A 55,642-nucleotide genomic window follows, 5' to 3' on the forward strand; every position below is an offset into this window, starting at 1 on the left:
CCGGGACACTCCCATCGCGGAGGCGATGTCGTCCATCGTGGTACGCCGGACTCCGTGCCGGACCAGGCAGGCGTAGGTCGCGTCGAGGACTTCGGAGTACCGGTCGGCGTCCATCTGTCAGCCCAGCTTCTTCAGCAACTCCCGCGCTGCGTCGAGGGACGACGCGGGGTTCTGGCCGGTGACCAGGTTGCGGTCGACGACGACGTTCGGCGCCCAGGCGTCGCCTTCCCGGAAGCGCGCGCCGATCCCGGTCAGACGGTCCTGGAGCAGCCACGGGGCCTTGTCGGCGAAACCGGCCTGCTCCTCCTCGACGTTGGTGAAGCCGGTCACTTGGAAGCCGGCGAAGACGTTGGTGCCGTGCTCGTCGACGGCGGGGAGCATGGCGGCCGGGCCGTGGCACACGATGCCGAGAGGCTTGCCCGATCGCATGGCGGACACCAGCAGGCCGGCGGAGTCCTTGTCCACCGCCAGGTCCTCCATCGGGCCGTGGCCGCCGGGGTAGTAGACGGCCGCGTAGTCGTCCAGGGCGACGTCCTCGATGCGGATCGGGTTCTGCAACTGGGGGATGTCGGCGAGCCGCTGCCGGAACCTCTCGACGTTCTCCTGCCCGCCGGCCATCTCCGGGGTGAGGCTGCGCTGATCCACGGTCGGGATCACGCCACCCGGCGTGGCGACGGTGATCTCGTGCCCTGCTGCCGTGAACTCTTCGAACGGGGCCACGACCTCCTCGGCCCAGTAGCCGGTCGGGTGCTCCGTGCCGTCCTCGAGGGTCCAGAACTGGGCCCCGGTCACAACAAAAAGGATCTTCGGCATGATCGAACCTTCCTCTGGCGCGGACCTCGTCGGTCCGTCGTGTCTCCACTCTACAGAATGACATTCTGAGTGCAAAACGTCAGAGTGTCAGGCGGCTGTGGGCCCGGAGTGGCAGGGCGTTTCCAGGCGCCTGGACGGCATCCGGCCCGAGGCGCCGGGAGCCCCGGCCCGGCGCCATGCCGGTCCGGCGGATGCCCCACCGGACCGGGACCGCCCTCACCACGGCCTACGGCGAGCGCCTCGGATGAATCGCCCGCCCCGGGGTGATCTCCCCGGGGACGGGGAGTTCGCGTGCGAGCGGAGGGGGTGCCGGGGTCCCGGGCGGGCCGACGGAGGAGCGCCGCCCGCTGCCGCGCCCCTCCGGAACGGCGCGTCGCCGCCAGTGCTGACGGGGGGACTCAGCGGCCCGTGAACGACGCATGGCCGGGGCCGTGGGTCAGGAGGGACGCCGCCCCTTCCTGCAGGTCCACGGAGGCGACGATCTCGCCGACGAGGGCGGGCATCGCCGCGTCCGCCGCCCCGACGCCGCCCGCCTGGGCGAGGTCGACGAGCTGTTTGGCGGCGGCGAGTGCCCTGGTGGGGCCCGCAGCGAGCCGCCGGGCATAGTCCACCGCCTTCTCCTGCAGGGTTTCGCGAGGGAGGAGACGATTGACGACGCCCCACTCGTGCATGCGGGAGGCTCGGTAGATCATCCCGCCGTAGACGGCCTCCCGCGCTCGGGCGGCACCGGCCCGGGCGGCCAGGCGCTGGGCGCCTCCGGCGAAGGGGAATCCGCCGATGGTGGCCTCGATCAGGCCGAACTGGGCATCCTCGGCGGCCCAGATCATGTCGCAGCTCAGGGCCAACTCCATCCCGCCCGCAAGGCAGAGTCCGTCGACCGTCGCCAAAGTGGGCACGGGAAGCCGCTCGAGACGGGTGAACACCGGCAGGTTTTCCAGGATGGCCGCCTGCGCCTGTTCGGAGGAGAGTCCCTGGAAGATCCGGACGTCCGCGCCGGCCGAGAAGTGCTCGCCGAGGCTGCCGACCACGAGGGCGCGGATGGGGGCGTCGGCGGCAACCGCCCCCTCGGCCGCCGTGACCGCCTCGGCGAGATCGGCGACCAGGTCGGCGCCGAGGAGGTTGAGGGATCCGTCGTCGAGGACGATCCGGCCGACGTCACCACTCTGCTCGAAATGCACTTTCACGTGAGCTCCATCCTGAGTCCTAAATCAGAACCCAGTTATAGCTGGGTTCTGATTTAGGACGCAAGGAGAGGTAGCATCCAGGCCATGCGATCCACTGACATCGGCACGGAGCCGTGCTCCATCGCGCGTTCCGTGGCGCTGCTCGGGGACAGGTGGACCCTGATCGTGCTCCGGCAGGCGTTTCTCGGACTCCGCCGCTTCGAGGACTTCAGGTCCAGCCTCGGCGTCAGCCGCACCCTGCTCTCGCAACGTCTCGGCGTGCTCGTCGAGGCGGGGATCCTGGAACGCCGGGCATACCGGGACGCGCGGCGGACCCGTGAGGAGTACCGGCTGACGGAGAAGGGGCTGGACCTCTACCCGGTGCTGATGGCCCTGCGGACCTGGGGCGACAGGTACATGGCTCCGGACGGTCCTCCCGTCGTGTACCGCCACCGCCACTGCGACGGGGCGGCGGAGATCCGCCACGTGTGCGATCACTGCGGCCAGGAGTTGACGGCCAGGGACATCATCCCTCTGCCCGGCCCCGGAGCAGCCTCCGGTCAGCAGGCGGAAGCCGTCTGAAGGCGACACGGCAATCGGCATGCGACCGCGAGCAGCAGGGTGCCGCGGCGGGTGTCCACCTGAGCGGAGGGGCGGTGCCTCGGCGGTGACGAACGCGCCCGCCGCCCGTCCGGGCACTCACAGGAGCGCGGATCGATCGAGACGGACGTTCGGCTGCCCGCAGAAGAGCCGGTGCGACAGGATCCGGTCGGCCGGGCCGGGGTCGGGCACGCCCTTGTCGGAGTCGTCGTCGTTCCCGAGCACCGTGCCCCCTGCTGCGCGAGGCGGTCCTGTCCACGATCAAGGCGAAGCTACACCCGGGCCGTCTGGCCGCTCGGTCGTGCGATCCCGCCGCTCGGTTGCTTTTGACAGGGCGACGACGACGTCGGCCTCCGAGGCCCGCGCCAGTCGAATGGTTGAATTGCGGGGCCGCCCCAACCTTCCGCAAGGCGTTGAGCGGTGATCCGCCGTGGTCTCCTGACCGGTTTGTCGGGGCCCTTTGTCGCGCCACGTCTCTTGGCCTTGCGGTCGATCGTTCCCATGAAGCCTCGTCCATCCACCTCATGCCCTGGGCGCCCGGATGGAGGACTGGCGGAAGGTGACTGGGCAGGCAGCGCGGAGCCCTGCGTGATTGCCGCATGATCAACGCGCGAAAGGCCTATGCCGCGTAGGGCTCCCTCGCAGTTCAGGCTGGACCTGCCACGTGGACCACGGCCGTGGGGCAGCAGTGCGGTGATACCTGGGGTTTCCCCCAGGGCTCTTGCCGGGATTGCCCGGATCGAGCGGCGCCGTTCGAATCCTGGCGCCACCAGGCGATGAGAACGGCCCCTGACCTGCGGACACGCGGGGCGAGGGCTGTTGTCGTGTGTGTCACGGACGGGTGGCGCTCCCACCGAGGTCAGGCGCGGGACGGCCGCACTCGGCGACGCCGGGAAGCCCGAACCGCTGCTCGACCCCGGGCACTTCACGCTTGCCGCCGTCTTCGACGCCGACACGGCCGTGGAGGGCAGGGGCGCCGAGGGCGAGGTCGTCATCGAGGTCTGACCGGCACCCGGGTCATGGCTGGACCGATCCCGCACCGTCCTCACACCGTTTCCGGGCTCCGCCGCTCGGAGTGCCCGCGGACGTACCCCGCCCGGGGGACCGGCCTCAGGGAGCGACGGGCAGCGCGCGCTTGTGGTCGGTGGCGCGGTAGCGGCGGACGATCGTCTCGAAGGCGCGTTCGCCGACGGGCTTGCCTTCCAGGAAGTCGTCGATGTCGTCGTACGTGACCCCGAGAGCGTCCTCGTCCGCCTTGCCCGGGTCGAGGGTCTCCAGGTCGGCCGTCGGCGTCTTCCACACCAGCTCGGCCGGCGCACCCAGCGCGTCCGCCACGGCGCGCACCCGGCGCTTGGTCAGACCGGTCAGCGGGACCAGGTCGGCGGCTCCGTCGCCGAACTTGGTGAAGAAGCCGGAGACCGCCTCGGCGGCGTGGTCGGTGCCGACGACCAGGCCGCCGTGCGCGCCCGCCACCGCGTACTGGGCGATCATGCGCTGCCGGGCCTTGATGTTGCCGTGCACGAAGTCCTGGTGGTGGGCGTCGCGGAAGCTCACCTCCCCGGTCGGCAGGGCGGCGAGCGCAGCGTCGCTCGCGGGCTTGACGTCAACGGTCAGCACGTGGTCGGCCCGGATGAAGGAGAGCGCGAGCTGGGCGTGGTGCTCGTCGGCCTGGACCCCGTACGGCAGCCGCATCGCGTAGAACCGCGCCTCGTGGCCGGCCGCGCGGGCCCGCTCCACGGCGAGCTGGCACAGCCGGCCCGTGGTGGTGGAGTCCACACCGCCGCTGATGCCGAGCACGAGGGAGCGCAGACCGGAGGAGGTAAGGCTCTCGGCGAGGAAGGCCACCCGTCGCTCGATCTCGCGCTCGGCCTCGAAGGTCTCGGCGACCTGGAGCTCCCGGGCGATCTCCTGCTGCAGGGCGATGGACGCCGACTCGCTCACATCTGCTCCTTGCTCCGGTTCACGGTCCGCTGCTGTCGCGCCCACCCTACCGAGGGTTCTCTGGGGGGCCGGGGCCCGTACGGCCACGGCCGTACGGAGCCTCGGACCGCGACACGAAGGGCCGCCAGTGGTCGCAAGGGGCAACGGAGAACCGCTGGGCCGGCGGTACGTCGTGGTGCATGATCGACCGCATGACGAACGTACGAAAGGCCGCTGCCGCGTAGGGCTCCCCCGCAGGTCAGGCGGGACCTGCCAGGCGTCCCACGGGCGTGGGACGGCGGAGCCGAGACCCCCGGACCCTCGGGCAGGGCGCTTGCCGAGATCGCCCGGATCGAGCTGAGCCGGTTCCGGACCGGTGATGCGCACCGGGCGCGCCGCGCCCGTCGGGAGCCGTGTCCTCCGCGAGAGCGCCGAGTTCGTCGAGTTCGTCGAGGACGCGGCGCACACAGCGGTGGCGGTCCGCGCGGTGCACCGGTCGTTCCGCTCGCCTCGGAGGCTGCGGAGCGGGCGCCGGCGGGCAACTCTTGCGACGCGGCGTCCCTTACGTCACGCGGTCCGGTCCGCACGGGAGGAACCAGACCCCGTGCCCCTGCCGGGCAGACTCGTGCCTGGGGCCGTACCCGTGCGGGAGGCCGTCGACGCCGGAGCCGCGTCGTCGGCCGGGTTCCGGACCGGCGTCCCGTCCGCCGGAGCTCAGGGGCCGGCAGCCGGAGCGGCCGGCCGGGGCGTCACCGTATGCCGCCGGGCGTAGAAGCGGGCGATCGGCTCGGCGCTCAGTCCGTGGAGCACGATGCTGAGCATCACGGTGATCACCATGACCCGGGAGACGAAGTCGGCACTCACGTCCGGGAGTTCGATGACCGCCAGCGAGCCGAAGACGATGGACGTGACGCCTCTCGGTCCCATCCAGCCCAGGAAGAGCTTGTCGGCCCGGCTCACCCCCGCTCCCGTGAGAACCAGGAGCACGGGAACCATGCGGACCAGGGTGACAGCGAGCAGCGTGTAGAGGACGATCGTGACCTGGAAGCCGTCCCAGAACGCGTTGTTGACGATCTGCCCGAAGATGAACCACAGCGCGAGGCTCATGAGGGTGACGACGTCGTCGGTCAGCTCCACCGCTGTCTCCGGGAGTTCCCGGACCGCCGGGCCGAAGAGGACGCCCGCGATGAAGGACGCGACGAACCCGTTCCCGCCCACGGCGCTGGAGAAGGTGTACGCCACCAACGGGACCGCGAGCACGCCCAGTCGCATCGCCGACGTCTGCGTCCAGCCTCGTGACCACGACTTGCGCAGCAGCCAGCCGCTCGTCCAGCCGACGGCGAGTCCGGTGGCGAGTGCCCAGCCGGCCGCCTCGACCGCCGTCAGCAGTGCCTCGCCGTAGTCGGCGTGCACATCGTGCGATTCGACGGCCACCGCGAGGCAGAGGAGGAACACCGGCGAGACGATGCCGTCGTTGAGGCCGCCCTCGACGTTGAGGACCTCGCGCAGCCGCGCGGGGATCCGCGGGTCGCGGACGACGGACGCGGTGGGGGCGAGATCCAGCGGGACGACGACGGTCGCCAGTACCGCGAGCAGCCACCCGGACCGGCCGGGGAAGAAGAGGAGACCACTCAGGAACGCGGCGCAGAGCGTCAACGGCAGCCCGCCGCCCAGCAGACGGAGGACGATGCCCTTCTGGCGGCCCAGGATCCTGCCGGGCACCTCGATGGCGTCGACGAACAGCAGCAAGGCCAGGATGACTTCCACCGCGTGCTCGAAGACGTTCGTCTCGAGTTCGAAATGCAGCGGGGGGTTCGAGCCGGCGGTCAGGGCGGTGCCCGCCGCCATCATCGCGATGGGCGCGGTGATACTCCAGCGCGAGAGCCTGAACGCCAGCAGCGACCAGACGAAGAGAATTCCCGCGATGACCGTGACGGCAAGCATGCAGCCCCCGATTTCCGTTCTTCTCTTCGTGTCTCTTCTCTTCGCATCGCCCGGCTCGGCAACCGAGCTTAAGGGCTTTCCCGCAATCCCCGGGGGACCAGCGCGCGGCGTCAGACGCGGTGCATCGCAAGGCGGAGGGTCGTCCTCGTGCTGGGGTGTACTCGGGTGATTCGACAACGCGGCGAGGCGCCGTGGCTGTCGTCGCGCACCCGGCCGGTGATTGCGGGACAGACCTTGGTCACGTCGCTTTCCGCAGCCCCTGCCGACGGGGCCGGGAAACGGCTCCTTTGTATCCACCCGCCCTCAGGTGGGGTTTCGGGGCTCGTACGCCTTTCGGTGTGAAGTCGTCTCCCCGGAGGGGGAATTGAGGACGGAAGCCGGAAAGGAGCCCGATGGGTGCGGCCCCTCGGCCCCGCCGCGTCTGACCTCGCCGCCGATCGAGCCTGCCCCGCTGCCGGGCCTGGACGACGGGCATCCACCGCGCCACACGGCCTGCCCACCCCCGACCCCGACGTGGAGCCCGGGAGTTCGCGCAACGGCTGCGCCGGGAGGGAGTGCCCGGAGTCCGGCGCCCGTGGACGTGGAACGGATTGCCGATCCGTCCGCCGTCGTCCGGCCGACGGGTCGCCGACCCCGGTCCGGTGTCTGCGACCTCCGGGGAGGACATGCCTTCCACCGGCCGGGACACCACCGGCGGGGACGACGTCCGTCCACGGGACCCGAGTCGCCGGACCGGGCTCATCGGCCGACCATGGAGGGACATGGAGGGACAGCGCAGCCGGGGGCTCTCGGTGGGAGATGCCAGTGGTGGACACCGATGTACTGATCGTGGGTGCCGGACCCGTCGGACTGACCGCGGCCGCGGAGCTGCGCCGTCACGGAGCGGACTGCCGCATCGTCGACAGGCTCCCGGCCCGGCTCCCGTACGCCAAGGCGGTGGGGATCCAGCCCCGGACCCTGGAGATCTGGGACCGGATGGGCATGGTCCGCGACGCCCTGGACGCCGCCGTGCCGATGCGCGGCCAGCTCCTGTACGCCGACGGTGCCGAGCAGGGGCGCATCGACTTCCGTCTCCCGCCGGAGGTCCCCTACGGATTCGCCGCACTGCCGCAGTACGAGACCGAGCGCGTCGTCGAGGAGCACCTCGCCCGGTTCGGCACACGCGTCGAGCGCGGCACCGAGCTGGTCTCGTTCAAGCAGGACACGGTCGGGGTCCTCAGCCGGATCGTCACCGTCGACGGCGGGGAGGAGGAGGTCCGGTCGCGTTTCCTCGTCGGCTGCGACGGGGCGCACAGCGTCGTCCGCAAGACGCTCGGGCTCACCTTCGAGGGCGCCGCCTTCCCCGAGGAGTACATGCTCGCGGACGTGGAACTCGACTGGAGCCTGCCACCGGGCTACGGCGTCCGCGCCACGCACCACGGCGATGACGGGTCCGTCGACGACCTGCTCGTCTGCATCCCGCTGCCGGGCCGCGGCCGCTACCGCGTGTCCATGCTGGTCCCGCCCGAACTCTCCGCCGCACGGCAGCCCGTGGGGGACGCGGGCCGGGGGGACGGCGTCGCGCACGGGCTGGAGACCGGGCAGCGGGTACCCGGCGTCGAGCACATCCAGGCCGTCCTCGACCGGCTGTCCCCGGAACCCACCACGGCGTCGGCCATGCGCTGGTCCTCCGTCTTCCGCATCAGCCACCGCCTCGTGGACAAGTACGCGGACGGCCGGGTCTTCATCGCCGGTGACGCAGCGCACATCCATCCGCCGACCGGCGCCCAGGGCATGAACACCGGTATCCAGGACGCCTGCAACCTCGCGTGGAAACTGGCTCTCACCGTGCGGGGCGCCGCGCATCCGCGCCTGCTCGACAGCTATGACTCCGAGCGCCGACCCGTCGGTGAGGAGGTCGTGGGACGCACGGTCCGGCACGCCGCCGAGGGCGTCAAGGCCGACCCCGACGACTTCACGACCGTCATGCTGCGTGAGGCCCAGTTGCTCGTCGCCTACCCGGACAGCCCCGTCGTGGGCCCGGGTACCCCGGGACTGCAGGGTCCGGCCCCCGGCGACCGGGCGCCCGACTGCGGCGGCCTCACCGGGGGTGTCGCCGCCGTGCCCCTGCGGCTGTACGACCTGTTGCGCGACCGCGGCCATGTGCTCCTGCTCCACGCCGACTCGGCCGCGGCGCTCGACGCGTGCGGTGAGATCGCCTCCGGAGTCCGTCATCTGACGGACGGACAGGCAACGGCCCTGGTGCTGCTCGCCCCGGGCACGGGTGCGGACGGTGGTACGGGAACGGGTACGGACACGGGTACGAGCCCGGTCACGGGTGCGGAGCCCGGGTCCGTGACGGCCGGCACCGGCGCCGGGGACGTCGCGGAGACCGTGGGCTACGTCACGGACGCGGACGGCCGGCACCTGCCGGCCTTCCTCGACAGCCGGGGCGAGTTCGCGCGCGGTTACCGCACGGCGGGCTCCACGGCCTTCCTCGTACGGCCGGACGGCTATCTGGATGCGCGCGTGGCGCCGTTGGCGGTTCCCGGCACGGTCGCCGCGCTGTCCGAGCAGCTGGCGCGGGTCTTCCGGCTGTAACGGGTCCCCGACGTCGGCGCGAGAACCCCGGTGCCGATCCGGGCGCGCCTCAGCCGCAGCCGGCCAGCGGTCCGTGGGCGCGAGAGGCCCGGGCGAGGCTCCGCCGTGGTCAGGGCGACCGCCTTGCCGACGGAACGCGTCCGTGGCCCCTCGGGCGGAGCCACGGGCACACCCCGGCGCTGCTGGGACCGGGCGGAGCGGAGTCCGCCGGGGCGGCGGATCAGTAGGGGCCGTTCACGTTGTCGATGGACCCGTAGCGCTTCGCCGCGTAATTGCACGCCGCAGTAATATTCGCAATTGGGTCATAAATGTCCCACGAGGTGCCGTCCACGTGGTATGTCCGAAATGTGGGGTCAATGACCTGCATGAGTCCCTTGGACGGAATGCCCTTCTTTGCATTCGAATCCCAGAGGTTGATCGCGTAGAGATCGCCGCTCGATTCGCGCATCAGGTTGCGGTGGATCCCGTCGTAGCTGCCGGGAATTCCCTTGGCCTTCATGATCAGGAGGGAGTGCTTGATCCAGCCGTCGATCCGGTGTGCGCTGGCGGGGGCCGCGGAAGCCTCGGTCGGCGCGACTGCCGTGGTCACGCCGGTGGCGACCACGGCGGCGGCGACGCCGCCCACGAGGTACTTGGCGATCTTGGACGTCGCTCGACGGGGGAGTGGGGAAAGCTGCATGACGCCGCCCTTTCACATGAATCTCGGGGTTCTGATCCCATGCAAGGCGGTTAATCGGGAATGGGGATTTCCGCCGGGGTTTTCAGCATCCGAGTGGAGGCGGGTGACGACAAGAGGAAATTCTGTGATTGGCGCCACAAGGGGAATAAATAGGGGGTAAAGCAGGATGTGCTTCCCGTCACGTGGCAGTTCGGGCGGCGGGGGAGGGTGAACGGGCCCTCCCCTTCCGTGCGCGGGTGTGTGCGCAACGATTCCCGCCCGCGGGGGATACGGCGGGAATCGTCGTGCGGCGGGAGTTCGATCAACCTGCGTGCGGACTTCCTGGTCGCAACATGCCTTTTCCAAAACGCTGGTGACGTCGAATCAGGTGGAACGGAAATGCACCCGGACCCGCTTTCGCCTCTCGCACCAGCCCCTGTTCCGTGGCCCACTCCCGTAGCCGTGCGGTGGCGTCGAAAAGCCCGTCGGGGTGGCCTTGGTGTGCCGGCGCCCCGTAGCGGCCGGCCGGGAGGGTGCCGACGGCGATGTCGCCCTGGGGGCCGGCACGGAGACGACGGACGCCCGCCTCGACGCCCCACCCGGTGTCCACGCAGACGGTGCGGAAGGGGAGAACGGCCGCTCTGCCGGGGCCGGCCGTGCGAGGGTGGCCTGCCGGGGATCTGGGGCAGCGTTCGGCGACGACGGCGAAGCCGTCCATCCGGACGGAACGCCTGACGGTCACGTGGTCCGCTCCACGGCGCTCCACGGCGCTCCGGCGCCGCTGTGCGGTCTCGCTCACGGCGCTACCGGCCGCCACTGTGGCCGGAATTCATCGGTTGGATGGGTCCGGGGGCCGGCCGCTGTGCCTGTGGTTGCCGGGCCGGCGAGGGCGTTCCACGGCCGGAGTCCACCGAGCGCCAACCCGTACCCGTCTGCGCCCCGCCGACCGGTCCGCTGCCGTTTCACCGCACCGCACCGCACCGCACCGCACCCGTCCGGTCCTGACGCGTCCCGCTCGGCGCCGGTACCCCGCCCCTTGCCCTTGCCCGCCGCGCGCCGTCCGTGCCCGGCCGGACCGAGCCGTACCCCGCGGCGTCGGCCGCGCCGCGGGGGTCAGTTGCCGGCGACCGCCTTCACCGCGACCGAGACCGGGACGTTTCCGCCGATCAGGTCGAGGGCCAGCCCCGCCGTGGCCGAGGTCTCCAGCAGTTCCGCGATCACCGCGGCCACGTCGTCCCGGGGGATGGGTCCGCGTCCGGTGTGGGCCTCCAGCCGGACCAGCCCGGTTCCGGCGTCGTTCGTCAGCATTCCGGGGCGCAGGATCGTCCAGTCCAGGGTCTCCTTGCCCCTGACGTAGGCGTCCGCCTCGCCCTTCATCCGCAGGTACTCGTCGAACACCTCGTCGCCCCGGTGCCCGGGATCGGCGCCCATGGACGAGATGACGATGTGCCGCCGCACTCGGGCCCGTTCGGCCGCGTCGGCGAACAGGACCGCGGCGTCCCGGTCCACGGTCTTCTTCCGCTCGGCGCCGCTTCCCGGCCCGGCGCCCGCCGCGAACACCGCGGCGTCCGCGCCCTGGAGCACCGCGGCGACCTCCTCCACCGAGGCGGACTCCAGGTCCAGCAGGCACGGCTCCGCACCGGCCTCCCGCAGGTCGTCACCGTGCTCGGGTTTCCGGATGACCCCGACCGGCTCGTTCCCGCCCGCCGCGAGCAGTCGTGCCAGGCGCATCGCGATCTGGCCGTGTCCTCCTGCGATGACTATGCGCATGCTCCCGACCGTACGCCCGTCCCACGCCGGACGCTCGCGACGGTCCTGGACCCGGGCGCCATTTCCGGCCACCCGTCGAGGACCGGTCTCCGTCCCCGTCTCCGCCGCCCGTCTGCCCCCGGGGCCCGGATCCCGACGTCCAACCGGCGCGGCGGCGCTGCGCTCGCCCGGCCGCTCGGGGCGCCCGTTCATCCGGCGCGCCCGGCCCCACCCGCCGGCCACGGCATCATCGACCGAGCCGGCCGTCCCGGGGTCACCGGCCAGGGGCGGCCCGACCGGCGGGTGGCGTGGGTGAACCGGACCGGCTCGGCCCGGTTCGCCACGCCCGTCTCACGGCCCAGGGTCGGGCCGCCCCTGCCGTGGCAGCTCCAGCGCCACCGCCGCGGCGGAGTCGCAGTACTCCCGTACCGCGCTTGTCCGGGCGACCACGCGGCCGCGGTGGATGACGATCCGGCTGTACGCCAGCGAGAGGACGCCCGCGAGGTGTTCGCCCCGGACCGCGAGGAGCTCGGCGGGGAAGCCGGCCTCCACCCGCACTTCCGGCAGGCCCATCGCCGCCCGCGCCGCCGCGCTGACCGCGTCGTACGCGTCCGGGACCCGCAGTCCGCCCTGGGAGGCGAGCAGGAAGGCCGCCTCCAGCGGGTCGCCGCGGCCCACCGGGTTCGCCACGTCCCGCATCGCCCCGCTGCCCGCGGCGACGGGCACCCCAGCCGCCCGCAGCAGCCGCACGGGAGCGACGCCGCGCAGTTCGGAGCCCGCGCAGCCGCCCTGTGGCAGACAGACGACCGTGACCCCGGCGGCCGCCAGCTGGTCGGCCGTCCGCGACGCCACATCGGCGGGCAGCCGTGCCAGACCGGCGCACGGGCCGATGGACACACCGGGGCGCAGGCCCCCGGCCATCGCGGCCAGCCGGGCCAGCCGGGCCGGGTCGTCGCCGTCGGTGTGGAGGTCGACGGGGCAGCCGTGCTCCGCGGCGGCCTCCAGTACCGCCTCCGTGTACCCCGTCGGGTCCGGATCGGCGTCCGGGCTGCCGCCCACCACGGACGCGCCCGTCTTCAGCGCGTCCCGCAGCATCGCGAGGCCGTCCGCGCCCGCCACGCCGGTGAGCAGCCGGGGCACGGCGACGGTGGTCACCTCGGCGAGCCCGCGCAGCGCCCGCCGCGCCTCCAGCACGGCCTCGAGCGGGCCGAGCCCCTGCACATCGCCGATCCGCACGTGCGACCGCAGCGCCGTCGCCCCGTGCCCGAGCTGCAGCAGCGCCGCCTCGGTGGCGCGCCGTTGCACGTCCTCCGTGGCGTACGACACGGGCCCCTCCGGCGCGAGCGCGGTCAGGGCGGTGTCGGCGTGGGCGTGCGGCTCGGCGGGGGCGGGCAGCAGCAGATAGCCGCCGAGGTCCACGCGTGCGGAGTGCGTCTTCGGCGCGGCGCTGAGGCTGCCGGCGGTGCCGACGGCCTCGATGCGTGCGCCGCTCAGCCGTACGTCGACCGTGCGGCCGTCGGTGAGCCGGGCGCCGCACAGGAGCAGGGTGGTGCTGTCTGCGGTGGCGCCGTCGGGCGGCTGCGCCTGGCTGTCGGGCATCGCGCTCCTGACGGGCGGGGGAGTGGCCTTGGGGACGGCCCGCGGGACGATCAAGATCACCCGGTGTGTGCCGAGCCTAGGGGCGCCCCGACCCCGCATCGAGGAGGAGCGCAATAGTCGTACCGGTGTGACCACGAGTGGCGTACGGGGACGGGCGCGGCGGCGGGGTCCGCGGTGTCCCGTGAGGTGGCCGGGAGGGGGCTCCGCCGTTACGCGACGAAGGCGGCCAACGTGGCCCGTAAACAGATTTGGGCGATCGGCGACCGACCGTGTAATGTCTTCATCGCTCGCCCCAATAGCTCAGTCGGCAGAGCGTCTCCATGGTAAGGAGAAGGTCTACGGTTCGATTCCGTATTGGGGCTCTGATGTTGGATGATCCTCGCCTCCGGGCGAGGGGATCCGGCGTCGAAGCGGTGTAGCTCAGTCGGTAGAGCAAGCGGCTCATAATCGCTGTGTCACCGGTTCAAGTCCGGTCACCGCTACACACGGTAGCCGATTGTGGGGTCGGTCCTTCGATCGGCTACTCTTTTCTGCGTTCAATCCGTCCATCCGTCCAAGGAGCACTCACGTGGCTGCCACCGACGTCCGCCCGAAGATCACGCTGGCCTGCGTGGAGTGCAAGGAGCGGAACTACATCACCAAGAAGAACCGGCGCAACAACCCGGACCGTCTTGAGATGAAGAAGCACTGCCCGCGCTGCAACGCGCACACCGCGCACCGCGAGACGCGCTGAACCAGGCTCGAATGCGAGGCCGTCCCCACTCGGGGGCGGCCTCGCGTCGTTTGTCACGGGGTTACCGGCGAGTGTTCCGGTGGCACCGGCCAGGAACGGAAACCAGGAGGTAGCGAGTCCATGGCGCTCGACCAGTCCTTCGTCGGGCGGACCTATCCGCCCACCGCGCCGTACGAGGTCGGCCGGGAGAAGATCCGGGAGTTCGCGGAGGCCGTCGGTGACGCCAGTCCCGCCTACACGGACCCCGAGGCCGCCGAGCGGCTCGGCCACGCGGACGTGATCGCCCCGCCGACCTTCGTGTTCGCCATCACGTTCAAGGCGGCGGGACAGGTCGTCGAGGATCCGCAGCTCGGCCTGGACTACAGCCGTGTGGTGCACGGCGACCAGAAGTTCGCCTACAGCCGGCCGGTCCGGGCGGGGGACCGGCTGACGGTCACCTCCACGATCGAGGCGATCAAGTCGCTCGCGGGCAACGACATCCTTGACATCCGCGGCGAGGTGCACGACGAGGCAGGAGAGCACGTCGTCACCGCGTGGACCAAGCTGGTGGCGCGTGCCGCCGAGGAGGGCTGACCCGATGACGGCGAAGATCGCGTACGAGGACGTCGAGGTCGGCACCGAACTGCCCGCGCAGACCTTCCCGGTGACCCGGGCGACGCTGGTCCGCTACGCCGGCGCGTCCGGGGACTTCAACCCCATCCACTGGAACGAGAAGTTCGCCAAGGAGGTCGGACTGCCTGACGTGATCGCGCACGGCATGTTCACGATGGCCGAGGCGGCGCGCGTGGTGACCGACTGGGCGGGCGACCCGGCCGCCGTCGTCGAGTACGGGGTCCGCTTCACCAAGCCGGTCGTCGTGCCGAACGACGACCGGGGCGCGGTCATCGAGGTCAGCGGCAAGGTCGCGGCCAAGCTGGACGACAACCGGGTGCGCGTCGACCTGACCGCGGTCTCGGCGGGGCAGAAGGTGCTCGGGATGTCCCGGGCGGTCGTCCGCCTCGCCTGAGGCGCTCCACCCGACCCCGCGTTCCGGAGCGGCCGCCGCCACGGAACGCGGGTCCTCCACGCCTTCCACCGCCCGGCCCCGGGCCGCTGCGGGCAGGGAGCCGGGATCCGGCCCTGCGCCCGGTCACGGGCCGGGCCACCGGGCTCCCCGCGACGTTGTGAGCCCGGACACGCTCCGGTCCGGGCGGGTCCCGCCCCAGTCCGGAAGCATCCTGCCGGGGCGCCCCGCGACCGGCCGTCCACCGCCCCGGCCGCTCCCCGGCCGGAGCGGCCCGGACCGTACCCTTGTCCCCGTGCTGGAACTCCATGACGCGCCTCTCGCCCCGCTGACCACCTTCCGTCTGGGTGGTCCGGCCACCCGTCTCGTCACGGCCACCACCGACGACGAGGTGATCGCCGCCGTCCGGGCGGCGGACGCCGCCGGGACCCCGCTGCTCCTCATCGGCGGCGGCAGCAACCTGGTGATCGGGGACAAGGGGTTCGACGGCACGGCGCTGCGCATCGCCACCACCGGCTTCCGGCTGGAGGGCGGGGAGCTGGAACTCGCAGCGGGCGAGGTGTGGACCGACGCCGTGGCCCGCACCGTCGAGGCCGGACTGGCCGGACTGGAGTGCCTCTCCGGCATCCCCGGCTCGGCCGGTGCCACCCCGATCCAGAACGTCGGCGCGTACGGACAGGAGGTCTCCGGCACCATCACCGAGGTCGTCGCCTACGACCGCCGCAGCGGCCGGACCGTCACCGTGCCGAACGCCGACTGCGGCTTCTCCTACCGCCACAGCCGCTTCAAGGCCGACCCCGAACGCCACGTGGTGCTGCGCGTCCGGTTCCGGCTGGAGGACGCGGGGGGCCTGTCCGCGCCCATCAGGTACGCGGAGACCGCGCGGGTGCTCGGGGTGGGGCCGGGCGACCGCGTACCGGTGGCGGCGGCCCGCGAGGCGGTCCTGAAGCTGCGTGCCGGCAAGGGCATGGTCCTGGACCCCGACGACCACGACACCTGGTCGGCCGGCTCCTTCTTCACCAACCCGATCCTGACCACGGCCGAGTACGAGACCTTCCTCGTCCGGGTCCGGGAGCGGCTCGGCGAGGACGTCGCCCCGCCCGCCTACCCGGCCGGTGACGGGCACACCAAGACCTCCGCCGCCTGGCTCATCGACAAGGCCGGCTTCACCAAGGGCTACGGCAGCGGCCCCGCCCGGATCTCCACCAAGCACACCCTGGCCCTCACCAACCGCGGCGGGGCCACCACCGAGGACCTCCTCGCGCTCGCACGCGAGGTGGTCGCCGGAGTGCGCGACGCCTTCGGGGTCACCCTCGTCAACGAGCCGGTGACGGTCGGCGTCGGTCTCTGAGCCGCGTTCGGGGACCGGTGCCGTCCCGCTGCGGGGCGGGGCGCGCGGCCGTCGGGTGCGTGCTCCCGGTCCGCCCGCCTGGCACGTGCACTCGCCGCGTGGTCGGTCGTCCGGGTGCGTCCCGGGTACGTCAGGGACGAGGATGGCCCTCCGCCCGGCGACGGCACGCACCGTGAGTCCCGCACACGGGCTTCCCGCACACGGGCTCAAGGGCGCTCGGGCGCGGCCCCGGCCCGACCTCGCGCGGCCCGACCTCGGCGGGACTGCCGGATCAGTCCTTCAGCCACTCGTCGATCCCGCCCAGCAGACCGTCCCGCACGTGCTGCGGAGCGGTCGAGGCGCGGACCGACTGGCGGGCCAGCTCGGCCAGCTCCTCGTCGGTGAAGCCGTGATGGTGCCGGGCGATCTCGTACTGGGCCGCCAGCCGCGACCCGAAGAGCAACGGGTCGTCGGCGCCCAGCGCCATCGGTACACCCGCGTCCCACAGTGTTCGCAGGGGTACGTCCTCGGGCTTCTCGTACACCCCGAGGGCCACGTTCGACGCGGGGCAGACCTCGCAGGTCACGCCGCGCTCCGCCAGCTTGCGCAGTAGCCGTGGGTCCTCGGCCGCGCGGACCCCGTGGCCGATCCGGGCGGCGTGGAGGTCGTCCAGGCAGTCCCGCACGGACGACGGGCCGGTCAGCTCGCCGCCGTGCGGTGCCGCCAGCAGGCCGCCGTCGCGGGCGATCGCGAACGCGCGGTCGAAGTCCCTGGCCATACCGCGGCGCTCGTCGTTGGAGAGTCCGAAACCGACCACCCCGCGGTCCGCGTAGCGCACCGCCAGCCGCGCCAGCGTGCGGGCGTCCAACGGATGCTTCATGCGGTTGGCGGCGACCACGACGCGCATCCCCAGCCCCGTCTCCCGAGCCGCCTCGTCCACCGAGTCCAGGATGATCTCCAGGGCGGGGATCAGCCCGCCCAGCATCGGGGCGTACGAGGTGGGGTCGACCTGGATCTCCAGCCAGCCCGAGCCGTCCCGGACGTCCTCCTGGGCCGTCTCCCGCACCAGCCTCCGGATGTCCTCCGGCCGCCGCAGACACGACCGCGCCATGTCGTAGAGCCGCTGGAAGCGGAACCAGCCCCGCTCGTCCGTCGCCCGGAGCTTCGGCGGTTCGCCGCCGGTCAGCGCGTCGGGGAGGTGCACACCGTACTTGTCGGCGAGCTCGAGCAGGGTGCCGGGCCGCATCGACCCGGTGAAGTGCAGATGCAGATGGGCCTTGGGCAGCAGGCTGAGATCGCGGACTCTCGGGGGGTTCGGGGGGTGTCCCCCTGACGGGCACAGCATTGAAGGATCTTGCCGCAGACACCGGCCGAACGGCAGCCCCTTTCCCCGATCGGGTCCTTGGCCGAACGAAGAATCGCGTTCCGGCGGGGAAGCGGAGTGGGGGGGACGGAGAACGGGCCCCGGCCGTCCGGCCGGGGCCCGCCCCTCACGTCGTCCGATGGAAACGGAACCTCAGCCCCGGGCCTCCGCCAGCAGCTTCTGCATGCGCGAGACGCCTTCGACGAGGTCCTCGTCGCCGAGTGCGTACGACAGCCGCAGGTAACCCGGCGTGCCGAAGGCCTCACCGGGAACGACCGCGACCTCGGCCTCCTCCAGGATCAGCGCAGCGAGCTCCACGGAGGTCCGCGGACGCTGCCCGCGGATCTCCTTGCCCAGCAGGCCCTTCACCGACGGGTACGCGTAGAAGGCGCCCTCGGGCTCCGGGCAGACCACGCCGTCGATCTCGTTGAGCATCCGCACGATGGTCTGCCGGCGGCGGTCGAACGCCTCACGCATCTTCGCGACCGCGTCCAGGTCGCCGGAGACCGCGGCGAGCGCGGCGACCTGGGCCACGTTCGAGACGTTGGAGGTGGCGTGCGACTGCAGGTTGGTCGCGGCCTTGACGACGTCCTTCGGGCCGACGATCCAGCCCACCCGCCAGCCGGTCATCGCGTACGTCTTCGCCACGCCGTTGACCACGATGCACTTGTCGCGCAGCTCGGGCACCACGGCGGGGATCGAGGTGAATGTGGCGTCGCCGTAGACCAGGTGCTCGTAGATCTCGTCCGTCAGCACCCACAGACCGTGCTCCAGCGCCCAGCGGGCGATCGCCTCGGTGTCCGCCTCGCTGTAGACCGCGCCGGTCGGGTTGGACGGGGAGACGAACAGGACGACCTTCGTCCTCTCCGTGCGGGCCGCCTCCAGCTGCTCCACGGACACCCGGTAGCCCGTGGTCTCGTCGGCGACGACCTCCACGGGGACACCGCCGGCCAGCCGGATCGACTCCGGGTACGTCGTCCAGTACGGCGCCGGGACGATGACCTCGTCGCCCGGGTCCAGGATCGCCGCGAAAGCCTCGTAGATCGCCTGCTTGCCGCCGTTGGTCACCAGTACCTGCGCGGGGTCGACCTCGTAGCCCGAGTCGCGGAGCGTCTTCTCCGCGATCGCCTTCTTCAGCTCGGGCAGGCCGCCGGCCGGGGTGTAGCGGTGGTACTTCGGGTTCTTGCAGGCCTCGATCGCGGCCTCGACGATGTAGTCCGGGGTCGGGAAGTCCGGCTCGCCCGCCCCGAAACCGATCACCGGACGGCCGGCGGCCTTGAGGGCCTTGGCCTTGGCGTCGACGGCGAGGGTCGCGGACTCGGAGATCGCGCCGATACGGGCGGAGACCCGGCGCTCGGTGGGAGGAGTTGCAGCGCTCATACGGCCCATCGTCGCAGAACGCGGAGTGCCCGGGTACAGGGGTTTCGCGGGTCGGGGCGGTGGCTGACAGGGTCAGGACAGAACGCGGACAGGAACCGCCTCGAAGCTATCTGTTCGACGCATGGCTTCCGACCACGTACACTCACTGGTCGTTGGCCCTCACGGACCACCACCGCCGATGCGGTAGGTTTGGGGGGAACCACAAAGGGTCGTAGCTCAATTGGTAGAGCACTGGTCTCCAAAACCAGCGGTTGGGGGTTCAAGTCCCTCCGGCCCTGCTACACACACCTTCGCCAGGATGTGTGCGCATGTACGTACTTCGATGCATAGCCGTGCGGCTCGACCGGGCGCGGCACGGCCACGACCCGGAATCAGGTGAGAGACGTGACGGACGCCGTGGGCTCCATCGACATGCCTGATGCCGAGGACGAGGCGCCTGAATCCCGCAAGAAGACCCGAAAGGGTGGCAAGCGCGGGAAGAAGGGCCCCCTGGGCCGCCTCGCGCTGTTCTACCGGCAGGTCGTCGCCGAGCTTCGCAAGGTCGTCTGGCCCACGCGCAACCAGCTGACGACGTACACGACCGTGGTGATCGTCTTCGTGGTCATCATGATCGGTCTCGTGACCGTGATCGACTATGGCTTCCAGGCAGCCGTCAAGTACGTCTTCGGCTGATCCCGCGGAGGGCGCCTGACCGGCGCCTTTTTCGCATGTTCCACCCCATCTGTATCCAGGAAGAAGCAGCCACCGTGTCTGACCCGAACCTGAACGACGCCGTTGAGCCGAGCGACAGCCTCGAGTCCGCTGAGGACGCGCTCGACATCGTCGAGGCGGCGGACTCCGTCGACCCGGACCAGGCGGAGGCTGCTGACGCCGCTGCGGGCGAGCCCGCGGAGCAGGCCGCGATCCACGTGGACGACGAAGCCGAGGCCGTGGCCGAGGTGGACGAGGACGCGGAGGCGGCTGAGGCCGTGGCCGACGAGCAGCCCCTGGAGGAGGCCGAGCCGGAGGCTCCGGCCGACCCCGTCGCCGCGCTCCGCGAGGAGCTGCGCGGGCTGCCCGGCGAGTGGTACGTGATCCACACCTACGCCGGCTACGAGAAGCGCGTGAAGGCCAACCTGGAGCAGCGCGCCGTCTCGCTGAACGTCGAGGAGTTCATCTACCAGGCCGAGGTGCCCGAGGAGGAGATCGTCCAGATCAAGAACGGCGAGCGCAAGAACGTCCGGCAGAACAAGCTGCCCGGCTACGTGCTCGTCCGGATGGACCTGACGAACGAGTCCTGGGGCGTCGTCCGCAACACTCCCGGTGTGACCGGCTTCGTCGGCAACGCCTACGACCCCTACCCGCTGACCCTGGACGAGATCGTGAAGATGCTCGCCCCGGAGGCGGAGGAGAAGGCGGCCCGCGAGGCGGCCGAGGCCGAGGGCAAGCCGGCGCCGGCCCGCAAGGTCGAGGTCCAGGTCCTGGACTTCGAGGTCGGCGACTCGGTCACCGTCACCGACGGTCCGTTCGCCACCCTGCAGGCCACCATCAACGAGATCAACGCCGACTCGAAGAAGGTCAAGGGCCTCGTCGAGATCTTCGGCCGTGAGACGCCGGTCGAGCTCAGCTTCGACCAGATCCAGAAGAACTGACGGATCGCCCCACAGCTTCCGACCAGGTCAGAGCGGCCCTCGCGGCTGTTCTGACCTGCTCGGTTTTTGGCCGCACAGTGATACCCGTTATCGTGGTGCGGTATGCCTCCATCCGGATGATCGGGTGGAAGTCATGCAGTTTCAGCACACTCTCAACTGGACCCGGAGAGAGCAATGCCTCCCAAGAAGAAGAAGGTCACGGGGCTTATCAAGCTCCAGATCCAGGCCGGCGCCGCCAACCCGGCTCCGCCGGTCGGCCCCGCGCTGGGTCAGCACGGCGTCAACATCATGGAGTTCTGCAAGGCCTACAACGCCGCGACCGAGTCGCAGCGTGGCATGGTCGTGCCGGTGGAGATCACGGTCTACGAGGACCGTTCCTTCACCTTCATCACCAAGACTCCGCCGGCCGCCAAGCTGATCCTCAAGGCCGCGGGCGTGGACAAGGGCTCCGGCGAGCCGCACAAGACCAAGGTCGCCAAGCTGACGCGCGACCAGGTCCGCGAGATCGCCACCACCAAGATGCCCGACCTGAACGCCAACGACCTGGACGCCGCCGAGAAGATCATCGCCGGCACCGCCCGTTCCATGGGCATCACGGTCGAGGGCTGATCAGCTCCCCGAGACCTCAGTGGCAGGGCCAGGCGCTGGCCCGGACCACGAACTCCACGCCTGAGACACCACAGGAGAAGAAGTGAAGCGCAGCAAGGCTCTCCGCAACGCGGACGCCAAGGTCGACCGGGAGCGCAACTACGCCCCGCTCGAGGCCGTCCGAATTGCGAAGGACACCGCCACCACCAAGTTCGACGGCACCGTCGAGGTCGCCTTCCGCCTGGGCGTCGACCCGCGCAAGGCCGACCAGATGGTCCGTGGCACCGTGAACCTTCCGCACGGCACCGGCAAGACCGCCCGGGTCCTGGTCTTCGCGACCGGTGACCGTGCTGCGGCCGCGGAGGCCGCGGGCGCCGACATCGTCGGCTCCGACGAACTGATCGACGAGGTCTCGAAGGGTCGTCTGGACTTCGACGCCGTCGTCGCCACCCCGGACCTCATGGGCAAGGTCGGCCGTCTCGGCCGCGTGCTCGGTCCCCGTGGTCTGATGCCGAACCCCAAGACCGGCACCGTGACCATGGACGTCGCCAAGGCCGTCACCGACATCAAGGGCGGCAAGATCGAGTTCCGTGTCGACAAGCACGCGAACCTGCACTTCATCATCGGCAAGGTCTCCTTCGACGAGACCAAGCTGGTCGAGAACTACGCCGCGGCGCTGGAGGAGATCCTCCGTCTGAAGCCGTCCGCGGCGAAGGGCCGCTACATCAAGAAGGCGACCCTGACCACCACCATGGGTCCCGGCATCCCGCTGGACTCGAACCGCACCCGCAACCTCCTCGTCGAGGAGGACCCGGCCGCGGTCTGAGCCTGACGGCTCGCACACGGTGAGACCGGCCCCCGTACCTCTTCCCGAGGCGCGGGGGCCGGTTTTCCATTACGACGGTGTCGGTGGGGTGCGTTACCGTTCGGTTGACTTCACGGACGCAACAGAACTGAAGAGCAGGGGTGGGGATTCATGAGCATGTCGACGTGGAAGCGCGTGGGCGTCTCCCTGACGGCCGTTGCCGTCGTCGCGGGTGTCGCGGGCTGTCAGGACGGTGACGAGGGCGGGAAGAAGAAGGCCGCCGACTCCCCGCGGTCCGCCGTCCAGTCGCAGGGTGAGATCACCAAGGTGATCCAGGCCGCGTACAAGAAGACGGCGGACGCCAAGTCCGCCAAGGTCCGCATGACCATGGCCATGCCTGCGGGCATGGAGGGCGGCGGCACGATGGTGATGTCCGGTGTGCAGGGCTGGAACCCCGGTGTGATGGACGTCACCGTGAAGGGCTCGATGCTCACCGCGGGCAACCCGGACGCGCCTTCCCAGGTGCGCATGGTCATGGTGGACCAGGCCATGTACATGGAGATGGGTGCCAAGCAGGCCGCCGAGATGGACGGCAAGCGCTGGATGAAGATGGACTTCAAGGCCGCCGCCGAGGCCAGCGGCGACAAGGCGCTCCAGAAGCAGATGACCGGCAGCCTGGAGAACATGAACCAGGACCCGGCCCAGCAGCTCGCCCTGCTGCTCGGCTCGCCGAGCATCAAGCACGTCGGCGCGGAGAAGGTCGACGGGGTCGAGACGCAGCACTACAAGGGCACGCTGACCTTCCAGGAGATACTCGACGCCAACGAGTCCCTCGACGTGCTCTCCGCGGAGGAGCGCAAGGAGCTGGTCGCCGGCGTCAAGAAGGCCGGCATCACGGGCTACGACACCGAGGTCTGGGTCAATGAGGACGACTACCCGGTCAAGATGGTCGTCGGCATGAAGATGCCTCAGGGCACGATGACCATGACGGCGAACTACTCCGACTACGGCGCCGCGGCCACGGTCCAGGCGCCGCCGGCGAAGGACACCTTCGACCTCTTCAAGATGCTCAAGGAGCTGGAGGGCTCGGGCGCGGAGGGCGGCCCCGGCCTGGACGGCTGACGGCACGGCCGGCACGGCCGGCACGGCCGAGCGTCCGGACATCCCCTGGCGGGTGGCGGTGGGCAGGATCTGCCGACCGCCCCCGTCCACCGGGGTCCGGCCGGTCCGGACGCCCGATTTGCTTGACGCCGATCCGTTCGCGTACTCTTCCCCGGAAGCCAAAGACCGCTGGTCGTTGCCGTGCCCGTGAGGGTTTCGGCGGCCGAAGGATCCGCTAGCTGCGGACGACCCGCGCAGGTGACTGTGGATGAAGCTCCCGGACGTCAGCCCGGTCGAGCCACGCCCCGTGCGCCTGCGCCGGGGCGTTTCGTTTTGCCCAGTCTCCTTCCTTCAGCCCATGCGGTCCGAATCACCCGGAAGGAGGCCGAGGCTCATGGCGAGGCCCGACAAGTCCGCCGCGGTCGCCGAGCTGACGGACAAGTTCCGCAGCTCGAACGCCGCCGTGCTGACCGAGTACCGCGGTCTCACCGTGGCGCAGCTCAAGCAGCTGCGTCGTTCGCTCGGTGAGAACGCCCAGTACGCCGTGGTGAAGAACACGCTGACCAAGATTGCGGCCAACGAGGCCGGGATCACCTCGCTCGACGACCAGTTCGCTGGTCCGACGGCGGTCGCCTTCATCACCGGTGACCCGGTGGAGTCGGCGAAGGGTCTTCGTGACTTCGCCAAGGAGAACCCGAACCTCATCATCAAGGGCGGTGTCCTTGACGGCAAGGCGCTGTCCGCCGATGAGATCAAGAAGCTTGCGGACCTCGAGTCCCGCGAGGTTCTGCTCGCCAAGCTGGCGGGTGCCATGAAGGGCAAGCAGTCCCAGGCTGCCGCGCTCTTCCAGGCGCTCCCGTCGAAGCTCGTCCGCACCGTGGACGCGCTTCGTGCCAAGCAGGCCGAGCAGGGCGGTGCCGAGTAATTCGGCTCGCGCATTGACCCGCGCCGCCTAGCGCGCGGGTCGCAGCGGGCCCAACGTACGCCCGCCGACATGTACACCCGGCACCAGCCGATTTAGTGGAAGGACCGCCATCATGGCGAAGCTGTCTCAGGAAGACCTGCTCGCGCAGTTCGAGGAGATGACCCTCATCGAGCTCTCCGAGTTCGTGAAGGCGTTCGAGGAGAAGTTCGACGTCACCGCCGCCGCCCCGGTCGCCGTTGCCGCCGCCGGTGGCGCCGGTGCCGCTGCCGCCGAGGCCGTCGAGGAGAAGGACGAGTTCGACGTCATCCTCACCGGCGCCGGCGACAAGAAGATCCAGGTCATCAAGGTCGTGCGTGAGCTGACCTCCCTGGGCCTGAAGGAGGCCAAGGACCTCGTCGACGGCACCCCGAAGCCGGTCCTCGAGAAGGTCAACAAGGAGGCCGCTGACAAGGCCGCCGAGTCCCTCAAGGCTGCCGGTGCGGCCGTCGAGGTCAAGTGACCTCGCGAGTCCTCTGACTCCCGCGCTGTAACGCGCACACACTGAAGGGCGATCATCCATTCGGGTGGTCGCCCTTCGGCGTTCCCTCCACCGTCGGGTGGGCGCCTTGCGATGTCCGCTGCGGAGAGTAAGGTGATCTTCGCCGTGCGCCAGGTGACGATCCCCGCAGCCAGGATTGGGCTGGGGGGCCTTGACGAACCGCACGCAGCGCGCAATTCTCAGGACGCGTCGTCACAACGGTCCAAGTTCGAGGCATGGATCGGCGACCGAACGGGCAGTATCGGTGTGCGCCTCCCGGCGCACGGCATACCGCGGAGTTGAGAACAACGAGGGTCTCGGTTTACCCGCCCTGGACATCAGTGGGCCAAGTGGCTACACTGACCCTTTGCGCTGCCTGTTAGCTGCCCCCTGCCCGTCACCAGGGGCATCCCCACGCACGAGCATCGTTGGCCAGAATAGCCCTGACCTGGGATTTCTGTCTTTGTGCCCGGCTTGGGACCGGTACGCGCGTAGTGAGTCCGAGCCCTCGGAAGGACCCCCTCTTGGCCGCCTCGCGCAACGCCTCGACCGCGAATACGAACAACGGCGCAAGCACCGCCCCGCTGCGCATCTCCTTTGCAAAGATCAAGGAGCCCCTCGAGGTTCCGAACCTCCTCGCGCTGCAGACCGAGAGCTTTGACTGGCTGCTCGGCAACGCCGCGTGGAAGGCTCGTGTCGAGGCGGCTCTGGAGTCCGGACAGGACGTCCCCACCAAGTCCGGTCTGGAGGAGATCTTCGAGGAGATCTCCCCGATCGAGGACTTCTCCGGGTCGATGTCGCTGACCTTCCGCGACCACCGCTTCGAGCCTCCGAAGAACTCGATCGACGAGTGCAAGGAGCGCGACTTCACGTACGCCGCCCCGCTCTTCGTCACGGCCGAGTTCACCAACAACGAGACCGGCGAGATCAAGTCCCAGACGGTCTTCATGGGCGACTTCCCGCTCATGACCAACAAGGGCACCTTCGTCATCAACGGCACCGAGCGTGTCGTGGTGTCGCAGCTGGTCCGCTCGCCGGGTGTCTACTTCGACTCCTCCATCGACAAGACGTCCGACAAGGACATCTTCTCCGCCAAGATCATCCCGTCCCGGGGCGCCTGGCTGGAGATGGAGATCGACAAGCGCGACATGGTCGGTGTCCGCATCGACCGCAAGCGCAAGCAGTCCGTCACCGTCCTCCTGAAGGCGCTCGGCTGGACCACCGAGCAGATCCTCGAGGAGTTCGGCGAGTACGAGTCGATGCGCGCCACCCTGGAGAAGGACCACACGCAGGGCCAGGACGACGCGCTGCTCGACATCTACCGCAAGCTGCGCCCGGGCGAGCCCCCGACGCGCGAGGCCGCGCAGACCCTTCTCGAGAACCTGTACTTCAACCCGAAGCGCTACGACCTCGCCAAGGTCGGTCGCTACAAGGTCAACAAGAAGCTTGGCGCGGACGAGCCGCTGGACGCCGGCGTGCTCACCACCGACGACGTCATCGCGACCATCAAGTACCTGGTCAAGCTGCACGCCGGTGAGACCGAGACGGTCGGCGAGAGCGGTACGCAGATCGTCGTCGAGACCGACGACATCGACCACTTCGGCAACCGCCGTCTGCGCAACGTCGGCGAGCTGATCCAGAACCAGGTCCGTACGGGTCTCGCCCGTATGGAGCGCGTCGTGCGTGAGCGCATGACCACCCAGGACGTCGAGGCGATCACGCCGCAGACCCTGATCAACATCCGGCCGGTCGTCGCCTCCATCAAGGAGTTCTTCGGCACCAGCCAGCTGTCCCAGTTCATGGACCAGAACAACCCGCTGTCGGGCCTGACCCACAAGCGTCGCCTGTCGGCGCTGGGCCCCGGCGGTCTGTCCCGTGAGCGGGCGGGCTTCGAAGTCCGTGACGTGCACCCGTCCCACTACGGACGCATGTGCCCGATCGAGACCCCCGAAGGCCCGAACATCGGTCTGATCGGTTCGCTCGCCTCGTACGGCCGCGTCAACGCGTTCGGCTTCGTCGAGACGCCGTACCGCAAGGTCGAGGGTGGTCAGGTCACCGACGAGGTGGACTACCTGACCGCCGACGAGGAGGACCGCTTCGTCATCGCGCAGGCCAACGCCGCGCTCAACGACGACCTGCGTTTCTCCGAGGCCCGCGTGCTCGTCCGCCGCCGCGGCGGCGAGGTCGACTACGTGTCGCCCGAGGACGTGGACTACATGGACGTCTCGCCGCGCCAGATGGTGTCGGTCGCGACCGCCATGATCCCGTTCCTCGAGCACGACGACGCCAACCGCGCCCTCATGGGCGCGAACATGATGCGCCAGGCCGTTCCGCTCATCAAGGCGGAGGCCCCGCTCGTCGGCACCGGCATGGAGTACCGCTGTGCCACCGACGCCGGCGACGTCATCAAGGCGGAGAAGGACGGTGTGATCCAGGAGGTCTCGGCCGACTACATCACCGTCGCCAACGACGACGGCACGTACACCACGTACCGCATCGCCAAGTTCTCCCGCTCCAACCAGGGCACCTCGGTCAACCAGAAGGTCGTCGTCTCCGAGGGCGACCGGGTCATCGAGGGCCAGGTCCTCGCCGACGGGCCGGCCACCGAGAACGGTGAGATGGCGCTCGGCAAGAACCTGCTCGTGGCGTTCATGCCGTGGGAGGGCCACAACTACGAGGACGCGATCATCCTGTCGCAGCGCCTCGTGCAGGACGACGTCCTCTCCTCGATCCACATCGAGGAGCACGAGGTCGACGCCCGTGACACCAAGCTCGGCCCGGAGGAGATCACCCGGGACATCCCGAACGTCTCCGAGGAGGTCCTCGCCGACCTCGACGAGCGCGGCATCATCCGTATCGGTGCCGAGGTCGTCGCCGGTGACATCCTGGTCGGCAAGGTCACTCCGAAGGGTGAGACCGAGCTGACCCCGGAGGAGCGCCTGCTCCGCGCGATCTTCGGTGAGAAGGCCCGCGAGGTGCGTGACACCTCGCTGAAGGTGCCGCACGGCGAGACCGGCAAGGTCATCGGCGTCCGCGTCTTCGACCGCGAGGAGGGCGACGAGCTTCCCCCCGGTGTGAACCAGCTGGTGCGCGTGTACGTCGCGCAGAAGCGCAAGATCACCGACGGTGACAAGCTCGCCGGCCGTCACGGCAACAAGGGCGTCATCTCCAAGATCCTGCCGATCGAGGACATGCCGTTCCTGGAGGACGGCACCCCGGTCGACATCATCCTCAACCCGCTCGGCGTCCCGTCCCGAATGAACCCGGGACAGGTCCTGGAGATCCACCTCGGCTGGCTCGCCAGCCAGGGCTGGGACGTCTCCGGTCTCGCCGACGAGTGGGCCCAGCGCCTGCAGGCCATCGGTGCCGACCAGGTCGCCCCCCGCACCAACGTGGCGACCCCGGTCTTCGACGGTGCCCGCGAGGACGAGCTGGCGGGTCTGCTGGAGCACACGGTCCCGAACCGCGACGGCGACCGCATGGTCCTCCCGTCCGGCAAGGCGCGCCTGTTCGACGGCCGCTCCGGCGAGCCGTTCCCGGACCCGATCTCGGTCGGGTACATGTACATCCTCAAGCTGCACCACCTGGTCGACGACAAGCTGCACGCGCGCTCGACCGGTCCGTACTCGATGATCACCCAGCAGCCGCTGGGTGGTAAGGCTCAGTTCGGTGGCCAGCGGTTCGGTGAGATGGAGGTGTGGGCGCTCGAGGCATACGGCGCCGCATACGCCCTCCAGGAGCTGCTGACCATCAAGTCCGACGACGTCACCGGCCGCGTGAAGGTCTACGAGGCCATCGTCAAGGGCGAGAACATCCCCGAGCCCGGCATCCCCGAGTCCTTCAAGGTGCTCATCAAGGAGATGCAGTCCCTGTGCCTCAACGTGGAGGTGCTGTCCTCGGACGGCATGTCCATCGAGATGCGCGACACCGACGAGGACGTCTTCCGCGCCGCGGAGGAGCTCGGTATCGACCTGTCCCGGCGCGAGCCGAGCAGCGTCGAAGAGGTCTGACGGGCCTCCCGCCACCCCTCACCCGGGGTGGCGGGCCCCGGGACCCCGTACAGACCATGATTGAGACACGACCCTGAGAGGGATTGACGCATAGTGCTCGACGTCAACTTCTTCGACGAGCTGCGGATCGGCCTGGCCACCGCTGACGACATCCGTCAGTGGTCCCACGGCGAGGTCAAGAAGCCGGAGACCATCAACTACCGCACGCTCAAGCCCGAGAAGGACGGACTCTTCTGCGAGAAGATCTTCGGTCCTACCCGGGACTGGGAGTGCTACTGCGGCAAGTACAAGCGCGTCCGCTTCAAGGGCATCATCTGTGAGCGCTGTGGCGTCGAGGTCACGCGCGCCAAGGTGCGCCGCGAGCGGATGGGCCACATCGAGCTGGCCGCACCCGTCACCCACATCTGGTACTTCAAGGGCGTTCCGTCGCGGCTGGGCTACCTGCTCGACCTCGCCCCGAAGGACCTGGAGAAGGTCATCTACTTCGCCGCGTACATGATCACGTACGTGGACGAGGAGCGCCGCACGCGCGACCTGCCCTCGCTCGAGGCCCACGTCTCCGTCGAGCGCCAGCAGGTCGAGAACCGCCGCGACGCAGACCTGGAGGCCCGCGCCAAGAAGCTCGAGGCCGACCTGGCCGAGCTCGAGGCCGAGGGTGCCAAGGCCGACGTGCGCCGCAAGGTGCGCGAGGGTGCCGAGCGCGAGATGAAGCAGCTGCGCGACCGTGCCCAGCGCGAGATCGACCGTCTCGACGAGGTGTGGAGCCGCTTCAAGAACCTCAAGGTCCAGGACCTCGAGGGCGACGAGCTGCTCTACCGCGAGCTGCGTGACCGCTTCGGCACGTACTTCGACGGCTCGATGGGTGCCGCGGCGCTGCAGAAGCGCCTGGAGTCCTTCGACCTGGAGGAGGAGGCCGAGCGCCTCCGCGAGATCATCCGTACCGGCAAGGGGCAGAAGAAGACCCGTGCGCTCAAGCGCCTCAAGGTCGTCTCCGCCTTCCTGCAGACCAGCAACAGCCCCAAGGGCATGGTGCTGGACTGCGTGCCGGTGATCCCGCCGGACCTGCGTCCGATGGTGCAGCTGGACGGTGGCCGCTTCGCGACCTCCGACCTGAACGACCTGTACCGCCGTGTGATCAACCGCAACAACCGACTGAAGCGTCTGCTCGACCTCGGTGCCCCCGAGATCATCGTGAACAACGAGAAGCGGATGCTGCAGGAGGCCGTCGACGCGCTGTTCGACAACGGTCGCCGCGGCCGCCCGGTCACCGGTCCGGGCAACCGCCCGCTGAAGTCCCTCAGCGACATGCTGAAGGGCAAGCAGGGCCGCTTCCGTCAGAACCTGCTCGGCAAGCGGGTCGACTACTCGGCGCGGTCCGTGATCGTCGTCGGCCCGCAGCTGAAGCTGCACCAGTGCGGTCTGCCCAAGGCCATGGCGCTGGAGCTCTTCAAGCCGTTCGTGATGAAGCGTCTGGTCGACCTGAACCACGCGCAGAACATCAAGTCGGCCAAGCGCATGGTCGAGCGCGGTCGCACCGTCGTGTACGACGTCCTCGAAGAGGTCATCGCCGAGCACCCGGTGCTGCTGAACCGTGCGCCCACGCTGCACCGCCTCGGCATCCAGGCCTTCGAGCCGCAGCTGGTCGAGGGCAAGGCCATCCAGATCCACCCGCTCGTCTGCACCGCGTTCAACGCGGACTTCGACGGTGACCAGATGGCCGTGCACCTGCCGCTGTCCGCGGAGGCGCAGGCCGAGGCCCGCATCCTGATGCTGTCCTCGAACAACATCCTGAAGCCGGCTGACGGCCGTCCGGTCACCATGCCGACCCAGGACATGGTGCTGGGCCTCTTCTTCCTCACCACGGACGAGCAGGAGCGCGAGGTGCGCGGCGAGGGCCGCGCGTTCAACTCCACCGCCGAGGCGATCATGGCGTTCGACGCCCGGGAGCTCTCGCTCCAGGCGAAGATCGACATCCGCTTCCCCATCGGCACCGTGCCGCCGCGCGGCTGGACCCCGCCGGTGGACGAGGACGGGGACGACGCCGTCGGGGCCGGTCCCTGGCAGCAGGGCGACAGCTTCCGGCTGACGACCACCCTGGGCCGCGCGCTCTTCAACGAGCTGCTGCCCGAGGACTACCCGTTCGTGGACTACACGGTCGGCAAGAAGCAGCTCTCCGAGATCGTCAACGACCTCGCCGAGCGCTACCCGAAGGTCATCGTGGCGGCGACGCTCGACAACCTGAAGGCGGCCGGCTTCTACTGGGCGACCCGTTCCGGTGTCACCGTGGCCATCTCCGACGTCGTCGTTCCCGAGGCGAAGAAGGAGATCGTCGCGGGCTACGAGGCGCAGGACGAGAAGGTCCAGAAGCAGTACGAGCGCGGTCTGATCACCAAGGACGAGCGCACGCAGGAGCTCATCGCGATCTGGACCAAGGCGACCAACGAGGTCGCCGAGGCGATGAACGAGAACTTCCCGAAGACCAACCCCATCTTCATGATGGTCAACTCGGGTGCTCGCGGAAACATGATGCAGATGCGTCAGATCGCGGGTATGCGCGGTCTGGTGTCGAACGCCAAGAACGAGACGATCCCGCGTCCGATCAAGGCGTCCTTCCGCGAGGGTCTCTCCGTGCTGGAGTACTTCATCTCCACGCACGGTGCCCGTAAGGGTCTCGCCGACACCGCCCTGCGTACGGCCGACTCGGGTTACCTGACCCGTCGTCTGGTCGACGTCTCGCAGGACGTCATCATCCGCGAGGAGGACTGCGGCACCGACCGCGGTCTGAAGCTGCGGATCGCCGAGCGGGGCGCCGACGGCGTCCTGCGCAAGGCGGACGACGTCGAGACGTCGGTGTACGCGCGGATGCTCGCCGAGGACGTCGTGGTGGACGGCAAGGTCATCGCGCCGGCCAACGTCGACCTCGGTGACGTGCTGATCGACGCGCTCGTGGGCGCGGGTGTCGAGGAGGTCAAGACCCGCTCGGTCCTGACCTGCGAGTCCGCGGTCGGTACGTGTGCGTACTGCTACGGCCGTTCGCTCGCCACCGGCAAGCTGGTCGACATCGGTGAGGCGGTCGGCATCATCGCCGCCCAGTCCATCGGTGAGCCCGGTACCCAGCTGACGATGCGTACCTTCCACACCGGTGGTGTGGCCGGTGACGACATCACGCAGGGTCTGCCGCGTGTCGTCGAGCTCTTCGAGGCCCGTACCCCGAAGGGTGTCGCCCCGATCTCCGAGGTGGCCGGCATCGTCCGGGTCGAGGAGACCGAGAAGACCAAGAAGATCGTCATCACCCCGGACGACGGCAGCGACGAGGCGGCGTACCCGATCTCGAAGCGCGCCAAGCTCCTGGTGCGGGACGGCGACCACGTCGAGGTGGGCCAGAAGCTCACCTTCGGCGCCACCAACCCGCACGACGTGCTGCGGATCCTCGGCCAGCGCGCAGTCCAGGTCCACCTGGTCGGCGAGGTCCAGAAGGTCTACAACTCGCAGGGTGTGTCGATCCACGACAAGCACATCGAGATCATCATCCGGCAGATGCTGCGCCGTGTGACGATCATCGAGTCCGGCGACGCGGAGCTGCTGCCGGGCGAGCTGGTGGAGCGCTCGAAGTTCGAGCACGAGAACCGTCGTGTGGTCCAGGAAGGCGGCCACCCGGCCTCCGGCCGTCCGCAGCTGATGGGTATCACCAAGGCCTCGCTGGCGACCGAGTCGTGGCTGTCGGCGGCGTCCTTCCAGGAGACGACCAGGGTTCTGACCGACGCGGCGATCAACGCCAAGTCGGACTCCCTGATCGGCCTCAAGGAGAACGTCATCATCGGTAAGCTCATCCCGGCCGGTACGGGCCTCGCCCGCTACCGCAACATCCGGGTCGAGCCGACCGAGGAGGCCAAGGCCGCGATGTACTCGGCCGTCGGCTACGACGACATCGACTACTCGCCGTTCGGCACCGGCTCCGGCCAGGCCGTTCCGCTGGAGGACTACGACTACGGTCCGTACAACCAGTAAGGCGTACGTCTGACGCCAAGGGCGGTCACCCTCCGGGGTGGCCGCCCTTCGGCGTGTCCCGGGTGATGCCGGAGGGGCGGGCGAACTGCCCCCTGCGACGGGGCGCTTGGGGTGGGCGGCGCGGTTCGGGGCCCGCCGTGGAACGTTCGGCGGGGGACGGGCGGTCCGTCGGGTCCGGTCGCCCTGCCGCGCCGCTCACGCGATCCCGCACCGCTCCCACGTGGTGGTTCTCCGCCGCCGGACGGCTACGCAGGGTGCCCGCACGGCCCCGTCGGGAGCCGGGGCGGCGGTCGACGGAAGAGAAGTTCCGCGGGGCGCGGCACAATGGAATCGAGGCGTCGGCGGCCCGGGTGGACATCTGGCGAGAATCCGGAGTGTCGGGCGGGCTCCATTTGTTTTGACCGAAGTCGGTGAGGTAGGTACGCTCAGACCTTGTGCCTGGGGTGTGCCTGGGCTCATGTGCGTGTCCTCAGCCGCACAGCGAGCCAAGACCGGCCACCGTAATCTGCGCCTTTTCCGCCTTCGGCGGGGGTCCGCGGTATTCGACACACCCGACCGCGTGGGTCGGCGACGTTCCAGGTTAGCTTTACTACACGGCACACAGAAACCGGAGAAGTAGTGCCTACGATCCAGCAGCTGGTCCGGAAGGGCCGGCAGGACAAGGTCGAGAAGAACAAGACGCCCGCACTCGAGGGTTCCCCTCAGCGTCGCGGCGTCTGCACGCGTGTGTTCACGACCACCCCGAAGAAGCCGAACTCGGCCCTCCGTAAGGTCGCGCGTGTGCGTCTGACCTCGGGCATCGAGGTCACGGCCTACATTCCGGGTGAGGGACACAACCTGCAGGAGCACTCCATCGTGCTCGTGCGTGGTGGCCGTGTGAAGGACCTGCCGGGTGTTCGCTACAAGATCATCCGCGGTTCCCTCGACACCCAGGGTGTCAAGAACCGCAAGCAGGCCCGCAGCCGCTACGGCGCCAAGAAGGAGAAGTAAGAATGCCTCGTAAGGGCCCCGCCCCGAAGCGCCCGGTCATCATCGACCCGGTCTACGGTTCTCCTCTGGTGACCTCGCTGATCAACAAGATCCTGCTCAACGGCAAGCGTTCCACCGCCGAGCGCATCGTCTACGGCGCCATGGAAGGCCTCCGTGAGAAGACCGGCGCCGACCCGGTCATCACGCTGAAGCGCGCCCTCGAGAACGTCAAGCCGTCCCTCGAGGTCAAGTCCCGCCGTGTCGGTGGCGCCACCTACCAGGTGCCGATCGAGGTCAAGCCCGGCCGCGCCTCCACCCTCGCGCTGCGCTGGGTCGTCGGCTACTCCCGCGCCCGCCGCGAGAAGACCATGACCGAGCGCCTCATGAACGAGCTCCTGGACGCCTCGAACGGCCTCGGTGCTTCGGTCAAGAAGCGCGAGGACACGCACAAGATGGCCGAGTCCAACAAGGCCTTCGCGCACTACCGCTGGTAGTCGCAAACCCCATCGAGAACCGAGAGAAGACGAAAGCCTTATGGCTACCACTTCGCTTGACCTGGCCAAGGTCCGCAACATCGGGATCATGGCCCACATCGACGCGGGCAAGACGACCACCACCGAGCGCATCCTGTTCTACACCGGTGTTTCGTACAAGATCGGTGAGGTCCACGACGGCGCCGCCACGATGGACTGGATGGAGCAGGAGCAGGAGCGCGGCATCACGATCACGTCCGCCGCGACGACCTGTCACTGGCCGCTCGAGGACGTCGACCACACCATCAACATCATCGACACCCCGGGGCACGTTGACTTCACCGTCGAGGTGGAGCGCTCCCTGCGTGTGCTCGACGGTGCCGTGACGGTGTTCGACGGCGTCGCCGGCGTCGAGCCGCAGTCCGAGACCGTGTGGCGTCAGGCCGACCGCTACGGCGTTCCGCGCATCTGCTTCGTGAACAAGCTCGACCGCACCGGTGCCGAGTTCCACCGCTGCGTCGACATGATCAGCGACCGCCTGGGCGCGCAGCCGATCGTCATGCAGCTCCCGATCGGTGCCGAGGCCGACTTCAAGGGCGTCATCGACCTGGTCCGCATGAAGGCCCTGGTCTGGTCCGCCGAGGCCGCCAAGGGCGAGATGTACGACACCGTCGACATCCCGGACACCCACACCGAGGCTGCCGAGGAGTACCGCGGCAAGCTGCTCGAGGCCGTGGCCGAGAACGACGAGGAGATCATGGAGCTGTACCTCGAGGGCCAGGAGCCCTCCGAGGAGCAGCTGTACGCCGCGATCCGTCGTATCACCATCGCCTCCGGCAAGGGCAAGGGCACCACGGTCACCCCGGTGTTCTGCGGCACCGCGTTCAAGAACAAGGGCGTGCAGCCCCTGCTCGACGCCGTCGTCCGCTACCTGCCGTCGCCGCTCGACGTCGAGGCCATCGAGGGCCACGACGTCAAGGACGCCGATCAGGTCGTGCGCCGCAAGCCGGCCGACACCGAGCCGCTGGCCGCCCTGGCCTTCAAGATCATGAGCGACCCGCACCTGGGCAAGCTCACCTTCGTCCGGGTCTACTCGGGCCGCCTGGAGTCGGGCACCGCGGTGCTGAACTCCGTCAAGGGCAAGAAGGAGCGCATCGGCAAGATCTACCGCATGCACGCCAACAAGCGTGAGGAGATCGACTCGGTGGGCGCCGGTGACATCGTCGCCGTCATGGGCCTCAAGCAGACCACCACCGGTGAGACGCTCGCGGACGAGAAGAACCCGGTCATCCTGGAGTCCATGGACTTCCCGGCGCCGGTCATCGAGGTCGCGATCGAGCCCAAGTCCAAGGGCGACCAGGAGAAGCTGGGTGTCGCCATCCAGCGTCTCGCGGAGGAGGACCCCTCCTTCCAGGTGCACACCAACGAGGAGACCGGCCAGACCGTCATCGGCGGCATGGGCGAGCTTCACCTCGAGGTGCTCGTCGACCGCATGAAGCGCGAGTTCAAGGTCGAGGCCAACGTCGGCAAGCCGCAGGTCGCGTACCGCGAGACCATCCGCAAGTCGGTGGACCGCGTGGACTACACCCACAAGAAGCAGACCGGTGGTACCGGTCAGTTCGCCAAGGTGCAGATCGCGGTCGAGCCGATCGAGGGCGGCGACGCCGCTTACGAGTTCGTGAACAAGGTCACCGGTGGCCGCATCCCGAAGGAGTACATCCCTTCCGTGGACGCCGGCTGCCAGGAGGCGATGTCGTTCGGCATCCTCGCCGGCTACGAGATGACGGGCGTCCGCGTCACGCTTCTCGACGGCGCCTACCACGAGGTCGACTCCTCCGAGCTCGCGTTCAAGATCGCCGGCTCGCAGGCCTTCAAGGAGGCCGCGCGCAAGGCGTCCCCGGTTCTCCTCGAGCCGATGATGGCCGTCGAGGTCACCACGCCCGAGGACTACATGGGCGATGTCATCGGTGACATCAACTCCCGCCGTGGCCAGATCCAGGCCATGGAGGAGCGTGCCGGCGCCCGTGTCGTCAAGGGCCTGGTGCCGCTGTCGGAGATGTTCGGCTACGTCGGCGACCTCCGCAGCAAGACCTCGGGTCGCGCAAGCTACTCGATGCAGTTCGACTCCTACGCCGAGGTTCCGCGGAACGTCGCCGAGGAGATCATCGCGAAGGCCAAGGGCGAGTAACTCACCCGAGTTCACGCCGTAGGCTTGACGCCGTGACCGCCGGGGTGTTCCCCGCGAACCCGTGAGGTTCGCCCCGGCGGCCGGCACCACCAGCAAAGATCACCCTGGCGCCGATGAGTAAGGCGTACAGAACCACTCCACAGGAGGACCCCAGTGGCGAAGGCGAAGTTCGAGCGGACTAAGCCGCACGTCAACATCGGCACCATCGGTCACATCGACCACGGTAAGACGACCCTCACGGCCGCCATTACCAAGGTGCTGCACGACGCGTACCCGGACCTGAACGAGGCCTCGGCCTTCGACCAGATCGACAAGGCTCCTGAGGAGCGCCAGCGCGGTATCACCATCTCCATCGCGCACGTCGAGTACCAGACCGAGTCGCGTCACTACGCCCACGTCGACTGCCCCGGTCACGCGGACTACATCAAGAACATGATCACCGGTGCCGCCCAGATGGACGNACAAGGCTCCTGAGGAGCGCCAGCGCGGTATCACCATCTCCATCGCGCACGTCGAGTACCAGACCGAGTCGCGTCACTACGCCCACGTCGACTGCCCCGGTCACGCGGACTACATCAAGAACATGATCACCGGTGCCGCCCAGATGGACGGCGCCATCCTCGTGGTCGCCGCCACCGACGGCCCGATGCCGCAGACCAAGGAGCACGTGCTCCTGGCCCGCCAGGTCGGCGTTCCGTACATCGTCGTCGCCCTGAACAAGGCCGACATGGTGGACGACGAGGAGATCCTGGAGCTCGTCGAGCTCGAGGTGCGTGAGCTCCTCTCCGAGTACGAGTTCCCGGGCGACGACGTTCCGGTCGTCAAGGTCTCGGCGCTCAAGGCTCTCGAGGGCGACAAGGAGTGGGGCCAGTCGGTCCTGAACCTGATGGCCGCCGTCGACGAGGCGATCCCGCAGCCCGAGCGTGACGTCGACAAGCCGTTCCTGATGCCGATCGAGGACGTCTTCACGATCACCGGTCGTGGCACCGTCGTCACCGGCCGTATCGAGCGCGGTGTCCTCAAGGTCAACGAGACCGTCGACATCGTGGGCATCAAGCAGGAGAAGACCACCACCACGGTCACGGGCATCGAGATGTTCCGCAAGCTGCTCGACGAGGGCCAGGCCGGTGAGAACGTCGGTCTGCTCCTCCGCGGCATCAAGCGCGAGGACGTCGAGCGCGGCCAGGTCATCATCAAGCCGGGTTCGGTCACCCCGCACACCGAGTTCGAGGCCCAGGCCTACATCCTGTCGAAGGACGAGGGTGGTCGTCACACCCCGTTCTTCAACAACTACCGCCCGCAGTTCTACTTCCGTACCACGGACGTGACCGGCGTCGTGACCCTCCCCGAGGGCACCGAGATGGTCATGCCGGGCGACAACACCACCATGTCCGTCCAGCTGATCCAGCCGGTCGCCATGGAGGAGGGCCTGAAGTTCGCCATCCGTGAGGGTGGCCGGACCGTCGGCGCCGGCCAGGTCACCAAGATCGTCAAGTAAGTTCTTGACGGCCTGACCTGGTAGCTCAGCAGCGAGCTGCAAGCGAGAGGCCCCGCACCGTGAGGTGCGGGGCCTCTTGGCGTGGTGCGCCCGGCATAGGCGCTACCAGGGGAGGAAGCTCCGGGGGAGAGGGACGGTGAGGGGTCTGGAGCGGGCATGACGGGACGGCCCGCGTGCGGATCGGGGTGGTCGGCGGCGCCTCTACGGACTCCACGCTCGACTACGCCATTGCGCGGCATTGCAGACCCGGGCGGACCAGGGGGCAGGCATCTGCGCTGGCGCCACCCGCGCCCACGTCGCAGGTTGGGCGACGTCAGGTCTCTCTCCACTGGAAGGACACACATGAACCTCTTGAGGCCCAAGGGCGCGCTCGCAGTGGGCGCACTGGCACTGTCCGCCGCGATGCTGACGCCTGCCACCGCCATGGCTACCGAGGAAGCCACCCCCGGCGGCGGAAAGGTTCTGGACATCGTGAGCCAGACGACCGGGGCGTTCGGCGTACCCCCGGCCGCTGTGGCAGGCACACAGTTCGGGTTCACGGGCGAGAACTACCTCTACGACACGGGGAAGCCGTTCGGGACCTTCGGGGTGCAGTGCCTGATCATGGCCGTCGAAGCGCCGGACGCCGTCTCGCAGTGCATCGAGACCTTCGACACGCCGCGTGGGCAGATCACCGTGCAGGGGATCAAGACGGACCCGGACAATGAGCAGCCGGACGAATTCACGGAAGCGGTCACCGGCGGCACGGGCCACTACGCCCATGTGACGGGCTACGCCGATTTCAGCCGGTTGGACGACTCGTCCTACCGCGTCGTTTTCCACCTGCGGAACGTGAAGTAGTCGGGAACGATCCGGCGAGGCCCGGGCTGGACGGCGGGCGATGAGCGTCGTCGTGCCAGCTGCCGCCGGTTCGACCATCTCTCCTGCTGTCCGGAACTCCCCGCCTGCTGCGGGGAGTTCCGGACCAGGTGAACCCGGCACCGCCGGAGGGACGCCCTCGCGCTGCGGGGCGGCTCGTCCCCTGTTGCGCCGTTGGTGGGCGACAGCCCGGCAGTAGAAGCGTGTGCTCCGCGTGCCGCGGTTTGACCTTCTTCGCGACCGGGGTAGTCTCTTCGGCTCGATTGGCGCCCCCAGCGGCCCGTATGGCAGACTGTCCGGGTTGCTCGGTTGAGTGCCGATGCTGCGCGCCTCCCGCCGGGAGGACCGGAAGCGAGTCCCACAGTACTCGTCGCCCTAACTGCCTCCCGGCAGCGCTGGGGCGGACGTACGGGAATCTTCCGGGAAGTGTCAGCGGGGCGCCGGCCAGGCACCCGGTGGGCCCTCGCCCCCGTCCAGCGGTCTCTTCTGCGGATCGCAATCCCCTCCAGCAGGGAAATCCGGTATCGGACATCTGCGTAGCGGGAGTGCGACACGCCCGACCGCGTGGGNGGAATCTTCCGGGAAGTGTCAGCGGGGCGCCGGCCAGGCACCCGGTGGGCCCTCGCCCCCGTCCAGCGGTCTCTTCTGCGGATCGCAATCCCCTCCAGCAGGGAAATCCGGTATCGGACATCTGCGTAGCGGGAGTGCGACACGCCCGACCGCGTGGGTCGGAGGAGAGGGCTGGGAACACCGGGTTCCGGAGCGTTACGAGAGACAGGACTACGAAGTAGCCATGGCGGGACAGAAGATCCGCATCCGGCTCAAGGCCTACGACCACGAGGTCATCGACTCCTCGGCGAAGAAGATCGTCGAGACGGTGACCCGTACTGGTGCGTCGGTCGCGGGCCCGGTGCCGCTGCCCACTGAGAAGAACGTGTACTGCGTCATCAAGTCGCCGCACAAGTACAAGGACTCGCGCGAGCACTTCGAGATGCGCACGCACAAGCGCCTCATCGACATCCTCGACCCCACGCCGAAGACGGTCGACTCGCTCATGCGTCTCGACCTGCCGGCCGGCGTCGACATCGAGATCAAGCTCTGAGGTGACGCGCGAGATGGCTAAGCAGATCAAGGGCATCCTGGGCGAGAAGCTCGGCATGACTCAGGTCTGGGACGAGAACAACCGCGTCGTCCCGGTCACCGTCGTCAAGGCCGGCCCCAATGTCGTCACCCAGATCCGTACGAACGACACCGACGGCTACGAGTCGGTCCAGATCGCCTTCGGCGAGATCGACCCGCGCAAGGTGAACAAGCCCCTCAAGGGCCACTTCGCCAAGGCCGACGTCACCCCCCGTCGTCACCTCGTCGAGATCCGTACCGCCGACGCCGGCGAGTACACCCTCGGCCAGGAGATCACCGCCGAGGTCTTCGAGGCGGGCGTGAAGGTCGACGTCACCGGCAAGAGCAAGGGCAAGGGCTTCGCCGGTGTCATGAAGCGCCACAACTTCCGTGGCCTGGGCGCCGGACACGGCACCCAGCGCAAGCACCGCTCCCCCGGTTCCATCGGTGGCTGCGCCACCCCGGGCCGTGTGTTCAAGGGCCTCCGCATGGCGGGCCGCATGGGCAACGAGCGGGTCACCACCCAGAACCTGACCGTCCACGCCGTTGACGCGGAGAAGGGTCTGCTGCTCATCAAGGGCGCGGTTCCCGGTCCGAACGGCGGCCTCGTCCTGGTCCGTACCGCGGCCAAGGGGGCCTGAGGTAACCGATGAGCACCATTGACATCCTTTCGCCCGCTGGCGACAAGGCCGGTAGCGTCGAGCTCCCCGCGGAGATCTTCGACGCCAAGGTCAGCGTTCCGCTGATCCACCAGGTCGTCGTCGCGCAGCTGGCCGCTGCCCGCCAGGGCACGCACAAGACCAAGACCCGCGGCGAGGTCCGTGGCGGTGGCAAGAAGCCCTACCGCCAGAAGGGCACCGGCCGCGCGCGTCAGGGTTCGACCCGTGCGCCGCAGTTCGCCGGCGGTGGCGTCGTGCACGGCCCCGTGCCGCGCGACTACTCGCAGCGGACCCCGAAGAAGATGAAGGCCGCCGCCCTGCGCGGTGCCCTCACCGACCGGGCCCGCAACTCCCGCATCCACGTCGTCTCCGGCGTGGTCGAGGGCGAGGTCTCCACCAAGGCCGCCAAGACGCTGCTCGGCAAGATCTCGGAGCGCAAGAACCTGCTCCTGGTCGCCGAGCGCACCGACGAGGCCGCGTGGCTGTCCGCCCGCAACCTGCCCCAGGTGCACATCCTGGAGCCGGGCCAGCTGAACACGTACGACGTGCTCGTCTCCGACGACGTGGTCTTCACCCAGGCCGCCTTCGAGTCCTTCGTGTCCGGCCCCAAGGCCAACGACAATGAGGGGAGCGAGGCCTGATGGCCGAGATCACCAGCAAGACCTTCACCGACCCGCGTGACGTTCTCGTCAAGCCGGTTGTCTCGGAGAAGAGCTACGCGCTGCTGGACGAGAACAAGTACACGTTCATCGTCGCGCCCAACGCCAACAAGACCCAGATCAAGCAGGCCGTCGAGGCGGTCTTCTCGGTCAAGGTCACCGGGGTGAACACGATCAACCGCCAGGGCAAGCGCAAGCGCACCCGCACCGGTTTCGGCAAGCGCGCCAACACCAAGCGCGCCATCGTGACCCTCGCCGAGGGCGACCGTATCGACATCTTCGGCCAGGCCTCCTAACGGAGACCTTGGTCCGATATCGGACGAGGACTGAGAAATGGGTATCCGCAAGTACAAGCCGACGACTCCGGGCCGTCGTGGCTCCAGCGTCGCCGACTTCGTCGAGATCACGCGGTCCACGCCGGAGAAGTCGCTGGTCCGCCCCCTGCACAGCAAGGGCGGCCGTAACAACGCCGGTCGTGTGACCGTTCGCCACCAGGGTGGTGGCCACAAGCGCGCCTACCGCGTGATCGACTTCCGTCGTCACGACAAGGACGGCGTGCCGGCCAAGGTCGCGCACATCGAGTACGACCCCAACCGCACCGCGCGCATCGCGCTCCTGCACTACGCGGACGGCGAGAAGCGCTACATCCTCGCCCCGCGCGGTCTGTCGCAGGGTGACCGGATCGAGAACGGCCCCGGTGCCGACATCAAGCCCGGCAACAACCTGGCGCTGCGCAACATCCCGGTCGGTACGACCCTGCACGCCATCGAGCTGCGGCCCGGCGGCGGCGCGAAGTTCGCCCGCTCCGCGGGTGCCTCCGTGCAGCTGCTGGCGAAGGAGGGCTCCATGGCCCACCTGCGCATGCCGTCCGGTGAGATCCGCCTGGTCGACGTCCGCTGCCGCGCCACCGTCGGCGAGGTCGGCAACGCCGAGCAGTCGAACATCAACTGGGGCAAGGCCGGCCGTATGCGCTGGAAGGGCGTTCGCCCGACCGTCCGCGGTGTCGCCATGAACCCGGTCGACCACCCGCACGGTGGTGGTGAGGGCAAGACCTCCGGTGGTCGCCACCCGGTCTCCCCCTGGGGTCAGAAGGAGGGTCGTACTCGTTCTCCCAAGAAGGCGAGCAACAAGTACATCGTCCGCCGCCGCAAGACGAACAAGAAGCGCTAGGAGCGGGTTTAGATGCCGCGCAGTCTCAAGAAGGGGCCCTTCGTCGACGACCACCTGATCAAGAAGGTGGACGCCCAGAACGAAGCAGGCACCAAGAACGTCATCAAGACCTGGTCCCGTCGCTCGATGATCGTCCCGGCCATGCTGGGCCACACGATCGCGGTGCACAACGGCAAGACCCACGTCCCGGTGTTCGTCACCGAGTCCATGGTCGGCCACAAGCTCGGCGAGTTCTCGCCGACTCGCACCTTCCGCGGCCACGTCAAGGACGACCGGAAGTCGAAGCGCCGCTAATCGCGGGGTGGAACGACTATGACTTACACCGAAGGGACAACCATGGAAGCCAGGGCCCAGGCGCGGTACATCCGCGTCACGCCCATGAAGGCCCGCCGCGTGGTGGACCTCATCCGTGGCATGGACGCCACGGAGGCTCAGGCGGTCCTGCGTTTCGCCCCGCAGGCCGCGAGCGTGCCGGTCGGCAAGGTGCTGGACAGCGCCATCGCCAACGCCGCGCACAACTACGACCACACGGACGCCTCCTCGCTGTTCATCAGCGAGGCGTACGTCGACGAGGGCCCGACCCTGAAGCGGTTCCGTCCGCGCGCCCAGGGCCGTGCCTACCGGATCCGCAAGCGGACCAGCCACATCACCGTGGTCGTCAGCAGCAAGGAAGGAACCCGGTAATGGGCCAGAAGGTAAACCCGCACGGGTTCCGGCTCGGCATCACCACGGACTTCAAGTCCCGCTGGTACGCCGACAAGCTGTACAAGGACTACGTCAAGGAAGACGTCGCCATCCGTCGGATGATGACGTCCGGCATGGAGCGCGCCGGCATCTCCAAGGTCGAGATCGAGCGCACCCGTGACCGCGTGCGGGTGGACATCCACACCGCGCGTCCCGGCATCGTCATCGGCCGCCGTGGCGCCGAGGCCGACCGCATCCGCGGCGACCTCGAGAAGCTCACGGGCAAGCAGGTCCAGCTGAACATCCTCGAGGTCAAGAACCCCGAGGTCGACGCTCAGCTCGTGGCCCAGGCCGTTGCCGAGCAGCTGTCCTCCCGCGTCTCCTTCCGCCGCGCCATGCGCAAGAGCATGCAGTCGGCCATGAAGGCGGGCGCCAAGGGCATCAAGATCCAGTGTGGTGGCCGTCTCGGCGGCGCCGAGATGTCCCGCTCGGAGTTCTACCGCGAGGGCCGTGTGCCGCTGCACACGCTCCGCGCGAACGTCGAGTACGGCTTCTTCGAGGCCAAGACCACCTTCGGCCGCATCGGCGTGAAGGTCTGGATCTACAAGGGCGACGTCAAGAACATCGCCGAGGTCCGCGCCGAGAACGCCGCTGCCCGCGCCGGCAACCGCCCGGCCCGTGGTGGCTCCGACCGCCCGGCCCGTGGTGGCCGTGGTGGCGAGCGTGGCGGTCGCGGTCGCAAGCCGCAGCAGCAGTCGGCCCAGGGCGGCCAGCAGCAGTCGGCCGAGGCTCCCAAGGCCGACGCCCCCGCCGCTGCCGCTCCGGCTGCTGAGAGCACCGGAACGGAGGCCTGACCGAAATGCTGATCCCCCGTAGGGTCAAGCACCGCAAGCAGCACCACCCGAAGCGCAGCGGTATGTCCAAGGGTGGTACGCAGGTTGCGTTCGGCGAGTACGGCATCCAGGCACTCACCCCGGCGTACGTGACGAACCGTCAGATCGAGGCCGCTCGTATCGCGATGACCCGTCACATCAAGCGTGGCGGCAAGGTCTGGATCAACATCTACCCGGACCGCCCGCTGACGAAGAAGCCTGCCGAGACCCGCATGGGTTCCGGTAAGGGTTCGCCGGAGTGGTGGGTCGCGAACGTCAAGCCCGGTCGGGTGATGTTCGAGCTGTCCTACCCGAACGAGAAGATTGCTCGTGAGGCGCTCACCCGCGCTGCTCACAAGCTTCCGATGAAGTGCCGCATCGTTCGGCGCGAGGCAGGTGAGGCGTGATGTCGGCCGGAACCAAGGCGTCCGAGCTGCGCGAGCTGGGCAACGAGGAGCTTGTTGCCAAGCTCCGCGAGGCCAAGGAAGAGCTGTTCAACCTCCGCTTCCAGGCGGCGACCGGTCAGCTCGAGAACCACGGCCGGCTGAAGGCCGTCCGCAAGGACATCGCCCGGATCTACACCCTGATGCGTGAGCGCGAGCTGGGCATCGAGACGGTGGAGAACGCCTGATGAGCGAGAGCAACGTGACCGAGAACAAGACCGAGCGCGGATTCCGCAAGACCCGTGAGGGTCTGGTCGTCAGCGACAAGATGGACAAGACCGTCGTCGTCGCCGTCGAGGACCGTGTCAAGCACGCGCTGTACGGCAAGGTCATCCGCCGTACCAACAAGCTCAAGGCGCACGACGAGCAGAACGCCGCGGGTGTCGGCGACCGCGTCCTCCTGATGGAGACCCGGCCGCTGTCCGCGACGAAGCGCTGGCGCGTCGTCGAGATCCTCGAGAAGGCCAAGTAATTTTGCGGGGGCCCTCCCTGGAAGGGGAGTGCTCCCCCGCATGCCCCCCGCTGGGGGAACCCCTCCGGGGGCACTGCCCCAGCACTAAGTTCCGCCAGGCTCGGCGGGGACTGTCCCCTTCGGGACCAGTCCCCGCCGGGAACCGGCAGACGATCAGGAGATAGACGTGATCCAGCAGGAGTCGCGACTTCGCGTCGCCGACAACACTGGTGCCAAGGAGATCCTTTGCATCCGTGTTCTCGGTGGCTCGGGTCGCCGCTACGCGGGCATCGGTGACGTCATCGTCGCCACCGTCAAGGACGCGATCCCCGGTGGCAACGTGAAGAAGGGTGACGTCGTCAAGGCGGTCATCGTTCGCACCGTCAAGGAGCGCCGCCGCCAGGACGGCTCGTACATCCGCTTCGACGAGAACGCCGCCGTCATTCTGAAGAACGACGGCGACCCTCGCGGCACCCGTATCTTCGGCCCCGTGGGCCGTGAGCTGCGCGAGAAGAAGTTCATGAAGATCATCTCGCTCGCGCCGGAGGTGCTGTAAGCATGAAGATCAAGAAGGGCGACCTGGTCCAGGTCATCACCGGCAAGGACAAGGGCAAGCAGGGCAAGGTCATCGCCGCTTTCCCGCGCGAGGAGCGTGTCCTGGTCGAGGGTGTCAACCGGGTCAAGAAGCACACCAAGGCCAACCAGCCGGGCCGTGCCTCCCAGGCCGGCGGCATCGTGACCACCGAGGCCCCCATCCACGTCAGCAACGTGCAGCTCGTCGTGGAGAAGGACGGCAAGAAGGTCGTCACCCGCGTCGGCTACCGGTTTGACGACGAGGGCAACAAGATCCGCGTTGCCAAGCGGACCGGTGAGGACATCTGATGGCTACCACGACTGCGCCGCGTCTCAAGACGCGCTACCGCGAGGAAATCGTCGGCAAGCTGCGTGACGAGTTCAAGTACGAGAACGTCATGCAGGTCCCCGGTCTGGTCAAGATCGTGGTCAACATGGGTGTGGGCGACGCCGCCCGCGACTCCAAGCTGATCGAGGGCGCCATCCGCGACCTCACCACGATCACCGGTCAGAAGCCGGCCGTCACCAAGGCCCGTAAGTCCATCGCGCAGTTCAAGCTGCGTGAGGGCCAGCCGATCGGTGCCCACGTCACGCTCCGTGGCGACCGCATGTGGGAGTTCCTGGACCGCACCCTGTCGCTCGCGCTGCCGCGCATCCGCGACTTCCGCGGCCTCTCCCCCAAGCAGTTCGACGGCCGTGGCAACTACACCTTCGGTCTCACGGAGCAGGTCATGTTCCACGAGATCGACCAGGACAAGATCGACCGCGTCCGGGGTATGGACATCACCGTGGTCACCACGGCGACCAACGACGCTGAAGGCCGTGCCCTTCTCCGTCACCTCGGCTTCCCGTTCAAGGAGGCGTGAGCGAGATGGCGAAGAAGGCTCTGATTGCCAAGGCTGCTCGTAAGCCCAAGTTCGGTGTGCGTGCGTACACCCGCTGCCAGCGCTGCGGCCGTCCGCACTCCGTGTACCGCAAGTTCGGCCTGTGCCGCGTGTGCCTTCGTGAGATGGCTCACCGTGGCGAGCTGCCGGGCGTGACCAAGAGCTCCTGGTAGTCACCGCTTTCGCGGGACTACCCGAGGCTCTCGGTAAGCAACGGGTCGGCGGGGCCCTCCCTCACATGCCGTAGGCTTGTGGGGTTGGGCGCCCGCCGCCCTGAACGACTTACTACGCCGTAGGTCCCCGTGCCGCACCCGTCCCGCCCCTGTGCGGGGAGAGGGATGGCACATACAGGAAACCCCGGCGAGAGAGGCCGAAGGCCAATTCATGACCATGACTGATCCGATCGCGGACATGCTGACCCGTCTGCGTAACGCGAACTCGGCGTACCACGACTCCGTGACGATGCCGCACAGCAAGATCAAGTCGCACATCGCGGAGATCCTCCAGCAGGAGGGCTTCATCACGGGCTGGAAGGTCGAGGACGCCGAGGTCGGCAAGAACCTCGTCCTCGAGCTGAAGTTCGGCCCGAACCGTGAGCGCTCCATCGCGGGCATCAAGCGGATCTCCAAGCCCGGTCTCCGGGTCTACGCGAAGTCCACCAATCTGCCGAAGGTGCTCGGCGGCCTGGGCGTGGCCATCATCTCCACGTCGTACGGGCTCCTCACCGACAAGCAGGCCAGCAAGAAGGGTGTGGGCGGGGAAGTCCTCGCCTACGTCTGGTAGTCGGGAACGGAGGAGAAGAACAATGTCGCGTATCGGCAAGCTCCCCATCCCGGTTCCCGCCGGCGTGGACGTCACCATCGAGGGCCGCACGGTCACGGTCAAGGGTTCCAAGGGCACCCTGACCCACACCGTCGCCGCGCCGATCGAGATCGTTAAGGGCGAGGACGGCACCCTGCAGGTGTCCCGCCCGAACGACGAGCGTCAGAACAAGGCCCTGCACGGCCTGTCCCGCACGCTGGTGGCCAACATGATCACCGGTGTGACCCAGGGATACACGAAGGCGCTCGAGATCAGCGGTGTCGGTTACCGCGTCGCCGCGAAGGGCTCCAACCTGGAGTTCCAGCTCGGCTACAGCCACCCGATCCTGGTGGAGGCCCCCGAGGGCATCTCCTTCAAGGTCGAGTCGCCGACCAAGTTCTCGGTCGAGGGCATCGACAAGCAGAAGGTCGGCGAGGTCGCCGCGAACATCCGCAAGCTGCGCAAGCCCGACCCGTACAAGGCCAAGGGCGTGAAGTACGCGGGCGAGGTCATCCGCCGCAAGGTCGGAAAGGCTGGTAAGTAAGCCATGGCATACGGCGTGAAGATTGCCAAGGGCAAGGCCTACAAGGGCGCTTCCCTGAAGCGTCGCCACATCCGCATCCGCAAGAAGATCTCGGGTACGGCGGACCGTCCGCGTCTGGTCGTCACCCGGTCCAACCGCGGCATCACCGCTCAGGTCATCGACGACCTCAAGGGCCACACCGTGGCGTCGGCGTCCACCCTGGACGCTTCCATCCGCGGCGGCGAGGGCGACAAGTCGGCGAAGGCGAAGCAGGTCGGCCAGCTCGTGGCCGAGCGTGCGAAGGCCGCCGGTGTCGAGGCTGTCGTGTTCGACCGTGGCGGCAACCAGTACGCCGGGCGCATCGCCGCCCTGGCCGACGCCGCCCGCGAAGCCGGGCTCAAGTTCTGAGCCGCCCGTCGCGGCAGCGACTGAATGCTGCTGCGTAGCTAGCGGAAAAGAGAGAGGTAAATCCAATGGCTGGACCCCAGCGCCGCGGTAGCGGTGCCGGTGGCGGCGAGCGGCGGGACCGGAAGGGCCGTGACGGCGGCGCTGCTGCCGCCGAGAAGACCGCGTACGTTGAGCGCGTCGTCGCGATCAACCGCGTCGCCAAGGTTGTGAAGGGTGGTCGTCGCTTCAGCTTCACCGCGCTGGTCGTGGTGGGCGACGGTGACGGCACCGTGGGTGTCGGTTACGGCAAGGCCAAGGAGGTGCCGGCCGCCATCGCCAAGGGCGTTGAGGAGGCCAAGAAGCACTTCTTCAAGGTCCCGCGTATCCAGGGCACCATCCCGCACCCGATCACGGGCGAGAAGGCGGCGGGCGTCGTCCTGCTCAAGCCTGCTTCCCCCGGTACCGGTGTTATCGCCGGTGGCCCGGTGCGTGCCGTGCTCGAGTGCGCCGGCGTTCACGACATCCTGTCGAAGTCGCTCGGCTCGTCCAACGCGATCAACATCGTGCACGCGACGGTGGAGGCCCTGAAGGGTCTGCAGCGTCCCGAGGAGATCGCGGCCCGCCGCGGTCTGCCGCTCGAGGACGTCGCCCCCGCGGCTCTGCTTCGTGCGCGTGCCGGTGCGGGAGCGGGTGCGTGATGGCCCGCCTCAAGATCACGCAGACGAAGTCGTACATCGGCAGCAAGCAGAACCACCGTGACACGCTGCGTTCGCTTGGCCTGAAGAGGGTCAACGACGTGGTCGTCAAGGAGGACCGCCCCGAGTTCCGCGGAATGGTGCACACCGTCCGCCACCTCGTGACGGTCGAGGAGGTCGACTGATCATGGCGGAGCAGAACCCGCTGAAGATCCACAACCTCCGTCCCGCCCCCGGCGCCAAGACCGCCAAGACCCGTGTCGGTCGTGGTGAGGCGTCGAAGGGTAAGACGGCCGGTCGTGGTACCAAGGGCACGAAGGCCCGCTACCAGGTTCCGGAGCGCTTCGAGGGCGGCCAGATGCCGCTCCACATGCGCCTCCCGAAGCTGAAGGGCTTCAAGAACCCGTTCAAGACCGAGTACCAGGTCGTGAACCTGGACAAGCTCGCCGCCCTCTACCCCGAGGGTGGCGAGGTCACGGTCGCCGATCTGGTCGCCAAGGGCGCGGTTCGCAAGAACCAGCTCGTCAAGGTGCTCGGCCAGGGCGAGGTCTCCGTGGCGCTGCAGGTGACGGTCGACGCCGTCTCCGGCTCCGCCAAGGAGAAGATCACCGCCGCCGGCGGCACCGTCACCGAGCTCGTCTGAGACGAGCCGATGGCCTGAACACCAACCGGGGATGCTCTGAAACGGGGCATCCCCGGTTGGTCGTTCCAAGGGAGGCACACTCGCCGGTAAGGTGGCGTGCGTTGTTGCTGTTATCCCCGGGGGGCGACCCCCACGCCGTGACGGAGGCCCACCCGGTCCCCGGAGCGGTTCTTGTCTCATACGAATTCGTCGAACCTCAAGACCGTCACCTCTGACGCTTTGCGCGGGGGTCGCAGGAGGCACCGTGCTCACCGCGTTCGCCCGGGCGTTCAAGACGCCCGACCTGCGCAAGAAGCTGCTCTTCACGCTCGGCATCATCGTGCTGTACCGGCTCGGCGCACACATCCCGGTGCCCGGCGTCAGCTATGAGAACGTCCAGATCTGTGTGGACCAGGCCTCGAAGAACAACAGCAGCCTCTTCGGCCTCGTCAACATGTTCAGCGGCGGCGCGCTGCTGCAGATCACGATCTTCGCGCTCGGCATCATGCCGTACATCACGGCGAGCATCATCCTGCAACTGCTGACCGTGGTGATCCCGCGGCTGGAGGCCCTCAAGAAGGAGGGCCAGTCCGGCACAGCGAAGATCACGCAGTACACGCGTTACCTCACGGTCGCGCTGGCCGTGCTGCAGGGCACCGGCCTGGTGGCCACGGCCCGCAGTGGTGCGCTGTTCTCCGGCTGTCAGGTGGCCAACGAGATCGTTCCCGACCAGTCGATCTTCGTGACCGCCACCATGGTGATCACCATGACCGCCGGTACGGCCGTGGTCATGTGGCTCGGTGAGCTCATCACGGACCGGGGCATCGGCAACGGCATGTCCATCCTGATGTTCATCTCCATCGCCGCCGGCTTCCCCGGCGCGCTGTGGGCCATCAAGGAGAGCGGCAAGCTCGCCAAGGGCTGGATCGAGTTCGGCACGGTCATCCTGATCGGTTTCGTGATGGTGGCGCTCGTCGTCTTCGTCGAGCAGGCCCAGCGCCGCATCCCGGTCCAGTACGCGAAGCGCATGATCGGCCGCAGGTCGTACGGCGGTACGTCCACATACATCCCGCTCAAGGTGAACCAGGCGGGTGTGATTCCCGTCATCTTCGCGTCCTCGCTGCTCTACATCCCGGCGCTGATCGCGCAGTTCTCGAACTCGAACGCCGGATGGAAGACCTGGATCGAAGCCCACTTCGTCAAGGGCGACCACCCCTACTACATCGCGACGTACTTCCTTCTGATCGTGTTCTTCGCCTTCTTCTACGTGGCGATCTCGTTCAACCCCGAGGAAGTCGCGGACAACATGAAGAAGTATGGTGGCTTCATCCCGGGTATCCGGGCTGGTCGACCTACCGCCGAGTACCTGAGCTACGTGCTCAACCGGATCACCTGGCCGGGCTCGCTGTATCTGGGTCTGATCGCTCTCGTGCCGACGATGGCGTTGGCGGGCTTCGGTGGTGCGAACCAGAACTTCCCGTTCGGTGGCACCAGCATCCTCATCATCGTGGGTGTCGGTCTGGAGACCGTGAAGCAGATCGAGAGCCAGCTCCAGCAGCGCAACTACGAAGGGTTCCTCCGCTGATGCGAATCGTCCTCGTCGGGCCGCCCGGTGCCGGCAAGGGAACGCAGGCCGCGTTCCTTGCCAAGAACCTGTCGATCCCGCACATCTCCACGGGCGACCTGTTCCGGGCCAACATCAGCAAGGGCACGGACCTGGGCAAGCAGGCCAAGGCGTACATGGACGCCGGCAACCTGGTGCCGGACGAGGTCACCATCGGGATGGCGCGGGCCCGGATGGCACAGCCGGACGCCCAGAACGGATTCCTGCTGGACGGCTTCCCGCGGAACGTGTCGCAGGCCGAGGCCCTCGACGCGGCGCTGGCGTCGGACGGCGTGAAGCTGGACGCCGTCCTGGACCTGGAGGTCCCCGAGGACGAGGTCGTCAAGCGGATCGCGGGCCGCCGCATCTGCCGGAACGACAGTGCCCACGTCTTCCACGTCACCTACAGCGCGCCGAAGACCGAGGGCGTCTGCGACGTCTGCGGCGGAGAGCTGTACCAGCGCGACGACGACTCCGAGGAGACCGTGCGCAAGCGGCTCGAGGTCTACCACACGCAGACCGAGCCGATCATCGACCACTACCGGGCCCAGGGCCTGCTGGTGACCATCTCCGCGCTCGGCAAGGTCGACGAGGTGACGGAGCGCGCGATGGAGGCGCTGCAGAAGGACCGGGCCGCCCAGGCCTGACCCCGCAGTACCTCCGACCGGATCGCATACGGCCGCGGTGTCCCCAGGACGCCGCGGCCGTATCGTTGATTACCCAGGCATTCCGCCGAACCACTCTCCGACTCTGAAAGGCGCCGGCCCTCATGGTGCAGATCAAGACCCCCGAGCAGATCGCGAAGATGCGTGAGGCGGGACTGGTCGTCGCCGCCATCCACGCGGCGACCCGTGAAGCGGCGGTCCCCGGCGCCACGACGAAGGACCTGGACGACGTCGCCCGCAAGGTGATCGCCGACCACGGGGCGAAGTCGAACTTCCTGGGGTACGGCGGTTTCCCCGCCACCATCTGCACCTCGGTGAACGAGGTCGTCGTCCACGGCATCCCGGACGGGAAGACGGTTCTCAAGGACGGCGACATCATCTCCGTCGACGCCGGCGCGATCGTCGACGGCTGGCACGGCGACGCGGCGTTCACGGCGTTCGTGGGCGGCGGTCACGCTCCGGAGCTCGTCGAGCTGTCCCGGGTGACCGAGGAGTCCATGTGGGCCGGTATCGCCGCCATGAAGAACGGCAACCGGCTGGTCGACGTCTCCCGTGCGATCGAGACCTACATCCGCCGCCAGCCGAAGCCGGGCGGCGGCCGTTACGGGATCATCGAGGACTACGGCGGCCACGGCATCGGCACCGAGATGCACATGGACCCGCATCTGCTGAACTACGTCAGCCGCAAGCGCGGCAAGGGCCCGAAGCTGGTCCCCGGCTTCTGCCTGGCGATCGAGCCGATGGTGTCCCTCGGCACCCCGCACACCGAGGTGCTCTCCGACGACTGGACCGTGATCACTACGGACGGCACCTGGTCCTCGCACTGGGAGCACTCGGTGGCGCTGACCGAGGAGGGTCCGCTGGTGCTGACGGCCGTAGACGGCGGCCGGGCGAAGCTGGCGGAGCTGGGCGTCACGGCGGCGCCGGACCCCCTGGCCTGAGCCGGGCCGGGGACCACCCGAGCCGTGGACGGGGCGGAGGGGAGTCCCGGCGCCCCGGTTCTGCTTAAGGATCTCCCACCTTGGGCAAACTCCCCGGATTCGTCTTTTCCAGGGGCCTGACGTAGACTGATGCGTCGGTTCGCGTGTACCCGTATGCCCGCTTGCGGTCGAAGGGCGACAAGAGCCGATCAAGGTAGCCGATTCGAAGGGCGAAGCGTGGCCAAGAAGCAAGGTGCCATCGAGATCGAGGGCACCGTGATCGAGTCCCTGCCGAACGCCATGTTCAAGGTGGAGCTCCAGAACGGTCACAAGGTCCTCGCGCACATCTCCGGCAAGATGCGGATGCACTACATCCGAATCCTTCCGGACGACCGGGTCGTCGTGGAGCTCTCTCCGTACGACCTGACGCGTGGGCGGATCGTCTACCGCTACAAGTAGATCTTGCCCTCACCTCTCCCGAGGGGTGCTGGCACTGACCCGGAGAACCTCACATCCCATGAAGGTCAAGCCGAGCGTCAAGAAGATCTGCGACAAGTGCAAGGTGATCCGCCGCCACGGCCGGGTCATGGTCATCTGCGACAACCTGCGCCACAAGCAGCGCCAGGGCTGACGCACGCCGACCTGCACTTCGCAGATCTTCGCGCGACGCGAGCAAAACACGTTCACCAGCAGGGCCCGCCCAGTCCGCAAGGACCGGCGGCACCTCCGGCGGGGGCCGGGGACCGGGACGTACCACCTCTCCTTCGGGAGGGGTCGGCGGCCCGGGACGGTTCTGCTGCAGACCCCCGAACACCACAGGAGCCATTGAATGGCACGCGTTTCCGGTGTTGACATCCCGCGCGACAAGCGCGTGGAGGTCGCACTCACCTATGTCTTCGGCATCGGTCGCACCCTGGCGAAGGAGACCCTCGCCGCGACCGGTGTGAACCCGAACACCCGCGTTCGTGACCTGGCCGAAGAGGACCTCGTCAAGATCCGCGAGTACGTGGACGCCAACCTCAAGACCGAGGGTGACCTCCGTCGCGAGATCCAGGCCGACATCCGCCGCAAGGTCGAGATCGGCTGCTACCAGGGTCTGCGCCACCGCCGCGGTCTGCCGGTCCACGGCCAGCGCACCAGCACGAACGCCCGTACCCGCAAGGGTCCGCGTCGCGCCATCGCCGGCAAGAAGAAGCCGGGCAAGAAGTAGTCCTCAGCAGGACGCTCTACCAGCGGTCTTCGCTGTAGGACCGACCACCTCCACGGGAGAAATACATGCCCCCCAAGGGACGCCAGGGCGCCGTCAAGAAGGTGCGCCGCAAGGAAAAGAAGAACGTCGCTCACGGCCACGCGCACATCAAGAGCACGTTCAACAACACGATCGTCTCGATCACGGACCCCAGCGGCAACGTGATCTCCTGGGCCTCCGCCGGCCACGTCGGCTTCAAGGGCTCGCGCAAGTCCACCCCCTTCGCCGCGCAGATGGCCGCCGAGTCGGCCGCCCGCCGCGCGCAGGAGCACGGCATGCGCAAGGTCGACGTCTTCGTCAAGGGTCCGGGCTCCGGCCGTGAGACCGCGATCCGTTCCCTCCAGGCCACCGGTCTCGAGGTCGGCTCCATCCAGGACGTCACCCCGACGCCGCACAACGGCTGCCGTCCCCCCAAGCGCCGTCGCGTCTGACGCGTCGCCGCTGCACGGCTGACTCCGGGCGCCGCGTGTCCTGCACGTCACGCTCGGTCCGAGGCTTCGGGCGGTACGGCCCCTCGTGGGACGTGCCGCCCGTACCCTTGCAGTACGCAGTATTTTTGACAGCCGGGTCTCGGCCCGGTCGGGTCGGGCGTCAAATAGCGGGCGCCCATGACTGAAGGATCACAGACATGCTGATCGCTCAGCGTCCCTCGCTGACCGAAGAGGTCGTCGACGAGTATCGCTCCCGGTTCGTGATCGAGCCGCTGGAGCCGGGCTTCGGCTACACCCTCGGCAACTCCCTCCGCCGTACGCTCCTCTCCTCGATCCCGGGCGCGGCCGTCACGTCCATCCGGATCGACGGCGTCCTGCACGAGTTCACCACCGTGCCCGGCGTCAAGGAGGACGTCACCGACCTCATCCTGAACATCAAGCAGCTGGTCGTCTCCTCGGAGCACGACGAGCCGGTCGTGATGTACCTGCGCAAGCAGGGCCCGGGTCTGGTCACCGCCGCCGACATCGCGCCCCCGGCCGGTGTCGAGGTCCACAACCCCGATCTGGTCCTGGCCACGCTGAACGGCAAGGGCAAGCTGGAGATGGAGCTGACCGTCGAGCGCGGTCGCGGCTACGTCTCCGCCGTGCAGAACAAGCAGGTGGGTCAGGAGATCGGCCGGATCCCGGTCGACTCCATCTACTCCCCGGTGCTCAAGGTCACCTACAAGGTCGAGGCGACCCGTGTCGAGCAGCGCACCGACTTCGACAAGCTGATCGTCGACGTCGAGACCAAGCAGGCCATGCGCCCGCGCGACGCCATGGCGTCGGCCGGCAAGACCCTGGTCGAGCTGTTCGGTCTGGCGCGCGAGCTCAACATCGACGCCGAGGGCATCGACATGGGCCCGTCCCCGACGGACGCCGCCCTGGCCGCCGATCTGGCGCTGCCGATCGAGGAGCTGGAACTCACGGTCCGCTCCTACAACTGCCTCAAGCGCGAGGGCATCCACTCCGTGGGTGAGCTCGTCGCCCGCTCCGAGGCCGACCTCCTCGACATCCGCAACTTCGGTGCGAAGTCGATCGACGAGGTCAAGGCGAAGCTGGCCGGCATGGGCCTGGCCCTCAAGGACAGCCCGCCCGGATTCGACCCGACCGCCGCCGCCGACGCCTTCGGCGCGGACGACGACGCGGACGCCGGTTTCGTCGAGACCGAGCAGTACTGAGCACCTCCCGGCGGGGTGCGGGGCGCACGCCCCGCACCCCGCCGGGGTGGCTGCCTCCGGGGCCGCGGCCCCGGGCTCCGGGCGCGAGCCCGACACAGATGTCCCCGGCACCGCCGGGGGGTGCGCGAGGGGCGCGAGCCTCTCGCACAGGCTGACACCGGTACCTGATACGGCCGGTGCAGATCACAAGGAGAAGAACCATGCCGAAGCCCGCCAAGGGTGCCCGTCTGGGCGGCAGCGCCGCGCACGAGAAGCTGCTTCTCGCGAACCTCGCGAAGTCGCTCTTCGAGCACGGCCGCATCACCACGACCGAGGCCAAGGCCCGCCGCCTGCGCCCCGTCGCGGAGCGTCTGATCACGAAGGCGAAGAAGGGCGACATCCACAACCGTCGCCTGGTGCTGCAGACGATCACGGACAAGAGCATCGTCCACACGCTCTTCACCGAGATCGCCCCGCGCTACGCCGAGCGTCCGGGTGGCTACACCCGGATCACCAAGATCGGCAACCGCCGTGGTGACAACGCCCCGATGGCCGTGATCGAGCTCGTCGAGGGCGAGATCGCGAAGAAGGCCACCGTCGCCGAGGCCGAGGCCGCCGCCAAGCGCG

61 protein-coding genes, 3 tRNA genes and 2 pseudogenes (1 of these 66 cut by a window edge) are annotated in these 55,642 nt (G+C 68.6%); 55 read left to right on the top strand and 11 right to left on the bottom strand.

Features of this window, described 5'->3' with window-relative positions; all coding sequences use genetic code 11:
• From QMZ92_RS05890 to QMZ92_RS05900, 3 genes are all read right to left on the bottom strand, one after another.
• A partial coding sequence (locus tag QMZ92_RS05890) for a TetR family transcriptional regulator (protein WP_283296314.1) occupies positions 1–114 on the bottom strand: 114 nt, incomplete at its 3' end.
• A 3-nt stretch (positions 115–117) separates the two neighbouring features.
• Positions 118–813, bottom strand: coding sequence for a type 1 glutamine amidotransferase domain-containing protein (locus QMZ92_RS05895; RefSeq protein WP_283296173.1), 696 nt, complete (start codon positions 811–813; stop codon positions 118–120).
• A 398-nt stretch (positions 814–1,211) separates the two neighbouring features.
• Positions 1,212–1,997 carry an enoyl-CoA hydratase/isomerase family protein gene (locus QMZ92_RS05900; RefSeq protein ID WP_283296174.1) on the bottom strand — a complete coding sequence of 262 codons (786 nt, stop codon included), beginning with the start codon at positions 1,995–1,997 and terminating at the stop codon, positions 1,212–1,214.
• Between the two features lie 84 nt (positions 1,998–2,081).
• On the opposite strand from QMZ92_RS05900, the gene QMZ92_RS05905 reads away from it, so the two are divergent.
• Positions 2,082–2,558, top strand: a complete 477-nt coding sequence (locus tag QMZ92_RS05905; RefSeq protein WP_283296175.1) for a winged helix-turn-helix transcriptional regulator — start codon at positions 2,082–2,084, stop codon at positions 2,556–2,558.
• Between the two features lie 117 nt (positions 2,559–2,675).
• On the opposite strand, the gene QMZ92_RS05910 is transcribed toward QMZ92_RS05905, so the two are convergent.
• Positions 2,676–2,801, bottom strand: a complete 126-nt coding sequence (locus tag QMZ92_RS05910; protein ID WP_283296176.1) for a hypothetical protein — start codon at positions 2,799–2,801, stop codon at positions 2,676–2,678.
• Positions 2,802–3,404: 603 nt separating this feature from the next.
• Here QMZ92_RS05910 and QMZ92_RS05915 point away from each other — a divergent pair.
• Complete coding sequence (locus QMZ92_RS05915; RefSeq protein ID WP_283296177.1) at positions 3,405–3,581, top strand: hypothetical protein; 177 nt, start codon at positions 3,405–3,407, stop codon at positions 3,579–3,581.
• A 105-nt stretch (positions 3,582–3,686) separates the two neighbouring features.
• On the opposite strand, the gene nadE is transcribed toward QMZ92_RS05915, so the two are convergent.
• Positions 3,687–4,517, bottom strand: coding sequence for an NAD(+) synthase (gene nadE / locus QMZ92_RS05920; RefSeq protein WP_283296178.1), 831 nt, complete (start codon positions 4,515–4,517; stop codon positions 3,687–3,689).
• 693 nt (positions 4,518–5,210) lie between these two features.
• Complete coding sequence (locus tag QMZ92_RS05925; protein WP_283296179.1) at positions 5,211–6,440, bottom strand: cation:proton antiporter domain-containing protein; 1,230 nt, start codon at positions 6,438–6,440, stop codon at positions 5,211–5,213.
• 798 nt (positions 6,441–7,238) lie between these two features.
• On the opposite strand from QMZ92_RS05925, the gene QMZ92_RS05930 reads away from it, so the two are divergent.
• Positions 7,239–9,020 (top strand): FAD-dependent monooxygenase, encoded by a 1,782-nt coding sequence (locus tag QMZ92_RS05930; RefSeq protein ID WP_283296180.1) that lies wholly within the window; start codon positions 7,239–7,241, stop codon positions 9,018–9,020.
• Positions 9,021–9,240: 220 nt separating this feature from the next.
• Here the strand turns inward: QMZ92_RS05930 and QMZ92_RS05935 are convergent, their stop codons facing one another.
• From QMZ92_RS05935 to QMZ92_RS05945, 3 genes are all read right to left on the bottom strand, one after another.
• Positions 9,241–9,699, bottom strand: coding sequence for a transglycosylase SLT domain-containing protein (locus QMZ92_RS05935; RefSeq protein ID WP_283296181.1), 459 nt, complete (start codon positions 9,697–9,699; stop codon positions 9,241–9,243).
• A 1,092-nt stretch (positions 9,700–10,791) separates the two neighbouring features.
• Positions 10,792–11,448, bottom strand: coding sequence for an SDR family oxidoreductase (locus tag QMZ92_RS05940; RefSeq protein ID WP_283296182.1), 657 nt, complete (start codon positions 11,446–11,448; stop codon positions 10,792–10,794).
• 330 nt (positions 11,449–11,778) lie between these two features.
• Positions 11,779–13,026: an amidohydrolase family protein gene (locus QMZ92_RS05945; RefSeq protein WP_283296183.1), complete on the bottom strand. Its 1,248-nt coding sequence runs from the start codon at positions 13,024–13,026 to the stop codon at positions 11,779–11,781.
• Positions 13,027–13,315: 289 nt separating this feature from the next.
• Here QMZ92_RS05945 and QMZ92_RS05950 point away from each other — a divergent pair.
• From QMZ92_RS05950 to QMZ92_RS05975, 6 genes are all read left to right on the top strand, one after another.
• Positions 13,316–13,388: transfer RNA gene (locus tag QMZ92_RS05950), tRNA-Thr, on the top strand.
• Between the two features lie 47 nt (positions 13,389–13,435).
• Positions 13,436–13,508: transfer RNA gene (locus tag QMZ92_RS05955), tRNA-Met, on the top strand.
• A gap of 86 nt (positions 13,509–13,594) precedes the next feature.
• Entirely contained in the window at positions 13,595–13,759 is a 165-nt protein-coding gene (gene rpmG / locus QMZ92_RS05960) for a 50S ribosomal protein L33 (protein ID WP_003948671.1), read from the top strand.
• A gap of 120 nt (positions 13,760–13,879) precedes the next feature.
• Positions 13,880–14,332, top strand: a complete 453-nt coding sequence (locus tag QMZ92_RS05965) for a MaoC family dehydratase N-terminal domain-containing protein (protein WP_138053688.1) — start codon at positions 13,880–13,882, stop codon at positions 14,330–14,332.
• Positions 14,333–14,336: 4 nt separating this feature from the next.
• Positions 14,337–14,765 (top strand): MaoC family dehydratase, encoded by a 429-nt coding sequence (locus QMZ92_RS05970; RefSeq protein ID WP_283296184.1) that lies wholly within the window; start codon positions 14,337–14,339, stop codon positions 14,763–14,765.
• 292 nt (positions 14,766–15,057) lie between these two features.
• A complete protein-coding gene (locus QMZ92_RS05975) occupies positions 15,058–16,113 on the top strand; it encodes a UDP-N-acetylmuramate dehydrogenase (protein ID WP_283296185.1) in 1,056 nt (351 codons plus the stop codon).
• A 271-nt stretch (positions 16,114–16,384) separates the two neighbouring features.
• Here the strand turns inward: QMZ92_RS05975 and QMZ92_RS05980 are convergent, their stop codons facing one another.
• Both QMZ92_RS05980 and QMZ92_RS05985 read right to left on the bottom strand, forming a co-directional pair.
• On the bottom strand, positions 16,385–17,437 hold the full coding sequence (locus QMZ92_RS05980) for an adenosine deaminase (protein ID WP_283296186.1): 1,053 nt from the start codon (positions 17,435–17,437) through the stop codon (positions 16,385–16,387).
• Between the two features lie 171 nt (positions 17,438–17,608).
• Positions 17,609–18,835 (bottom strand): pyridoxal phosphate-dependent aminotransferase, encoded by a 1,227-nt coding sequence (locus QMZ92_RS05985; RefSeq protein WP_283296187.1) that lies wholly within the window; start codon positions 18,833–18,835, stop codon positions 17,609–17,611.
• 205 nt (positions 18,836–19,040) lie between these two features.
• Between QMZ92_RS05985 and QMZ92_RS05990 the strand changes: the two genes are divergently transcribed.
• From QMZ92_RS05990 to rplQ, 46 genes and pseudogenes are all read left to right on the top strand, one after another.
• Positions 19,041–19,113, top strand: a tRNA-Trp gene (locus tag QMZ92_RS05990).
• Between the two features lie 106 nt (positions 19,114–19,219).
• On the top strand, positions 19,220–19,507 hold the full coding sequence (gene secE / locus QMZ92_RS05995; protein ID WP_283296188.1) for a preprotein translocase subunit SecE: 288 nt from the start codon (positions 19,220–19,222) through the stop codon (positions 19,505–19,507).
• Between the two features lie 74 nt (positions 19,508–19,581).
• Positions 19,582–20,466, top strand: a complete 885-nt coding sequence (gene nusG / locus QMZ92_RS06000; protein WP_138053683.1) for a transcription termination/antitermination protein NusG — start codon at positions 19,582–19,584, stop codon at positions 20,464–20,466.
• Positions 20,467–20,640: 174 nt separating this feature from the next.
• A complete protein-coding gene (gene rplK / locus QMZ92_RS06005) occupies positions 20,641–21,075 on the top strand; it encodes a 50S ribosomal protein L11 (protein ID WP_006347265.1) in 435 nt (144 codons plus the stop codon).
• 82 nt (positions 21,076–21,157) lie between these two features.
• Positions 21,158–21,880 (top strand): 50S ribosomal protein L1, encoded by a 723-nt coding sequence (rplA, locus tag QMZ92_RS06010; protein ID WP_138053681.1) that lies wholly within the window; start codon positions 21,158–21,160, stop codon positions 21,878–21,880.
• A 156-nt stretch (positions 21,881–22,036) separates the two neighbouring features.
• Positions 22,037–22,981 carry an SCO4651 family lipoprotein gene (locus QMZ92_RS06015; RefSeq protein ID WP_502962006.1) on the top strand — a complete coding sequence of 315 codons (945 nt, stop codon included), beginning with the start codon at positions 22,037–22,039 and terminating at the stop codon, positions 22,979–22,981.
• A 373-nt stretch (positions 22,982–23,354) separates the two neighbouring features.
• The gene (rplJ, locus tag QMZ92_RS06020) at positions 23,355–23,885 is read left to right on the top strand and encodes a 50S ribosomal protein L10 (RefSeq protein WP_269728900.1); all 531 of its coding nucleotides are present in this window, start codon (positions 23,355–23,357) and stop codon (positions 23,883–23,885) included.
• A gap of 112 nt (positions 23,886–23,997) precedes the next feature.
• Positions 23,998–24,384 carry a 50S ribosomal protein L7/L12 gene (rplL, locus tag QMZ92_RS06025; RefSeq protein WP_269728899.1) on the top strand — a complete coding sequence of 129 codons (387 nt, stop codon included), beginning with the start codon at positions 23,998–24,000 and terminating at the stop codon, positions 24,382–24,384.
• A 542-nt stretch (positions 24,385–24,926) separates the two neighbouring features.
• Entirely contained in the window at positions 24,927–28,412 is a 3,486-nt protein-coding gene (gene rpoB / locus QMZ92_RS06030; protein ID WP_283296190.1) for a DNA-directed RNA polymerase subunit beta, read from the top strand.
• Between the two features lie 93 nt (positions 28,413–28,505).
• On the top strand, positions 28,506–32,420 hold the full coding sequence (locus QMZ92_RS06035) for a DNA-directed RNA polymerase subunit beta' (RefSeq protein WP_283296191.1): 3,915 nt from the start codon (positions 28,506–28,508) through the stop codon (positions 32,418–32,420).
• A gap of 618 nt (positions 32,421–33,038) precedes the next feature.
• Positions 33,039–33,410 (top strand): 30S ribosomal protein S12, encoded by a 372-nt coding sequence (gene rpsL, locus QMZ92_RS06040; protein ID WP_003948652.1) that lies wholly within the window; start codon positions 33,039–33,041, stop codon positions 33,408–33,410.
• A 2-nt stretch (positions 33,411–33,412) separates the two neighbouring features.
• Entirely contained in the window at positions 33,413–33,883 is a 471-nt protein-coding gene (gene rpsG / locus QMZ92_RS06045) for a 30S ribosomal protein S7 (protein ID WP_006347241.1), read from the top strand.
• A gap of 40 nt (positions 33,884–33,923) precedes the next feature.
• A complete protein-coding gene (gene fusA / locus QMZ92_RS06050; protein WP_283296192.1) occupies positions 33,924–36,050 on the top strand; it encodes an elongation factor G in 2,127 nt (708 codons plus the stop codon).
• Positions 36,051–36,203: 153 nt separating this feature from the next.
• Positions 36,204–36,362, top strand: a pseudogene (locus QMZ92_RS36290) (GTP-binding protein); the annotation flags it as partial.
• Positions 36,363–36,513: 151 nt separating this feature from the next.
• A pseudogene (tuf, locus tag QMZ92_RS06060) lies at positions 36,514–37,548 on the top strand (elongation factor Tu); the annotation flags it as partial.
• Positions 37,549–37,890: 342 nt separating this feature from the next.
• Positions 37,891–38,388 (top strand): allene oxide cyclase barrel-like domain-containing protein, encoded by a 498-nt coding sequence (locus tag QMZ92_RS06065; protein WP_283296193.1) that lies wholly within the window; start codon positions 37,891–37,893, stop codon positions 38,386–38,388.
• Between the two features lie 811 nt (positions 38,389–39,199).
• Positions 39,200–39,508 carry a 30S ribosomal protein S10 gene (gene rpsJ / locus QMZ92_RS06070; RefSeq protein ID WP_003948644.1) on the top strand — a complete coding sequence of 103 codons (309 nt, stop codon included), beginning with the start codon at positions 39,200–39,202 and terminating at the stop codon, positions 39,506–39,508.
• A 13-nt stretch (positions 39,509–39,521) separates the two neighbouring features.
• Positions 39,522–40,166 carry a 50S ribosomal protein L3 gene (gene rplC / locus QMZ92_RS06075; protein ID WP_017949665.1) on the top strand — a complete coding sequence of 215 codons (645 nt, stop codon included), beginning with the start codon at positions 39,522–39,524 and terminating at the stop codon, positions 40,164–40,166.
• Between the two features lie 8 nt (positions 40,167–40,174).
• Positions 40,175–40,825, top strand: coding sequence for a 50S ribosomal protein L4 (rplD, locus tag QMZ92_RS06080; protein ID WP_283296194.1), 651 nt, complete (start codon positions 40,175–40,177; stop codon positions 40,823–40,825).
• A complete protein-coding gene (rplW, locus tag QMZ92_RS06085) occupies positions 40,825–41,139 on the top strand; it encodes a 50S ribosomal protein L23 (protein ID WP_018889347.1) in 315 nt (104 codons plus the stop codon). The genes rplD and rplW overlap by 1 nt, the downstream gene beginning before the upstream one ends.
• A gap of 37 nt (positions 41,140–41,176) precedes the next feature.
• Positions 41,177–42,013, top strand: coding sequence for a 50S ribosomal protein L2 (gene rplB / locus QMZ92_RS06090; RefSeq protein WP_017949662.1), 837 nt, complete (start codon positions 41,177–41,179; stop codon positions 42,011–42,013).
• Positions 42,014–42,025: 12 nt separating this feature from the next.
• Positions 42,026–42,307 carry a 30S ribosomal protein S19 gene (gene rpsS, locus QMZ92_RS06095; protein WP_017949661.1) on the top strand — a complete coding sequence of 94 codons (282 nt, stop codon included), beginning with the start codon at positions 42,026–42,028 and terminating at the stop codon, positions 42,305–42,307.
• 42 nt (positions 42,308–42,349) lie between these two features.
• A complete protein-coding gene (gene rplV / locus QMZ92_RS06100; protein ID WP_009327087.1) occupies positions 42,350–42,697 on the top strand; it encodes a 50S ribosomal protein L22 in 348 nt (115 codons plus the stop codon).
• Positions 42,697–43,551, top strand: coding sequence for a 30S ribosomal protein S3 (gene rpsC / locus QMZ92_RS06105; protein WP_138053660.1), 855 nt, complete (start codon positions 42,697–42,699; stop codon positions 43,549–43,551). The genes rplV and rpsC overlap by 1 nt, the downstream gene beginning before the upstream one ends.
• Before the next feature lie 5 nt (positions 43,552–43,556).
• Positions 43,557–43,976, top strand: coding sequence for a 50S ribosomal protein L16 (gene rplP / locus QMZ92_RS06110; RefSeq protein WP_017949658.1), 420 nt, complete (start codon positions 43,557–43,559; stop codon positions 43,974–43,976).
• On the top strand, positions 43,976–44,200 hold the full coding sequence (rpmC, locus tag QMZ92_RS06115; protein ID WP_030759371.1) for a 50S ribosomal protein L29: 225 nt from the start codon (positions 43,976–43,978) through the stop codon (positions 44,198–44,200). Before rplP ends, rpmC begins: the two co-directional genes overlap by 1 nt.
• Positions 44,200–44,484 (top strand): 30S ribosomal protein S17, encoded by a 285-nt coding sequence (gene rpsQ / locus QMZ92_RS06120; protein ID WP_093656384.1) that lies wholly within the window; start codon positions 44,200–44,202, stop codon positions 44,482–44,484. The genes rpmC and rpsQ overlap by 1 nt, the downstream gene beginning before the upstream one ends.
• Positions 44,485–44,650: 166 nt before the next feature.
• Complete coding sequence (rplN, locus tag QMZ92_RS06125) at positions 44,651–45,019, top strand: 50S ribosomal protein L14 (protein WP_003956455.1); 369 nt, start codon at positions 44,651–44,653, stop codon at positions 45,017–45,019.
• Between the two features lie 2 nt (positions 45,020–45,021).
• Positions 45,022–45,345, top strand: a complete 324-nt coding sequence (gene rplX / locus QMZ92_RS06130; RefSeq protein WP_283296195.1) for a 50S ribosomal protein L24 — start codon at positions 45,022–45,024, stop codon at positions 45,343–45,345.
• A complete protein-coding gene (gene rplE / locus QMZ92_RS06135; protein ID WP_123188895.1) occupies positions 45,345–45,902 on the top strand; it encodes a 50S ribosomal protein L5 in 558 nt (185 codons plus the stop codon). Before rplX ends, rplE begins: the two co-directional genes overlap by 1 nt.
• A 5-nt stretch (positions 45,903–45,907) precedes the next feature.
• The gene (locus tag QMZ92_RS06140) at positions 45,908–46,093 is read left to right on the top strand and encodes a type Z 30S ribosomal protein S14 (RefSeq protein WP_003956452.1); all 186 of its coding nucleotides are present in this window, start codon (positions 45,908–45,910) and stop codon (positions 46,091–46,093) included.
• 211 nt (positions 46,094–46,304) lie between these two features.
• A complete protein-coding gene (gene rpsH, locus QMZ92_RS06145) occupies positions 46,305–46,703 on the top strand; it encodes a 30S ribosomal protein S8 (RefSeq protein ID WP_283296196.1) in 399 nt (132 codons plus the stop codon).
• Positions 46,704–46,725: 22 nt separating this feature from the next.
• On the top strand, positions 46,726–47,265 hold the full coding sequence (rplF, locus tag QMZ92_RS06150) for a 50S ribosomal protein L6 (protein ID WP_018889344.1): 540 nt from the start codon (positions 46,726–46,728) through the stop codon (positions 47,263–47,265).
• Between the two features lie 3 nt (positions 47,266–47,268).
• Positions 47,269–47,652 (top strand): 50S ribosomal protein L18, encoded by a 384-nt coding sequence (gene rplR / locus QMZ92_RS06155; protein ID WP_138053658.1) that lies wholly within the window; start codon positions 47,269–47,271, stop codon positions 47,650–47,652.
• A 65-nt stretch (positions 47,653–47,717) separates the two neighbouring features.
• Positions 47,718–48,329: a 30S ribosomal protein S5 gene (gene rpsE / locus QMZ92_RS06160; RefSeq protein WP_093656378.1), complete on the top strand. Its 612-nt coding sequence runs from the start codon at positions 47,718–47,720 to the stop codon at positions 48,327–48,329.
• A complete protein-coding gene (gene rpmD, locus QMZ92_RS06165) occupies positions 48,329–48,511 on the top strand; it encodes a 50S ribosomal protein L30 (protein ID WP_071273185.1) in 183 nt (60 codons plus the stop codon). The genes rpsE and rpmD overlap by 1 nt, the downstream gene beginning before the upstream one ends.
• 2 nt (positions 48,512–48,513) lie before the next feature.
• Positions 48,514–48,969, top strand: coding sequence for a 50S ribosomal protein L15 (gene rplO / locus QMZ92_RS06170; RefSeq protein ID WP_017949648.1), 456 nt, complete (start codon positions 48,514–48,516; stop codon positions 48,967–48,969).
• A 244-nt stretch (positions 48,970–49,213) separates the two neighbouring features.
• Positions 49,214–50,533, top strand: a complete 1,320-nt coding sequence (secY, locus tag QMZ92_RS06175; RefSeq protein WP_093656374.1) for a preprotein translocase subunit SecY — start codon at positions 49,214–49,216, stop codon at positions 50,531–50,533.
• A complete protein-coding gene (locus QMZ92_RS06180) occupies positions 50,533–51,198 on the top strand; it encodes an adenylate kinase (RefSeq protein ID WP_283296197.1) in 666 nt (221 codons plus the stop codon). The genes secY and QMZ92_RS06180 overlap by 1 nt, the downstream gene beginning before the upstream one ends.
• Positions 51,199–51,320: 122 nt before the next feature.
• On the top strand, positions 51,321–52,157 hold the full coding sequence (map, locus tag QMZ92_RS06185) for a type I methionyl aminopeptidase (protein WP_283296198.1): 837 nt from the start codon (positions 51,321–51,323) through the stop codon (positions 52,155–52,157).
• Between the two features lie 216 nt (positions 52,158–52,373).
• Positions 52,374–52,595 (top strand): translation initiation factor IF-1, encoded by a 222-nt coding sequence (gene infA / locus QMZ92_RS06190; RefSeq protein WP_003956442.1) that lies wholly within the window; start codon positions 52,374–52,376, stop codon positions 52,593–52,595.
• 58 nt (positions 52,596–52,653) lie between these two features.
• A complete protein-coding gene (gene rpmJ, locus QMZ92_RS06195) occupies positions 52,654–52,767 on the top strand; it encodes a 50S ribosomal protein L36 (RefSeq protein ID WP_003956441.1) in 114 nt (37 codons plus the stop codon).
• A 198-nt stretch (positions 52,768–52,965) separates the two neighbouring features.
• The gene (rpsM, locus tag QMZ92_RS06200) at positions 52,966–53,346 is read left to right on the top strand and encodes a 30S ribosomal protein S13 (RefSeq protein ID WP_093656368.1); all 381 of its coding nucleotides are present in this window, start codon (positions 52,966–52,968) and stop codon (positions 53,344–53,346) included.
• Positions 53,347–53,411: 65 nt separating this feature from the next.
• A complete protein-coding gene (rpsK, locus tag QMZ92_RS06205; protein WP_017949643.1) occupies positions 53,412–53,816 on the top strand; it encodes a 30S ribosomal protein S11 in 405 nt (134 codons plus the stop codon).
• 197 nt (positions 53,817–54,013) lie between these two features.
• Positions 54,014–55,036, top strand: coding sequence for a DNA-directed RNA polymerase subunit alpha (locus QMZ92_RS06210; protein ID WP_003956430.1), 1,023 nt, complete (start codon positions 54,014–54,016; stop codon positions 55,034–55,036).
• Between the two features lie 200 nt (positions 55,037–55,236).
• Positions 55,237–55,642 carry the 5' portion of a 50S ribosomal protein L17 gene (gene rplQ / locus QMZ92_RS06215; protein WP_269728889.1) on the top strand. It continues 89 nt past the right edge of the window, so only the first 406 of its 495 coding nucleotides appear in the window; it begins with the start codon at positions 55,237–55,239; its stop codon lies off the right edge, out of view.

The organism is Streptomyces sp. HNM0645 (assembly GCF_030056615.1).
GTDB lineage: Bacteria > Actinomycetota > Actinomycetes > Streptomycetales > Streptomycetaceae > Streptomyces > Streptomyces marianii.

Excerpts from the sequence above, each read along its gene's own strand:
- QMZ92_RS05895 (WP_283296173.1), bottom strand. The coding sequence starts at position 813 with ATGCCGAAGATCCTTTTTGTTGTGACCGGGGCCCAGTTCTGGACCCTC.
- QMZ92_RS05905 (WP_283296175.1), top strand. The coding sequence starts at position 2,082 with ATGCGATCCACTGACATCGGCACGGAGCCGTGCTCCATCGCGCGTTCC.
- QMZ92_RS05925 (WP_283296179.1), bottom strand. The coding sequence starts at position 6,440 with ATGCTTGCCGTCACGGTCATCGCGGGAATTCTCTTCGTCTGGTCGCTG.
- QMZ92_RS05930 (WP_283296180.1), top strand. The coding sequence starts at position 7,239 with ATGCCAGTGGTGGACACCGATGTACTGATCGTGGGTGCCGGACCCGTC.
- QMZ92_RS05935 (WP_283296181.1), bottom strand. The coding sequence starts at position 9,699 with ATGCAGCTTTCCCCACTCCCCCGTCGAGCGACGTCCAAGATCGCCAAG.
- QMZ92_RS05940 (WP_283296182.1), bottom strand. The coding sequence starts at position 11,448 with ATGCGCATAGTCATCGCAGGAGGACACGGCCAGATCGCGATGCGCCTG.
- QMZ92_RS05945 (WP_283296183.1), bottom strand. The coding sequence starts at position 13,026 with ATGCCCGACAGCCAGGCGCAGCCGCCCGACGGCGCCACCGCAGACAGC.
- QMZ92_RS05965 (WP_138053688.1), top strand. The coding sequence starts at position 13,880 with ATGGCGCTCGACCAGTCCTTCGTCGGGCGGACCTATCCGCCCACCGCG.
- QMZ92_RS05970 (WP_283296184.1), top strand. The coding sequence starts at position 14,337 with ATGACGGCGAAGATCGCGTACGAGGACGTCGAGGTCGGCACCGAACTG.
- QMZ92_RS05980 (WP_283296186.1), bottom strand. The coding sequence starts at position 17,437 with ATGCTGTGCCCGTCAGGGGGACACCCCCCGAACCCCCCGAGAGTCCGC.
- QMZ92_RS05985 (WP_283296187.1), bottom strand. The coding sequence starts at position 18,835 with ATGAGCGCTGCAACTCCTCCCACCGAGCGCCGGGTCTCCGCCCGTATC.
- rplK (WP_006347265.1), top strand. The coding sequence starts at position 20,641 with ATGCCTCCCAAGAAGAAGAAGGTCACGGGGCTTATCAAGCTCCAGATC.
- QMZ92_RS06015 (WP_502962006.1), top strand. The coding sequence starts at position 22,037 with ATGTCGACGTGGAAGCGCGTGGGCGTCTCCCTGACGGCCGTTGCCGTC.
- rplJ (WP_269728900.1), top strand. The coding sequence starts at position 23,355 with ATGGCGAGGCCCGACAAGTCCGCCGCGGTCGCCGAGCTGACGGACAAG.
- rplL (WP_269728899.1), top strand. The coding sequence starts at position 23,998 with ATGGCGAAGCTGTCTCAGGAAGACCTGCTCGCGCAGTTCGAGGAGATG.
- rpsG (WP_006347241.1), top strand. The coding sequence starts at position 33,413 with ATGCCTCGTAAGGGCCCCGCCCCGAAGCGCCCGGTCATCATCGACCCG.
- fusA (WP_283296192.1), top strand. The coding sequence starts at position 33,924 with ATGGCTACCACTTCGCTTGACCTGGCCAAGGTCCGCAACATCGGGATC.
- QMZ92_RS06065 (WP_283296193.1), top strand. The coding sequence starts at position 37,891 with ATGAACCTCTTGAGGCCCAAGGGCGCGCTCGCAGTGGGCGCACTGGCA.
- rpsJ (WP_003948644.1), top strand. The coding sequence starts at position 39,200 with ATGGCGGGACAGAAGATCCGCATCCGGCTCAAGGCCTACGACCACGAG.
- rplC (WP_017949665.1), top strand. The coding sequence starts at position 39,522 with ATGGCTAAGCAGATCAAGGGCATCCTGGGCGAGAAGCTCGGCATGACT.
- rplD (WP_283296194.1), top strand. The coding sequence starts at position 40,175 with ATGAGCACCATTGACATCCTTTCGCCCGCTGGCGACAAGGCCGGTAGC.
- rplW (WP_018889347.1), top strand. The coding sequence starts at position 40,825 with ATGGCCGAGATCACCAGCAAGACCTTCACCGACCCGCGTGACGTTCTC.
- rplB (WP_017949662.1), top strand. The coding sequence starts at position 41,177 with ATGGGTATCCGCAAGTACAAGCCGACGACTCCGGGCCGTCGTGGCTCC.
- rpsS (WP_017949661.1), top strand. The coding sequence starts at position 42,026 with ATGCCGCGCAGTCTCAAGAAGGGGCCCTTCGTCGACGACCACCTGATC.
- rplV (WP_009327087.1), top strand. The coding sequence starts at position 42,350 with ATGGAAGCCAGGGCCCAGGCGCGGTACATCCGCGTCACGCCCATGAAG.
- rpsC (WP_138053660.1), top strand. The coding sequence starts at position 42,697 with ATGGGCCAGAAGGTAAACCCGCACGGGTTCCGGCTCGGCATCACCACG.
- rplP (WP_017949658.1), top strand. The coding sequence starts at position 43,557 with ATGCTGATCCCCCGTAGGGTCAAGCACCGCAAGCAGCACCACCCGAAG.
- rpmC (WP_030759371.1), top strand. The coding sequence starts at position 43,976 with ATGTCGGCCGGAACCAAGGCGTCCGAGCTGCGCGAGCTGGGCAACGAG.
- rpsQ (WP_093656384.1), top strand. The coding sequence starts at position 44,200 with ATGAGCGAGAGCAACGTGACCGAGAACAAGACCGAGCGCGGATTCCGC.
- rplX (WP_283296195.1), top strand. The coding sequence starts at position 45,022 with ATGAAGATCAAGAAGGGCGACCTGGTCCAGGTCATCACCGGCAAGGAC.
- rplE (WP_123188895.1), top strand. The coding sequence starts at position 45,345 with ATGGCTACCACGACTGCGCCGCGTCTCAAGACGCGCTACCGCGAGGAA.
- QMZ92_RS06140 (WP_003956452.1), top strand. The coding sequence starts at position 45,908 with ATGGCGAAGAAGGCTCTGATTGCCAAGGCTGCTCGTAAGCCCAAGTTC.
- rpsH (WP_283296196.1), top strand. The coding sequence starts at position 46,305 with ATGACCATGACTGATCCGATCGCGGACATGCTGACCCGTCTGCGTAAC.
- rplF (WP_018889344.1), top strand. The coding sequence starts at position 46,726 with ATGTCGCGTATCGGCAAGCTCCCCATCCCGGTTCCCGCCGGCGTGGAC.
- rplR (WP_138053658.1), top strand. The coding sequence starts at position 47,269 with ATGGCATACGGCGTGAAGATTGCCAAGGGCAAGGCCTACAAGGGCGCT.
- rpsE (WP_093656378.1), top strand. The coding sequence starts at position 47,718 with ATGGCTGGACCCCAGCGCCGCGGTAGCGGTGCCGGTGGCGGCGAGCGG.
- rpmD (WP_071273185.1), top strand. The coding sequence starts at position 48,329 with ATGGCCCGCCTCAAGATCACGCAGACGAAGTCGTACATCGGCAGCAAG.
- rplO (WP_017949648.1), top strand. The coding sequence starts at position 48,514 with ATGGCGGAGCAGAACCCGCTGAAGATCCACAACCTCCGTCCCGCCCCC.
- QMZ92_RS06180 (WP_283296197.1), top strand. The coding sequence starts at position 50,533 with ATGCGAATCGTCCTCGTCGGGCCGCCCGGTGCCGGCAAGGGAACGCAG.
- map (WP_283296198.1), top strand. The coding sequence starts at position 51,321 with ATGGTGCAGATCAAGACCCCCGAGCAGATCGCGAAGATGCGTGAGGCG.
- rpmJ (WP_003956441.1), top strand. The coding sequence starts at position 52,654 with ATGAAGGTCAAGCCGAGCGTCAAGAAGATCTGCGACAAGTGCAAGGTG.
- rpsM (WP_093656368.1), top strand. The coding sequence starts at position 52,966 with ATGGCACGCGTTTCCGGTGTTGACATCCCGCGCGACAAGCGCGTGGAG.
- rpsK (WP_017949643.1), top strand. The coding sequence starts at position 53,412 with ATGCCCCCCAAGGGACGCCAGGGCGCCGTCAAGAAGGTGCGCCGCAAG.
- QMZ92_RS06210 (WP_003956430.1), top strand. The coding sequence starts at position 54,014 with ATGCTGATCGCTCAGCGTCCCTCGCTGACCGAAGAGGTCGTCGACGAG.